The following is a 54,975-nucleotide window of genomic DNA, read 5'->3' as shown; positions in this document are numbered from 1 at the left end:
TCACTTGCTTGACCGCTTCGATTTTGAATTCTTCGGGGTAACGCTGGTTGCTCATGGCACCTCCTAGTGGGCCTCATTATGAGGCTTGGAGGTGTCTACGAAACTAGGGGCGATTCACTTAGAGCGGCCGTTCGCCGATCCACTGTGGGAGCGCGCCATGCGCGCGAAAAATCGCGGGCATGGCCCGCTCCCACAGATAATCACCAGCTCATCCTTCGGGAGCGAACGGCCGCTTCCGCCCCACTTACCCGCCAAATCGACGAACCTGGGGCGAAGGATTGTCACCAGTTCCTAGGCTCGCCCTCCCTTCGAAAGCGAGTCGGGAGGCCTAGTCTGTGCCCGCGAAAATCCCAGCCCTGCAGCGATGCTCTCTGCCTTACCTGGCCACAGGAAGCGCCCCCTTCTCCTACTGCAAATGCTCCAGCAATACCTGGATAGGATGGCGCAGCGTGGCGTTCTTCAGCCGCGCCACCTGGCTGCGGCACGAATAGCCGGTCGCCAATGGCTCGGCGGCGGCGCCGGAATCCAGCGCCGGTTCCCAGGACTGGGCGAAGATCGTCCGCGAGGTTTCCAGGTTGCGCGCCTCGTGCCCGTAGGTCCCGGACATACCACAGCAACCGGTAGCCTCGGCCGACACCTGCAGCCCGGCCTGCTCGAATACCTTCACCCACATTGCCGCACTGGGCGCCGCGTTGGTCTTCTCGGTGCAGTGGCCCAGCAGCCGGAACGCTACGTTCTTGGCCGGCAGCTTGGGCTGGCCGTCGAACGCCTTGAGCAGCCATTCCTGGGGCAGCAGCACGTCCGGGCATTCGAGGCCGGCGATCTTGCGGTATTCCTGGCGGTAGACCACGGTCATCGCCGGGTCCAGCCCCACCAGCGGGATGTCGAAGCCGGCCAGCGCCTGCAGACCTTTCGCGGTGCGCCGTGCGGTGCGCTCGAAGGCCGGCAGGAAGCCCTGCACGTGCAGCGGCTTGCCGTTGGCCATGAACGGCGCCAGCCATACGCGATAGCCCATCCGGCTGGCCAGTTCGATGAAGGCGGCGAACACCGGCGTCTCGAAATAGCGGGTGAAGGCGTCCTGCACCAGGATCAGGCTCTTGCCCCGCTTCGCCGCGCTCAGGCGCGCCAGTTCGGCAGGCGTGGCGATCGTCAGGTGATGGCGCGCCGCCAGGGCCTTGAAGTCGAAATCGCTGAGCAGCGGGCTGTCGACCATGCCGATGCGCTCGGCCAGCAGGCGCGTGACCAGGGGCGACCCCATCACCCCGTTGTACAGCCGCGGCATGCGGGCGAACAACGGCAGGCTGAATTCCAGCGAGCCGATCAGGTAGTCGCGCAGCGGGCGCAGGTAACGCTGGTGGTAGCGCTCCAGGAAGCGCGAGCGAAACTCCGGCACGTTGACCTTCACCGGGCACTGCCCTGCGCAGGACTTGCACGCCAGGCAGCCGGCCATCGCTTCGTAGACCTCGTGGGAAAAGTCGTCATCGCCCGCGCGGGAATGACGCCAGCGGTTCGGCAGGCTGCGCAGGAAGTCCAGCGGGCCGCAGGCGATCGGCGCCAGCACGTCCACGCCGGCCTGGCCCTGCAGGCGCAGCCACTCACGCACCAGCGAGGCCCGGCCCTTCGGTGAATGCACGCGCTGGCGCGTGGCCTTCCAGGACGGGCACATGGCGTCGTCCGGGTCGAAGTTGTAGCAGGCGCCGTTGCCGTTGCAGTGCACCGCCGTGCCGTAACTCTGCCACACACGCTCGCCGATCTGCCGGTCGAGGTCGCCGCGCAGGGTCACTTCGTCGATTTTCAGCAGCGCCTCGTCGCTGCCTAGGGGCGTGGCGATCTTGCCGGGGTTCAGCTGGTTGTAGGGGTCGAACGCGGCCTTGAGCGCCTGCAGCGAGGCATACAGCTCGCCGAAGAACGCCGGCGCGTATTCCGAGCGCACGCCCTTGCCATGCTCGCCCCACAGCAGACCGCCGTAGCGCTGGGTCAGGGCCGCCACCGCATCGGAAATCGGTCGGATGGCCGCGGCCTGCTTCGGGTCCTTCATGTCCAGGGCCGGGCGCACGTGCAGCACGCCGGCATCGATGTGGCCGAACATGCCGTAGGTCAGGCCGTGGCCGTCGAGCAGCGCGCGGAACTCGGCGATGAAGTCGGCGAGGTTTTCCGGCGGCACCGCCGTGTCCTCGACGAACGGCTGCGGGCGCACCTCGCCGTCGACGTTGCCGAGCAAACCCACCGCGCGCTTGCGCATCGCGTAAACCCGCGACACCGCCGCCCGCCCGCTGGCCAAGGTGTGGCCGAGGCGCACCACGCTGGCGTCCTGCTGGATGTGCTGGATGAAGCGCTCGACGCGGCCGTTGACCTCATCAGGGTCGTCGCCGCTGAATTCCACCAGGTTGATGCCCAGGGTCGGCCGCCCGGGATCTTCGGGGAAGTACTCGGCGACGCCATGCCAGACGATGTCATTCATCGCCAGTAGCAGCACCTTGGAATCCACGGTCTCGATGGACAGCGGCTGCAGAGTGATCAGGTTGCGCGCATCGCGCAGCGCGTCCATGAAACCGGCGTAGCGTACGTTGACCAGCACCGAGTACTGGGGAATCGGCAGCACGTTGAGGCGCGCCTCGACGATGAAACCCAGAGAGCCTTCGGAGCCGCACAGCACGCTGTTGAGGTTGAAGCGCCCGTCCGCCTCGCGCAGGTGCGCCAGGTCGTAGCCGGTCAGGCAGCGATTGAGCTTTGGAAAGGTCGCCTCGATCAGCGCCGCCTTCTCGCGCTGGATCTGCTCGGCGCACTGGTACACCTGGCCGGTGCGGTCGCTGCGGGCCAGCTGTTCGCTGAGGGTCGACTCGCTCACCGGGTGGCTGTGCAGGCGCTCGCCGCCGAGCAGGATGGTGGTCAGTTCCAGCACATGGTCGCGGGTCTTGCCGTAGGTGCAACTGCCCTGGCCGCTGGCGTCGGTATTGATCATGCCGCCGATGGTCGCACGGTTGGAGGTCGACAACTCCGGGGCGAAGAACAGCCCGTAAGGCTTGAGCGCGGCGTTGAGCTGGTCTTTGACCACCCCGGCCTGCACCCGCACCCAGCGCTCTTCGGCATTGATCTCCAGGATGCGGTTCATGTGCCGCGACAGGTCGACCACCACACCGTCGGTGAGCGACTGCCCGTTGGTGCCGGTGCCGCCGCCGCGTGGCGTCAGCTTGACGCTGCGGTGCGCAGGCTCGCCGACCACCCGCGCCAGCACTTGCACGTCGTCCTCGTCGAGGGGGAACACCGCCGCCTGGGGCTGACGTTGGTAGATGGAATTGTCAGTCGCCAGCACCGTGCGGCTGGCGTGGTCACGGGCGATCTCGCCGCGAAAACCGGCGGCGCCGAGCGCGTCGAGAAAGGCCAGGTAAAGGGCCTGGGTCGGTTGTGGAGCACTCAGGCTGGCGATCATCGGTTATCTCCCATGGATCTACACGCCTCTAACAGGCCATTGAAAAACTACCTGCGTTGCCATTGCTGCGTTAAAAACAGCCTCAAAATGCTCATGTACAACTCGTACACTCCGCTTTTTCGGCTGTTTTTGCCTTGCACTGGCCGCCTCGCCTACGTTTTTCAAAGGCCTGCCTACGGGCGATTGCATCAGGCTTTTGATGCACACATTTTCGGCAGCACGTCTCTGTGCTACAAGGGTATTTGCCGTCGCAACCCATGAGTTTTATGAATGAATCTGCGCAGACTGACGCCATCCATGTCCCTGCTGCTGGCCTTCGAGTCGGCGGCGCGCCACCAGAGCTATACCCGTGCCGCCGCCGAACTGTCGCTGACCCAGAGCGCGGTGAGCCGCCAGGTGCAGGCGCTGGAAGCCTTCCTGGGCATCACCCTGTTCCAGCGCGAAGGCCGTAACGTGGTGCTCACCGACGTGGGCCGGCTGTACGCCGACACCCTGTCCGACGCCCTGGCGCGCATTCGCAACGCCACGCTGCAGGCCATCGACTACGGCTCCGGTGGCGGCACCCTGCGCCTGGCGCTGCTGCCGACCTTCGGCTCGACATGGCTGCTGCCGCGGCTGCACGAGTTCTATGCGGCGAACCCAGGCGTGCAGGTGCACATCCATTCGCGCATCCACGCCGATTTCAGCGACGGCCAGCTCGACGCCGCGATCTGCGTGGGTGACGGCGCCTGGCCGGAACTGATGGCCCACCCACTGCTCGAGGAATCCATGGTGCTGATCGCCAGCCCGGCGATTCTCGCGGCCGGCGAGCCGCTGACGCCCGACCTGGCGGCCAGGCAGCTGCTGCTGCAGGTCGCCAGCCACCCGCCGATGTGGTCGACCTGGTTCGCTCGGCATGGGGTGAACAGCGGGCAACTGCAGGACGGCCCCAACTTCGAGCTGACTTCGCATCTGATCCAGGCCGTGCGCGCCGGCATCGGCGTCGGCCTGGTACCTCAGGTGCTGGTCGAGGAAGAACTGCGCCAGGGCCAGTTGCGCACCACAGGCACACCGGTTGCCAGCGGCCGCACCTACTTTCTCGCCTACCCCAAACGCAATGCCGTGCTGCCGGCGCTGGGCATGTTCCGTCAGTGGCTGCTCGATGGTGTGGCCAATGGTGGCGAGTGTGGTTGAGGATCGAATCAGCACCGCAAATCGGCCAGCTCTCGGCAACAGCCGGCCGATTGGAGACCCGCGCGCCGCAAGCGCTTGACGGCGCCCGGCCCGACGCTCATAAACGCATGCCCAACCGCCTCAAGGAACCGAGCCCATGCCCCGCCCGCCAGACGACCTGCCCATCTATCGCGTACTGACCGGCCCCGACGACGCCAGCTTCTGCCGGCGGGTCAGTGCCGCCCTGGAGATGGGCTACCAACTGCACGGCACCCCGGCCCTCACCTTCAACGGCCAGAACGTGATCGTCGCCCAGGCGGTGATTTGGCCAGGTTCCGCAGCGACGCCGGCGAACTGAACCAGGCTGGATCCAGAGGGTGGCGAGCGCCGTTACTGACGACTCGATAACCTTGCCAGCCGATTGCCACCCCGAACAAGCCCAGGCCGAGCAGGCAAACCACCGCCTGAGTCGCGCCCAAGGTGGTCAGGGGCAAAGTCCAATACCGACACCAGCCAGGTGGTGATCGCCGCCGCGCCCATGGTCAGAAAACCGAGCAGAGCCGAGGCCGGGGTCGTTCGGGCCGATCAGCAGCAGGCCGTCAGCCAGCGCCGCGACAGCGAGGCCGTTGATCACGCTTTCAGGCCTCACGCCCATCATCTTCCTCCACGGTGCGCTCGTGGAATTCGATCATTGCAGCCTCTCGGCCAGGTTGGCAGCGAGCAGCCCGGCACTGCTCGCCCGAGATTAGGCGTGCGCGTCTTCGGGTTCGTCATTCGGGCTGATCCTGAACCAGATGGCGTACATCGCCGGCAGGAACACCAGGGTCATGATGGTGCCCACGAAGGTGCCGCCGATCAGGGTGTAGGCCAGGGTTCCCCAGAACACCGAGTGGGTGAGCGGGATGAAGGCGAGGATCGCCGCCAGCGCCGTCAGCAGTACAGGCCGAGCACGCTGCACGGTGGCCTCGACCACGGCCTGGAAGGGGTCGAGCCCTTCGCGTTCGTTATGGTGGATCTGCCCGATCAGGATCAGCGTGTTGCGCATCAGGATCCCCGACAGTGCGATCAAGCCGACCAGGGCGTTGATGCCGAACGGCTGCTGGAACAGCAGCAGCACCGGCACCACGCCAATCAGGCCCAGCGGTGAGGTAAGAAACACCATGACCATGGCCGAGATCGAGCGTACCTGCAGGATGATGATCAGCAGCGTCAGGGCGATCATGATCGGCAGCAACGGCGCGATCGCCTTGCTGGCCTTGCCGGACTCCTCGATGGAGCCAGCCATCTCGATGCGATAGCCGGCCGGCAGCGTCTCGATGATCGGTTGCAGGTCTTTCCACACGGCAGTAGACACGTCCGGCGGTTGCAGCCCCTCGGCAATATCGCCGCGCACGGTGATGGTCGGTGTGCGATCACGGCGGCGCAGGACCGGATCTTCCATGCGCACGTTCACTTCGCCGACCTGGGACAGCGGAATGCGCTGGCCCGCTGAGCCAACCAGCGTGAAGCCCGCGATCTTCGCCGGGTCGAGGCGAATTTCTCCCGCCGCGCGTCCGACCACCTGCACGGCGCGGATGTCCTCGCGCACCGAGGTGATCGGCACGCCGCTGAGCAGGAACTGCAGTTGCTGTGCCACAGCGTTGGAACTCAGGCCAACGGCCTGCAGGCGATCCTGATCCAGAGAAAAGTGCAGCGTCGGCACCCGCGGGCCCCAATCGGCATTCACCGTGCGCATCATCGGACTGGCCTGCAACACGGCCTGCACGCGGCTGGCGATTTCGCGCAGTTGCATGGCATCGGGCCCCATTACCCGGTAGGCCACCGGGTACGGTGAATACGGGCCGAACACCAGTTGGGTGACGCGCACCTTGGCTTCGGGCGCCAGGCCTTCGGAGGCCGCTTCACGGATGCGCAGCTTGAGGGCTTCACGGGCCTGCTGACTGTCCGTCAGCACCACGATCTTGGCAAACGAAGGGTCAGGCAGCTCCGGCGCCATGGCCAGGAAAAAGCGTGGCGGGCCCTGGCCGATGTAGGCGGTGACGATCTTGGCTTCTTCCTGCTTGCGCAGCCACGACTCGACCTTGATGGCCGTGGCGTTGGTCTGCTCGATTGACGTGCCATAGGGCAACTGCAACTCGACCAGCACTTCCGGGCGATCGGACGTCGGGAAGAACTGCTTCTTCACCAGCCCCATGCCCAGTACGGCGCCCACGAACGCGGCGATCACCACGCCGGCCACCAGCCACTTGTGCGCGATGACGCGCCCCAGCAGCCTGCGAAAGCGGTTGTAGTGGCGGGTGTCATAGATGGCCGCGTGGCCGCCCTCGACCTGCTTGATGTCGGGCAACAGTTTCACGCCCAGATAGGGGGTGAACGCCACGGCCACCACCCAGGAAGCGATCAGCGCGATGCCGACGATCCAGAACATGTTGCTGGTGTACTCGCCGGCCGTGGACTGCGCGAAGCCGTTGGGCATGAAGCCGATGGCCGTGACCAGCGTACCAGAGAGCATCGGCGCCGCGGTGTGGCTCCAGGCATAGGCCGATGCCTTGAAGCGGTCGTAGCCCTCCTCCATCTTCACCACCATCATTTCGATGGCGATGATGGCGTCGTCCACCAGCAGGCCCAGGGCGAGGATCAGCGAACCCAGGGTAATGCGGTCGAAGTTCTTGCCGGTGGCCGCCATCACCACGAAGACGATGGCCAGGGTCAATGGCACGGCGGCCGCGACCACCACCCCTACGCGCCAGCCCATACTGATGAAGCAGACCAGCATCACCACCAGCAGGGCGACGAAGAACTTGACCATGAACTCATCGACGGACGAGCTGATGTTGACCGCCTGGTCGGTGACCTTGGCCAGCGTCATGCCCAGCGGCATGGCGTCATTGATGCTCGCCGTTTCCGCGTCCAGCTCCGCGCCGAGGTCGAGGCCGTTCCAACCCTCGCGCATCACCACGCCGAGCAGCAGCGCGGGTTCGCCACCATTGCGCACCAGAAAGGTGGCGGGGTCTTCGTAGCCACGCTCCACGGTCGCCACATCGGCAAGTTTCAGGGTTCGCCCCTGCACGGCAATCGGCGTGTCACGGATCTTCGCCAGGGTGTCGAACGCGCCATCCAGGCGCATTACCACTTGCGGGCCGGAGGTTTCCACCGAGCCGGCTGGGGTCAGCGCGTTCTGGCTGTTGAGTGCAGCGAAGATGTCTTGTGCAGTCACGCCCAGCGTCGCCAGCCGGTCATGGGAAAAGGACACGAAAATGCGCTCGGCCTGCTCGCCGATGATGTTGACCTTCTTCACCCCCGGCACATGCAGCAGGCGCTGACGCAGCGATTCGGCTTCGCGTACCAGCTGGCGCTGCGGCTCGCCCCTGGCCTTCAGGGCATACACCGCGAAAGTCACGTCCGAGAACTCGTCGTTGATCATTGGCCCGATGACCCCAGGCGGCAGGCTCCCGGCTTCGTCACCGAGCTTCTTGCGGGCCTGGTAGAACTCCTCCTGCACCTGCGCAGGCGGGGTGCTGTCGAGCAGCGACACCATGGTGAACGCCAGGCCCGCACGGGTGTAGGTTTCGCTGCGGTCGTACCAGCGCAGCTCCTGCATGCGCTTTTCCAGCGGTTCGGCGACCTGATCCTGCATTTCCTGGGCAGTGGCGCCCGGCCAGGCGGTGATGATGGTCATCTGCTTGACGGTGAAGGGCGGATCTTCGGCGCGGCCCAACTGGAAGAACGCCAGAGTGCCGGCCAGCGCGATCAGCAGAATGAGAAACAGGGTGATGGCGCGCTCGCGAACCGTCAGTGCCGACAGGTTGAAACGGCCCTCATTCATGGCTGGCTCCCGGCGACGGCAGGCGCCTGGGCAACTCGCACCTCCTGATCGGCATGCAGCAGGTGCGCGCCCAGCGCCACCACCTGCTCGCCCGCGCCAAGACGGCCTTCGATTCGCGCCGCCTGATCGCTGATCCCCACAACCCGTACCGACCGCCAGGCGACTTTCGCCGGCTGGCCAGCGACCACCCAGACGCCGGGGCCATTGCCCGGGTCGTACAGCGCGGCAGCAGGCACCTGCAGCGCCTGGGCTGCATCGCTCGCCGCGGCGATATCGAGGGTGATGGTGGCACCGAGCGGAGCGTTGGCCAGCGCGCCGTCGAGTACGTAGCGGGCCTCGAAGGTGCGCGTGGTGGCATCGGCGGCCTCGGAGAGCAGCCGCAGCCTGGCCGCAACCGAGGCGCTGCTGCTGCCATACAGGGCAGCCTGGGCGGTCGAACCCGGCGCCGGGCGCAGGGTTTCCGGCAGGTGCACGATGGCTTCGCGCTGCCCTGCTCGCGCCAGCCGCACCACGGGCTGCCCGGCGCTGACCACCTGGCCGGGCTCGGCCAGGGTTTCCATCACCACGCCGTCGGCATCGGCCAGCAAGGCGGCGTACCCCGTGGCATTGCGCGCCACATCGGCCTGGGCCTGGGCAGCGCTGAGCTGCGCCCTGGCGGAATCGGCAGCCGCCTTGATCTGGTCGTAGGTCGAGGCCGACACCGCTCCGGCGGCGACCAGCCCGCGGTAACGGGCTTCGTCGTCAGCCGTCTGCCTGGCCTGCGCTCGAGCAGAGGCGACGGCCTCCTGCTGCGCCCGCGCCTGCAGTTGCAGGTCGACGGGGTCGAGGCGCATCAGCGGCTGGCCGCGCCTGACCGTTTCACCGGTGTCGACCAGACGCTCCAGCACCTTGCCCGAGACGCGAAAGCCAAGGTCGCTCTGGGTCCGTGCGACCACCACACCGGTAAAGAAACGAACGGCCCCGGCTGCCTGCTCGACCGCTGCCAACCGAACCAGCGGCGGCTTGGCGCGGGGGTCTTTCTTGACAGACGAATCGCCGCACGCCACCAGGACGAGAGGCAGCAGGCAAACGGCAAGCACGGCGGGCACGAGGCGCATGGGTTCCATCACTCAAGAGCAATTCGGGAACCTCATTCTTTAACTAGTGACCAATATTGTCAATAGTCACTAACACCTGACTATGGAGCCAAGCTGCGCAATATCAGCGCCGGCAGGTGCGCGGCGGCCTCGGCGGCGTCGTCCAGGTTGTACTGCAACTGGGCGGAATTGACATAGGGCCGCAGGATCAGAAAGATCGCGTTGGTGGTTTCGTTCAGCGGCGTCTTGCGTTCGAATTCGCCCGCTTCACGGCCCTCGAGGAGAATCTGCTGGATTAGCTCGCGAACGCGCAGCTCGTGCGCCTTGACCGACGGCCACTGGTCGCGCGAGGCCACCGCCGCGATGTCGTAGAGCTTGCGGTCGTGGAAGAACAGATCGCTGCCAGCCTCTGAAATCGAACGGAACAGGCGCCTCAGCTTCTCCGAGGCACTCGGCGCATCGGCCAGTGCTGCTTCGACGATGCCCATGATCATAGCCAGGCGATTGGTGCAGATCACCCCACCTATGGCCTGCTTGGAATCGAAGAATTTATAGATGTAGGCCTTGGAGAAACCGATCGCCTTGGCGAGGTCCGAAACCGTGGTTTTCTCATAGCCGTAATGGCCGAAATGTTGGGTCGCGGCGTTGATGATCTGGTCGCGAATCTCGTGATCCTGCGGCCCGCGGGTGGTCGAGTTGTTCATGTCGTTGTTCATGCCTAGAGCTTAACTCCACGGCGAGCTGATTGACAGCATGTGACCAATCTATAATATGGTCACTATCTATTTTCGCTTACGAGAATTCCCATGCCTGCCATGCGCCCCCTTGCCCTCGTGATCAGCACCAGCCTGGCGGCGGGATGCGCGGTCGGCCCGGATTATCATCGCCCGGACGCGCCACTGGCCGACCATTATCTCGAGCAGGCCGCCGTGGAGCGGCGAGCCGCGCCGCCCCCCGCCAGTTTCGCCCGCTGGTGGGAAGGCTTCGGCGACGCCCAGTTGAGTGCGTTGGTCGACGAAGCCCTGGCGCAGAACCTCGCAATCGCCCAGGCCCGGGCCCGCGTCCTGCAAGCCCGCGCCGGCCTGGGCGCTGCCAATGCGGCGCTGCTTCCCTCGGCCACGGTCAACGGCCAGGCCGCACGTGCCTATCAATCGGTGGAAACACCCCTGGGCCGGGTGCTGGACGCCACGCCCGGCTACGAACGCTATGGTAATAGCTACGCGGCTAACCTCGAAGCGAGCTGGGAACTGGATGTATTTGGCGGCCTGCGCCGAGGCAGGGAAGCCGCCCTGGCGGACTACCAGGCGTCCGAAGCCGGCGTCGTCGCTACACGACTGGCGGTCGCCGCGCAGACCGCGGACGTTTACACAAGCATCCGCGGCCTGCAGGCGCGCCTGGCGATTGCCGAGCGGCAGGTCGACACCCAGCAGGCGTTGCTGGAGAAGGTGCGCCTGCTGCACGCGCGCGGCCTGGCCGCCGATTATCAGATGCAACAGACCGAGGGCGAGCTCTCGCAAGTCAGGGCCAGCTTGCCGGTCTTGCGGACGGGCCTCGATGCAGCCATGAACGCGATGGACGTGATGCTTGGCAGCGCGCCGGGCACCCACCGCGCCGAACTCGCCAACGCAGGCGCCATTCCACGTGCGCCGCAGCTCACGGCGACGGGCGCGCCCGCTGACCTGCTGCGCCGCCGGCCGGATCTGATCGCCGCAGAGCGCCGATTGGTCGCCGCCAATGCACGCATCGGCGAGGCGATCAGCGAGTACTACCCGAAATTCTCACTCAGCGCCCTGCTCGGCAGCGCCACCACGCAAGGCGGCAACCTGTTCCGCGCTGGCGCCGCGCAATCGGCAGGCGTGCTGGGGCTACGCTGGCGGCTGTTCGACTTCGGGCGTATCAACGCCCAGATCGACGGCGCCAAGGGCCAGGAAGCCGAAGCGCTCGCCGCCTATCGCCAGTCCGTACTGACGGCCAGCGAGGATGTGGAAAATGCCTTCTCTGCGCTGGTCAATCGCGAAATCCAGGCGGCTACCCTGACAGCCGGCGAAACCTCCCTGGCAAGCGCCCGGCAGTCTTCATTCATTGCCTATCAGAACGGCGCCGCCAGCCTGATCGACGTACTCAACGCCGACCAGACCCTGCTGCGCACCTCCGACGCCAGATCGCAAGCCCAGACCGAGTCGACCCGCGCCGCCATCGCTGCCTTCAGGGCGCTGGGCGGCGGCTGGGAAATGCCGGAACGGTTGGTGATGCGCTGACGCTACATCAACGCCACCAACGCCGCCGTCAATTGCGGCGAAGCGTTGTACAGCGGCACATGCCCGCGTTGCAGCACTTGAGCGCTGCGGCGGTAGGCCACGGTTCTGACCTCCAGCCCGACGCCGGCGTCGCGAGCCACCACCGTGGCGTCGAGGATGCCGGCGGGGTTTTCCATGGCCACGGCGTATTCGGCGAACTGTTCGCCGACCTGCGGTGTGGCGGCAGCCAGGCGGGCGGCGACGGTGCCGGGTATCAACGTGGCGGCAGCCAGGCAGCAGCCGCCGGACACGGCCATCGAGGCGTGCAGGGTTTGCGGGGTGAAGTAGCGTACCGAGAGCGTGCCGCCGATCACCGCCGGGCCAATGATGCACACCTTGGGGATGGTTTCGCTGCGGCTGATGTCTTCGCGACTCATCGGCTCGCCAGTGCGTTTCTTCAGGCCCATGCGCAACCCCGCCTCGATCCACACCTCGCGCAGCGCGTGCATGAAGGCGCTATCGGCCTCCAGCTCGGCGAGCGGCTCGTGCGCCGTCTTGCCAAAGAATGCTGCGTCAATGATCACCATCGGCACCGCCACATCCACGCAGGACACCGGGTGGCCGAGGATCTCGTCGAGCACATTGCCGGTCGGCAGCAAGGCGCCAGTCTTGGCGCCGACCGGGTGATGCAGGAACAGATCGACACCGGGAAACTGCCCCGGCACGCCGGGAATCGCCACCTTGCGCAGGGCATTGTCGGCGTCGCGCAGCACCCGCCCGGTGGTGATCACGCCGGTATTGGTGTTGCGAATATCGATCTCGAAATCACCACTCGCACCATCGGCCAGGCCCACATCCAGCGCCCACAGCGGCAGTGCCGACGACATGTTGCCGCAGTTCACGCTCCAGTCGATGGCCGAGTGACTGGCGGCCAGCTGCGCCAGAGTGCTGACAAGGCGCAACTGGCCCGCGACGCTTTCCAGCTCGACGAAGAACACCTTGTTGCTGGTCGCCGGGCCGCGGCCCAGGCCGGTGAGCTGGCGGTTGCCGGGCGCCTCGCCGTGCAGTGGCACGCCCATCAGGTGACGCAGCAGTTCCTCGCACAGGGCGATGTCCTGGGGGGCGAAGCGCTCGTCGATGACCAGGCCGGTCGAGGTGCCGCCGCGCATGAAGTGCACGGGAAAGGCCACCACGCCGCCGTCCACGCGAATACCTGCCGAAAGGGGCTCATGCATTACCGGTCTCTCCTGCTGCGCTGGATCGTTTGGCGGCGCTCAGGCGCTGCGAGAAGTCCTGGTGCTGGAGCGCCTGGGCAGCCGACTGCAACACCCGGCGCAGTGGATGGCCGATCTCCTGCTCGAGATGCTCGATGGCGCGGAAGGTCGCCGCCCAATGGCCGATCAGCGCGGGCAGCAGCCGTTGCCCGGCCGGCGCCAGGTGGATCTCGCTCTTGCGCGCATCGGCGCCGCGTTGGCGGGTGATCAGGCCGTCCGCCTCCATCTGGCTCACCGTCTGGCTAATCGCCCCTTGAGTCAGGTGAGTGCGCGCGGTGATCTCGGTGATGGTCTGCGCGCCCGCCTCGATGGCGCGCAGCACCGGCGTGTAGCGCGCGCGGTAGGTGAGGCCCATATCCTGATAATGCTGCTCGGCACCGCGCTCCACCAACTCGGATACGTAGCGCAGCAACTCACCCAGGCCGGGTTCGATCTTCACGGTCATCGACGGCTCCATCAGCACCTCTGCAAAATACATTAGTGCTAATGTAGTTTTCCAGCAATAAGCGTCCATTGCCCCTCCCGGAGACCATCCCATGTCGACCCTGACCTTTCGCAAAGCACAGCGCACCGACTTGGAAACCATCGTCGCCCTGCTGGCCAGCGACCCGCTCGGCCAGGCTCGCGAAGACGCCTCCACGCCGTTGCAAGCTGCGTACGTCAGCGCCTTCGAGGCCATCGACGCCGACCCGAACCAACTGCTGGTCGTGGTCACCGATGCGGGCCGGACGATCGGCACCCTGCAGCTGACCTTTCTGCCGAACATCTCGCGCCTGGGCGCCTGGCGCGCGCAGATCGAGGCAGTGCGCATCGACCCGAACTGTCGCAGCGCCGGTATCGGCCACGAGATGTTCCTGTGGGCCTTCGAGCAAGCCCGCGCACGCGGCTGCCAGTTGATCCAGCTGAGCTGCGACCACACCCGCACGCAAGCCCAGCGTTTCTATGAAGGGCTGGGCTTCGAGGCCTCGCATGTCGGCTACAAGAAGCGTCTCTGAAGCGAGTCTGCACCCACCGCCGGTCACTCTTGCGGTGATGACTGAGGCAATTACGGCAGCACAGCGCAATGCAATGCAATAAGCCTCACAGCTCAAGAACGCGGTTGCACACCTGGATGAATGCCCGCAACTTGGGTTGATGCCTGGCGGTTTTCGAGAAGTACAGAAACAGCCCATCGCTGCCGGGCGAGCAGTCCAGCAACGCCGGCTCCAGGGTGCCGGCTGCCAGCTCGCGCGAGGTATGGAAGGTGGACGAATAGATCAGCCCTGCACCTTTGACGGCCAGGCTGCGCATCAGCTCGCCGTCGTTGACCGTGATGGCGCCCACCGGATCGACCCGTACGGTGGAGCCGTTTTCCAGAAACTCCCAGCGGTAGATATCGCCCTTCTCCGGTCTGCGAAAACGGATGCATTGGTGCTGTATCAGGTCGCGGGTCTGCTGGGGTTTGCCGTGCGCCCTGAAGTACGCCGGTGAGCCGAACACGGCCCATCGATAAGGCTGGCACAGGCGCACCGCGATCATGTCCTGGGCGATATAGGAGCCGATCAGGATGCCCGCATCGTAGCCCTCGGTGACGAAATGCTCATGGCGATTGCTCACCGTGATTTCCACGTTGAGGTTCGGCCAGGCCTGCCGAAAGACCGGCAGCACGGGTTCGATGACATGGGGCAACGCCAGGCGCTCGACGATCAGCCGCAAGGTACCCGAAGGTGCCTGCGCCGACTGCGCCGCATCCTCGAGGCCGCTGGCAATGGCCTGGGCTGCCGGGCCGACCGTCTCCAGCAGTGCCTGGCCCGCCTCGGTCAGGGACATCCGGCGGGTGGTGCGATGGAACAGCGGCAGGCCCAGACGCTGCTCAAGGCGTTGCAGGGCCTGGCTGATCGAACCGGGCGTCCTGTTCAGATCGAGCGCTGCCTTGCTCACGCTCAGGCGCCTGGCCGCCGCCAGGAACTCGGGCAAGCCGTCGAAGCTTGGTGGTTGGCTCATGCTCGCTCCGCTGTCCTGACGCGCCAATGCAAGGCCGCAGATTACCCGACCAGCTCAACTAAATGAGCACCGATTACAATGATTTTCTAAATAGCGTATTCAGCTCAACCCCATTACTCCCAGTTGCTGGTGCCCCTAGAGTTGGCCGGACGTTCATCACTGGGAGATAGCAAGCATGTCTGCAACCAAGCGCATCATCGGGCTGGCCACCGCGCTTTTCGCGCTGGTGGTCGGCGCCTCGCCGGCACTGGCCGAGCAAGCGGTGAAACGGGAAAAGGTACTGATCGTGGTATCGAGCCTGGACAAGAAAACCGAGAGCCTGGTCGGCGGCTTCTGGTTTCCCGAACTCACCCACCCGGTCGAAGTATTCGACGAAGCCGGTATCGATTTCGACCTGGCGAGCCCCAAGGGTGGATTGGCGCCATTCGACGGTTTCGACCTGAAGGACGAAGCGAGTCTCGCGTTCTGGACCAACCCGCAACACCGCAACAAACTGGGCAACACCCTCAAGCTCGCTGATGTCGATGCCTCCAGCTATGCCGCGGTGCTGCTGGTGGGCGGCCATGGGCCGATGTGGGATTTCGTCGACAATCCCCAGCTCGCTGGCATCGTGCGAACCCTCTATGAAAACGGCGGCGTGGTCAGCGCGGTGTGTCATGGCCCGGCCGGGCTGCTCGATGTGACGCTGAGTGACGGCCGCAAGCTCATCGAAGGCCGTCGCCTCACCGCTTTCACCGCCGAGGAGGAAGCGTCGCGGGGCTACGACAAGATCGTGCCGTTCGAGCTGGAAGGCGCGTTGAAAAAGGCCGGTGCCCGCTTCGAGGAAGCAGCGGTTTTCGAAAATCGTGTGGTGGTGGATGGGCGGCTGATCACCGGCCAGAACCCGGCGTCGGCCAAGGCGCTCGGCGAAGCGGTGGTGAAGGCGTTGCAGACAAAAGCGCAGTGACGAGCGCTATGGATGGGGTTTCTGTGGCAAAGTCGCACCCGAGCAGATCGCCGCGCTGATTGACTCGGCCAGGTGGCCCGGCAATGGGCTGCTGAGCGACAGGCTCGTGCCTGGGCCAATCGCCCAGTCCGCCCCGGCTTCCCAGGTACGCGCCCATGCCCCAGCTGCAGTTCCCCATCCCGACCAGAGCCCTTTCGCATGCCTAGGCCCCGCTTGTTCAGCGCCGGTGGCGGCCTCTGCCTGGCCGTATTGGCGGGCCTGCTCATGGTGTTTCTGCTCGACCCGGTGCCGGTGCAGAAGGCCCGCCATGCGGTGTTCGATCAGTACCAACGCTTGCAGCCGCGGCCTTATCAGGACACGCCGGTGCGCGTCGTCGACCTGGATGAACAGAGCCTCGCGCGCATCGGCCAATGGCCCTGGCCGCGCACTCAGGTGGCGGCCCTGGTGGAACGGCTCGAACAAGCCGGCGCGGCAGCGGTGGTATTCGACGTGTTGTTCGCCGAGCCCGATCGCACCTCGCCGGAACAGCTCCTGCGCGGCAACCTGCTACCGCCGGCCTTGGCCACGCAACTGGCCGCCCTGCCGGCCCATGACGGGCAGTTCGCCGAGGTACTGAAGCGCAGCAATGTCGTGCTCGGCTTCGCCGCCGAGCAGAGCCACCACGATGGCGGGCCACCGCTGAGCCGCTTCGGCCTGGTGCAACAGGGCCCCTCCCCCCTCGCCTTCGTCCCCGCCTTCCAGGGCGCCGCGCGCCCGCTGCCGGAGCTGGAGCAGGCCGCCCGCGGTATCGGCGCCATGACCTTCAGGCCCGACGCCGACGGCGTGGTGCGCCGGGTGCCGCTGTTCGTGTCGCTGAACGGCGAATTGCGCCCCTCGCTGGTGGCCGAGGCGCTACGCGTGGCGCAGCGCACGGGGCGCTACCGGATCGTCAGCAGCGAGGCCGGCGTGCAGCGTGTCGATATCGGCCGCGTGCAGATTCCCACTGCGGCCAGCGGCGAGCTGTGGGTGTATTTCTCCCGGCCACAGGCGAGCCGCAGCATCCCTGCCTGGCAGGTGCTGGACGGCTCGGCGCCGCCGGTCGACGGCAGCATCATCCTGGTCGGCACCTCGGCCCAGGGCCTGCAGGATCTGCGCTTCAGCCCGCTGGGCGGGATCATTCCCGGCGTCGAGGTGCACGCTCAGGCCCTGGAGCAGGTGCTGACCGACACGCTGTTGCTGCGCCCCGGCTGGGCATTGGCCGTGGAAGCCCTGACCCTGTTGCTCGGTGGCCTGCTGCTCGGCGTATTGGCGCTTTATGCGCCGGCCCTGGTGTCGGCCGTATTGATGCTCGCGCTGGTAGCCGCGCTGAACGCGGCGGCCTGGTATGGCTTCGTGACGCACCGCGTGTTGCTCGACCTGTTCACGCCGTCACTCGGGCTGATACTGGTCTACGGCGTCGCCAGCATCGTTCGCCACATGGCTGCCGAGCGCGAGCAGCGCTGGATCCAGGCGGCCTTCTCACGCTACGTGTCGCCCAACCTGGTCAGTCATCTGGTCGCCCATCCGGAGCAGCTGACCCTCGGCGGGCAGCGGCAGAGCTGCAGCTTCGTGTTCACCGACATCACCGGTTTCACCGCGATGATGGAGGGCCAGGCGCCCGAGGCGGCGGTCAGCCTGCTCAACGATTACCTGGAACAGGTGATCGGCATCGCCTTTCGCCACGAGGGCACGCTGGATCGCATCGTCGGCGATGCGGTGGCGATCATGTTCTCGGCGCCGATTCCCCAGGCCGACCATCAACAGCGCGCTCTGGCCTGCGCCCTGGAGATCAACCGTTTCGCCCGGAGTTACGTCACGGCCCTGGGCGAACGCGGCATCACCTTCGGGCAGACGCGCATCGCCGTGCACAGCGGTGACGTGGTGGTGGGCAACTTCGGCGGCTCGGTGATCTTCGATTACCGCGCCCTGGGCGATCCGGTGAACACCACCTCACGCCTGGAGAGCCTGAACGGACAGGTGGGTACCCTGCTCTGCGTCTCCGGCGCGATCCGCGAGCACTGCCCGCAGGTGCCGATGCGTCCGGTCGGCGAGGTGCTGCTCAAGGGCAAGGCCGAGGCGGTGCCGGTGTTCGAGCCCCTGGAGGCCATGGACGTGTCGGTGAGCGAGCGCGATGACGCCTACGAGGCGGCTTACCGGCTGCTGGCGAGCGGTGCTGGCGATGCCCTGGGCGCGTTCGAACGCCTCGCCGAGCAGCGCCCCTGGGACGGGCTGGTGGCCTATCACCTGCAGCGCCTGCGCCATGGTGAACATGGCAGCCGGCTGGTGATGGCCAGCAAGTAGCGCGGGCTCAGCGGATGGTGATTTCCACCCGCCGGTTGGCAGGTTCCTGCGTGTTGTCCGGGGTCTTCACCAGCAGGTTGCCCTCGCCGTGGGAGGTCACCACCAGCTCCAGCGCCTGCAGGCCGTTGTCCTGCAGCTGGCGGGCGATGGCCCGGGCGCGCAGCAGGCCGAGGTCTTCGTTATCCAGCTTGCTGCCAACGGTGTCGGTATGGCCGATCACCGAAACCGCGGATGGCCCGCGGTCACGCACGGTCTGCAAGATCTCGGGAATCTCCGCCGCGGATTTCGCAGTCAGCTTGGCGCCGCCAGTCCTGAAGTACAGCAGGTAGCTCTTGGGCAACGCCGGCTGCGCCGCCCGCGCGGCGGAGAAATCCTTGTCGATGCGCGGCTGCTCGACCTGGAACGGCGTGGTGCTGCGGCCATCGAGATTGACCCCATAGCCTTTCTGGTCCACGCGGGCCAGGCCCTTGCCGGTGCGAACCTCGATGGCGCCGGTGCTGCCATCGGGGCTCTCCACCAGCACCACATAGGATTTGGAGGCGCAGCCAGTGCTGAGCAGGGCGCAGAAAAGGAGCGCAGCTGTGCGCATCGGATTGGAAAACATGCCGTGTCGGCCTCAATCAACCTTGACGAGAAAATGCGTGCCACGCACACCGATGGTGCCAGTCGGGGTGTTTATCTCGACAGCCTCCGGCTTGAGCTTGGCGATGGTGCCGGAGATGTAGTCGAGCGTGCCGTGGGTGATCTTGGCGCTCAGTTTCAGATCGTCCTGGGCGGGGTCGAAGATGAATTCGTCGAGCGCCAGCTCGCTGTTGGGGCCGAAGGACATCACCGTGTTGTCCCTGAGGGTCACGCCCATGGAGCCCGTCGGGCCGGTCTTCACCGTGCTGCCGACATACAGCGGCGTGCCGATCGTCGCAGCCTGGGTCGCACCGTCCTGGATGACGCTAGCCTCACCCTGAACCTTCATCACGTAACCGATCGACGAACGGGGTTCGGTGGCAAAAACCGAACTTACTAGCAATACGCCAGCTAGCGGCCATATCCTGAAAGGTGCAAACACAGTACTCTCCTTCTTCTCTCTCATTCCCTGAGTCGAACTGAGCGTTGCACATCCAGCCGCAGCACCGTTGCCTGGTCGGATGGTACGTGAAGTACGCGATGGGACCGTAGCGCAGGTTGCAGCATGTCATCAGGGCAAATCAAGCAGCGATTCAGACTCCGCTTCAGGAGCAGGAGCCTGGTCGTCACCCTGTTCCTGCTGCTGCAGCTGGCACCGCTGTTCGCCCTGACGCTGGGTGCCCCGCCGTTGCTGGTACTGGGCCTGTCCGTGGGCATCCTGCTGTGCACGATGCCGCTGGTACTGGGCGGTATGCAGAGCATAGATCGCACCCTTGATCTGCTAGTGCAGGACACGCAAAGAATCCGCCAGATGGATTTCTCCGGCGAGTTGCCGCCGGCCTCGCTGTTCGCCGAGATCGAGACCCTCAACCGCAACCACATCGACATGAAGGCCGCCCTGCAAAGCCAGACCCAGGCACTGCAGGCTTCGCAGCTCAAGCTCGCCAGCCTGGTGGAAAATGGCCTGTTGCTTTCCGCCGAGCGCGACCGCGACGCCTTGCTGCGCCATATCCTGATGCAGGGCAAGCGCACCTGTAACGCCCAGGCCGCCACCCTGTACCTGAAGACCGAGCACGGCACGCTGCGCTTCGCCCTGCGCTCGATGGACGACGAGCTGCCGACAATCGAGATTCCCTTGCACGACCCGCACAGCGGCGCGCCCAACGAGCGGCACGTATCGACCTACGCGGCGCTGCACAACGAAACCGTGGTGATCGACGACGTGTACACCGAAAGCCGCTTCGACCTCAGCGGAACCCGCCGCTTCGACAGCGACTCGGGCTTTCATACCGTCTCCATGCTCACCGTGCCCCTGGCGCCCCGCGGCGGCGAAGTGATCGGCGTGCTGCAGTTCATGAACGCCCTGGACGTCGAGACAGACGAGGTCATCGCCTTCTCGCCGCCGGTGGTCGCCTTCATCGGCGCCCTCGCCTCCCAGGCCGCCGTGGCGTTGGAAAACCACAACCTGATCGATTCGCAGCGGGCACTCATCGACGGCATGATCGAGATTCTCGCCGGCGCCATCGACGCCAAGAGCCCATACACCGGCGCCCACTGTGAGCGCGTACCGGAGCTGGCGATGATGCTCGCCGAGGCCGCCAGTGAAGTGAACGAAGGGCCGCTGGCGGGCTTTCGCTTCACCACCGCAGACGAATGGCGCGAGTTTCGTATCGGCGCCTGGCTGCACGACTGCGGCAAGATCACCACGCCCGAGCACGTGGTCGACAAGGCCACCAAGCTGGAAACCATCTACAACCGCATCCACGAAGTACGCATGCGCTTCGAGGTGCTCCTGCGCGACGCGCAGATCGAGCGGCTGCAGCAGTTGCAGGACGGGCGGAACCCGGCGCAAGCGGACGCGCACTACCACGCCACCGCCCAGGCCCTGCAAGACGAGTTCGCCTTCATCGCCGGCTGCAACATCGGCGGCGAACTGATGAACCCCGAGCACGTCGGCACCCTGCACAACGCAGGCGAACGCACCTGGCTAAGGCATTTCGATGATCGCCTGGGGCTTTCCACCGCCGAGCTGGCGCGCGTCGCCGAACTGCCCGTAGAGCCGCTGCCGGCCCTCGAGCGGCTGCTGGCCGACAAGCCGCAGCATATCTTCCCGCGCCCGGAGACCAAGGAGTTAGCCCCCAAGTACCGCTTTCAGGTCAGCGTGCCGGAGCACCTCTACAACTACGGCGAGCTCTACAACCTGAGCATCAGCAAGGGCACCCTGACCGCCGAAGAGCGCTTCAAGATCAACGAGCACATCATCCAGACCATCGTCATGCTGGAAAACCTGCCGCTGCCCTCGAACCTCAAGCGCGTGCCGGAATACGCCGGCACCCACCACGAAACCCTGCTCGGCACCGGCTACCCGCGCAAACTCGACAAGAGCCAGCTGTCCATCCCGGCGCGCATCATGGCCATCGCCGACATCTTCGAAGCGCTGACGGCTTCCGACCGTCCCTACAAGCAGGCCAAGACCCTCTCGGAATCGATCGCCATCCTCGCCACGCTGCGTGACAAAGGGCATATCGACGCCGACCTGTTCGCCCTGTTCTTGCGCAGCGAACTGCCGATGCGCTACGCCCAGCGCCACCTGCACCCCGACCAGATCGACTTCATCGACATCGAGCGTTTCGTGCCGGCAAGCCAGCCGGTTGAGCAGCTGGCCGCTGTCAGCGCAACGCATTGAAGGCTGAAAGGGGCGATATCCGGCGAGCGCCTCGCTGAGGCGACGTCGCTGGTGCCGATCCGCGACCTAGGGTAGACAAATGATCGAAACTCGACTGTTACGCCAGTTCGTTGTCGTTGCTGAAGAGCTGCATTTCAGCCGTGCCGCAGAACGGCTGCATATGGCGCAGCCACCGCTCAGTCAGGCGATCAGACGGTTGGAGGAGCAGATCGGCTATCCCTTGTTCGTTCGAGACAAACGAACGGTGGGGCTCACCAGCGCAGGGATGGCCCTTCTGGGAAAGGCTCATGAACTGCTAGGCGCGCTGGACGAAAGCGTCGCGTATACCCGGCGAGTCGCCCAGGGTATGGACGGGCATTTGGTGGTTGCCATGATCAGCCTCAGCCACTATCCAGGCTTCTGGCGCGCACTGAGCGCATTCAGAACGCAGATGCCTGCTGTCGAGCTGAGTTTCATCGAGGCCACTACCAAAGAACAGGTAGAGCTTCTTGAGAGCGGCGAGGCCGATGTTGGCGTGATGCGTTACCCCGGAACGACAACCCCCTCGCTGACCATCGAACAACTGCTGCTGGACCCTATTCAGGTTGCCTTGCCTGCAGCTCACCCTTTGGCAGCGAGCACTGCAGTAAGGCTTGAGGACATGTCTGACGAGTCGTTCGTCATGTCGGCTCGTGCCCTGGGGCAGGGCTTTCATGACCAGTTACTGGCGCTATGCAAAGGTGCAGGTTTTTCGCCAAGGATCGTTCAGCAGGCCAGGCAAATCCAGACGGTTTTAGGGCTGGTAGCGGCTGGCTATGGGGTGGCGCTGGTACCGGCCTCATTCCAGAGCTTAGGGCTACACGACGTCGCATTCCGGCCATTGCAGCACGGTAGCTCAGAGGAGCTGGCCTCGGTCACACTGAACGTTGCCAGCAACAATTCGGTCGCCTCGCCGCTGCGAGACTTGTTTATCGGGACGCTAAGGCGCGATGTCTAATACCCCAATCGTCTCACAAGCCAACATAAACAATATTTCACGGCGCGCCTTGTAAATCAGAGCATGCACCTGTCTTTTCCAACCGGAGATCGGTCATGCAATATCGCTCATTAGGCAGTTCATCTCTGCAGCTTTCGGTTCTGTCATTTGGCAGCTGGATTACCTTCGGTACACGTCTCGACCAACGTGGCACCAATGAATGCCTTGCTTGCGCCTTCGATCACGGCATCAACTTCTTCGATAGCGCCGAGGTGTACCTTGGCGGTGAAGCCGAGCGTATGCTCGGACGCGGGATCGAGTCGCTTGGCTGGTCGCGAGACAGTTACTGCATTTCCAGCAAGGTGCTGTTCGGCACCGCTGACAATCACTCTACCGCGAATCCCTCCCGGCCAACGCAGCAGGGCCTGAGCCGCAAGCACATTACCGAAGCGTGTAACCAGGCACTGCAACGCTTTGGCGTCGACTATCTGGATTTCTATCTGTGCCACCGACCGGAGCCCGGTATGTCCACTGCGGAAATTGCCTGGACCATGAACACACTCATTCAGCAAGGCAAGGTGTTGCACTGGGGCACATCGGAGTGGCCTGCGGAGGATATTTTGAGGCTGATAGAATTTTGTCAGCAAAACTGCCTCATTCCCCCGCAACTGGAGCAACCGCAATACAACCTGTTCCATCGAAAGCGTGTCGAGCGCGAATACCAGCCACTCATTCATGAGCACGGGCTCGGTCTGACTACTTGGTCGCCACTGGCGTCCGGCGTTTTGGCGGGTCGTTACGACGAGGGAATTGCGGTGGACAGCCGGCTGGCGACCGAGGGTTTTTCCTGGCTCGAAGATTTTGTTTTCGAGAACAAGCGCGACGAGCGAATCGAGGCCGCTAAACGGATCAAGACGATAGCCGACGAACTGGGTGCAACACGCGCTCAGTTGGCATTGGCCTGGGCGATCAAAAATGAAGCTGTAACGTCGGTTTTGATTGGCGCCTCGAGCGTTGCGCAGTTGCAGGAAAACCTGGGAGCGCTTGATGTTTTACCGAAGCTTGAAAACGCCGTGCTTCGCAAGATAGATGAGAACTTCCGATAGGCCGCTCCGGTTCCCGGCAAGCCGAGCCCGGAGATCAAAGCTACCCAGGCGCGGGTGTCATCGAGCACGGCGGCGCCCTTGGCGAAAGCGAAGTAGTAGAGCGCGGTGGCCAGCAATCACATGGCCAGAAAATGCTGGGCGTTTCCAGTACTCACGGCGCATCGCACCGGTGATGACCGCGTAGGTCAGCACCGGGGTGAGTCCGAACAGCGCACGCAGCAACGTGATCTGCAACGGCGAGATGAACGCCGCAGCCATTTTGACGAAAATGAAATTGCTGCCCCAGATCACGCCCAGGAAAGCGCACACGGCGATGGCAGACTTGTTCATGGCAGTTCCGATTCGGGAGATGGATTTACTACTCGCGGCGGCTTCCCATGGCCTGGCAGCAGGCGTAGCCTCGGCGCTACAGGCTGCAAAACCTGACAAGACCAGGCGCTCTGCAGAGAACCAGAGAAGTTTTTCCAAGCCAATAGAAAATTCATCACCATGCAGACAGGCTTTCCCGGCTTGCCATCGCTCAACGCATTGCGCGTATTCGAAGTGGTGGCGCGTCACCTTAACTTCCGTATCGCCGCCGAAGAGCTGGGTGTGACCCAAGCTGCAGTCGCGCAACAGATCCGCGGGCTGGAGGCGAGCCTGGAGATTCGTTTGTTCGAGCGGTTGCCACGCGGCCTGGGGCTGACCGATGCCGGCAGGAGCTACAGCGAGAGCGTGCGCAGGGCGTTGACGATAATCGATGAGGCGACCCGCCGGTTGCGCCCGGAGTCGTCGCAACTCACGGTCAGCGTTACCCCCACGTTCGCCTCCAAATGGCTGATACCGAGGCTTGGCGACTTCGCACAGAGCAGTCCGCAAATCGATCTGCGGTTATTGGCCACCGAGCGCATCTCTCACTTCCAGACCGATGGCGTCGATATCGCCGTGCGTTACGGCCAACCGCCATTTGCTGCGGGGTTGAATGCCGAGCTGCTGATGGAGCAGCACATCGTGGCGGTGGCAAGCCCAAGGCTGCTCAAGGACAAGGGCCACCCAAACTCCTTCGAAGCCTTGCAGGGCTTTGTCGCACTGCATGATGCGCATAACTTCTGGCCAGAGTTCACGGCCATGGTTTTTCACGACCACCCGTTGCCGTCAGCCAGGAACCTGCACTTCAACCAGACCTCACTGGCGATCGAGGCCGCCATAGGCGGACAAGGTATAACCCTCGCCACCTATGCATTCGTGAAGGATGACATCGCCGCTGGCAGGCTGGTGCAGGTGTTCGCGCAGCGGCTGTGCCTCGACAAAGCGTTCTATCTGGTATGGCCGCGCAAGGCATCGCAGGCAGCGCATTTGGGGGTTGTCAAAGAATGGCTCAAGCGCCAGGCGATCAATAGCAAATCTACTGGCTAGGCGAAGCCCGGCTACCTCCCTCACAGGACCTGCGGCTGCTAGTGTGGAGTCATCTGCATTAGCGCAGTTTCACCCTCTGGGAGGCAGCATGCCTGAAGAAAAAGTTGCGATCATCACTGCCGCTGGCAGTGGCATGGGCGCCGCCGTCGCGAAGCGTCTGGCGGCGGACGGTTTCAAGGTCGGTATTCTTTCGTCGTCCGGTAAAGGCGAAGCCCTGGCCAACGAGTTGGGTGGTATCGGTGTGACGGGGAGCAACCAGTCGGTCGAGGATCTTCAGCGCCTGGTCGATGCCGTGATTGGCAAATGGGGCCGCATCGACGTGCTGGTGAACAGTGCAGGCCACGGCCCGCGCAAGTCCATCCTGGAGCTCACCGATGAAGACTGGCAGCAAGGCATGGAAACCTACTTTCTGAATGCCGTGCGCCCGGCGCGCCTGGTCACGCCGATCATGCAGCAGCAGCAGGACGGGGTGATCATCAACATTTCCTCCGCGTGGACGTTCGAGCCCAGCGACCTGTTCCCGACGTCGGCAGTGTTCCGCGCAGGCCTCGCCTCGTTCAGCAAGGTACTCGCCGACACCTATGCCAAGGACAACATTCGCATCAACAACGTGTTGCCCGGCTGGATCGACAGCCTTCCAGCCACCGAAGGGCGGCGCCAGGGCGTGCCGCTGCAACGTTATGGCACCAGCGATGAGGTAGCGGCCACCGTCGCGTTTCTGGCGAGCACCGGCGCGGCTTACATCACGGGCCAGAACATCAGGGTCGATGGCGGGGTCACGCGCAGCGTCTGAGCCTGGCAGGCTGCCTGCCCCGGCAACGCATCACGCTGGAGCGAATAGCCGCTCCATGGTTTTGAAAGAGCCTCCAACCAGCGCTACCGTTGGAGGCTCTTGGCAGCCGACAAGCCGACGCTTACAAGCCCAGCTCGGTCAGGCCTGGGTGATCATCCGGGCGGCGACCCAATGGCCAATGGAACTTGCGCTCGCTTTCCTTGATGGGCATGTCGTTGATGCAGGCAAAGCGGCGGTGCATCAGGCCATTGGCTTCGAACTCCCAGTTTTCGTTGCCGTAGGAGCGGAACCAGTTACCCGAGTCATCGTGCCATTCGTAGGCGTAGCGCACGGCGATGCGGTTGTCGGTGAAGGCCCAGAGTTCCTTGATCAGGCGATAATCCAGCTCTTTCTTCCATTTGCGGGTGAGAAAGCCCTTGGCCTCTTCGCGGTTGGTCACGAACTCCGCGCGGTTACGCCATTTGGTGTCCAGCGTGTAGGCGAGCGAGACCTTCTCCGCATCGCGGCTGTTCCAGCCATCTTCGGCGAGTCGAACTTTCTCGATCGCGGTTTCGCGGGTGAAAGGAGGAAGTGGCGGGCGAGTTTGGGCATCGGACATGGGAGTGCCTCCAGGCAACGTGGATAGATCGGTCGGGGTAGCGTCTTTGAAGCTCAGGCCCTCAGGGCGAGGCCTGTTTTAACAACAGCTGCGCAACGTCCCTTGCGCTGTCGGCGGCGCTGTAATCACCCATCACACGTGCCATGGTGATTGCGCCTTCGATCAATACCAGCAACTGCCTGGCCAATGCCTGCGGCTGCTCGATATCCAGTTGCTCGGTCAACTCGAGCGTATAAGCCAGCAACTTCTGTTTATGCAGTTTGGCGAGCTGACGGATGGGATCATTGGGGTTACCCACCTCCCCCGCCGTGTTGATGAACGCACACCCGCAGAAGCCCTCGGATTCGAACCAGCCCTTGAGCACGCTGAACATGCTCAGGATGCGAGCCTGAGGCGTAGCCGCCTTGTCGCACTCGGTCCTGAACCAGTACATCCAGCGGATATCGCGCGCTTTCAGCGCGGCTGCGGCCACTTCGTCCTTGGTCACGAAATAGCGATAAATGCTTTTCCGGGCGACGCCTGACGTTCTCACCAGAAGGTCCATGCCGGTGGCATGAATGCCGTTCTGGTAGATGAGCTGTTCGGCGGTATCCAGAATCTTCTCGCGGGTATCGGTCGTCGTCTTGTTCATGGACCCAAAGTAGAACGATCGTTCTCCCTCGTCAAGCAGTCGTTGAAAACCCTTTTCGGATCGCGAAAAACGCAGGGGACTCGCCATGGGAAAGAGGCGGCGCGCTTGCTTGAATGCTCTGCCGACAATCAGTGGCCACTGAAAAGCCGACGGCCGTTTTCACGCAGCAGCGACTCCGGGCCGGCTCGTTGCGATGGCGATCATTGCGGTGGAAACCGATTCCGACACCGGCCTGGTGCCGGCCATGCAGACGCCGAGACCGTTCGGCGTGGTCCTCACCGGGGCCCTCTTCGCCAGGCAGGTCATCCGCCTGACGATACCCGCCGTGACGCGGCCGGAAGAACGGGACAACCCAGCCTGGCAGGCACGACTCATCACCTGGCTCGACCTTGCGCTACGGTCGTTGGCCTAAGCACCTGTTCACGATCTTCATGCGCCTGAAGCGGCAACTACAGGGCAGAAGCGACCGTTCGCGTAACGCGTAGGAGGGGCTTTAGCCCCGAGCTTTTTATCAAGGCAGACAAAGAGCTCGCGGCTAAAGCCGCTCCTACAAAAGTGTTCTGCTCACCGACCGATACCGCCACTTAGCGGCCAAAATCGGCGAACCCGGGCCTCACGATCATGAACAGATTCTAAGGCGCCACGGCTTCGCGTGCCTCGTTCTAGGATTCGCCGCGCAGCTGAGCCAGGCTGGCCGCGAGCTCGCTCTTGCGAAACGGCTTGGTGAGCCGCGGCAGTTCCGGGTCCAGACCATCACGCTCGGCATAGCCGGATACCAGCAGAATGCCGATTCCAGGCCGGGAGGTGCGCACCACTCGAGCCAGGTCGGTACCGTTGATGCCCGGCATCAGGTGGTCGGTAACCAGCAGGTCGAAGGGTTCGCGGTTGGCCACCAGTTGCATGGCCTCCTCACCGGAAGCGGCCTCGATCACCCGATAGCCCAGTTCGGCCAGCATGTACGCCGTGCTGGCGCGTACCAGCTCCTCATCGTCGACCAGCAATGCGGTGCCGCGGCTCAGGCGCGGCTCCGAGGCCTCGACGATGCGCAGCGCCGCCGTGGGCTCGGCGGCGCTGCGCGGCAACCACAGCTCGACGCTGGTGCCCAGGCCTGGCGAACTCTGGATGGTCAGCGCGCCGTTCAACTGCGATGCCAGCCCGTGCACCATGGAAAGACCGAGCCCCGTGCCCTTGCCCACGCCCTTGGTGGAGAAGAACGGTTCCACCGCGCGGGCCAGCGTCGCCGCGTCCATGCCGGTACCGGTATCGGCGACGCACAGACACAAATAATGGTCAGCCGGAAGTTTGCAACGGTGGCTCTCATCGACTACCTCCAGGCTGACCGAGATCCGGATCGTCCCGCCCTCGAGCATGGCATCCCGGGCGTTCACCGAGAGGTTGAGCAGCGCCATTTCGAGCTGATTCTGGTCAGCGATGGCAGCGGGCAGATGCTCCGGCGCATCGACGACCACCCTGATCTGCGGGCCGGTGGTGCTGGCCAGCAGGTCGCCCATGTCGCCCACCAGCTTGGCCAGATCGACCGGCTCCGTCTGCAGCGGTTGCCGGCGCGCGAAGGCCAGCAGCCGCTGCACCAACGTCTTGGCACGCTCGGCCGATTGCATGGCACCGGAAATCAGCCGCTGCTCGCGCTCGCCACCCACACCGCGGCGCTGGAGCATGTCGAGGGTGCCGACGATGGGAGTGAGCAGGTTGTTGAAATCATGGGCGACGCCACCGGTGAGCTGCCCCATGGCTTACATCTTCTGGCTCTGGCGCAGCGCCTTCTGCACTTCCTCACGCTCGGCGATGGCCGCGGCGATGCGCCGCTCGAGGGTTTCGTTGAGCTCGCGCAACTCCTCTTCGGCAGCCTTGCGGGCGGTGATCTCGATGGCCGTGCCGGTCACGCGCAAGCATTTGCCGGCAGCATCGAACACACCTCGGCCCTTGGCCGCGATCCAGCGGACGACGCCGTCCTCGCGGCCGATGGTGCGATAGTCGACCTCATAGAGCGCACGGCGCTCGGGGTCGGCGGCGGCCACGAAGGCACTGATCGTCGCCTCGCGATCCTCGGGGTGCAGGCCATCATAGAAATCCTGCAGGGTGACGTGCACATGCGCCGAGATGCCGAACATCGCCTTGGTCTGCGACGGCCAGACCAGGGTGTTGTGAACGAAATCCACGTCCCAGAACCCCACATCGGCGTGATCGACCGCCAGGCGCGCCCGCGCCTCGCTGATACGAATCGCCGAATCCGCGCGGGTGCGGTGCACGATCAACCCGATGGTATGCACCGCGAAATCGATGATTTCGATGTCGGCCGGCAGTGGCTCGCGGCGTTCGCGGTGATACAACACGAACGCGCCGAGCACAGCGGCCTGCGCCGAACGGATAGGGACCGAACAGCAGGTTTGCAGCCCCTGTTCCACGGCCATGTTCCGCAGTTCGGCCAGCTCGGGTCGTTGCTGATGTCGGCCACCGCCGTGACCGCGCTCGGGGCAACGGCGATGCCGTTGACGGCGCCTTTGTAGGCGCAAGGCAGGCCTGGCCCTGCACAATGCTCCAGGCGCTTCCAAGCTTCATCGAGAAGCAGGATGCTGCCCATGAAACCAGACACCGATAGCCCGTCCACTTCGCGCACGATGGCATCCAGGGTGACGTTCAGCGGCGCTTCCTCTACCGCCAGTTCGAGAATACGTTTCTGCGCATTGCCGATGGCCACCTCGCGGTTGCGCGCCTGGGTCAGTCGCGCGTTCTCGATGGCGATGGTCGCCAGACGCGCCAGGCTTTCCAGGCGCTCGATCGTATCGGGATGATGATCGCGAACATCGGACCAGTAGGCGCCGAGCGCCGCACTCGGCACCGGCCGGCCTATGGGCACCATGACCAGGCTGCGCACGAAGGTGGTCGCGTAGGCTTGCTGGGGAATGCGTGGGTCGAGCCGAACGTCGCGGATCGTGGCGGTCTGCTGATTGTGCATCGACCAACCGGAAATACATTGCTCGGATGGGAAACTCTGGCCTTGCCAAAGCGGAGCGGCGGCATCCTCTGCCACGTAGGAGCAGCGCCCTGGCTTTCGACGATGATCGCCACACCCTCCGCGCCAACGCTGGCACGCGCGGTGTCCCGCAATATGGCGACGACCTCGTCGACCGAGGTGGCCCTGGCCAGGCGCTCACTGGCATCGAGCACATGAGCGAGGCAGTCATCGGCCATCAGATCCATCGGTACGGTAAGCAAATGGATCTCCCGACGGCTACGGAGCGTGGTCCGCAGTCTCGTTCAAATTGAAGGTGGGAAAGAGGTGTTGTGGCGCGACCTTCTCGTCTCAGTATGGTCGGTTTCAGTGTCTCAGAAAGGCAACCGTGAAGCATCAATGTGACGATACCGAGCGACGGACAGTAAGCGGCCTGAACAGGCGATTCGAGTACGCCTGACCGGTCAGGCCCCATACAGCGAGGTGCCAATGTTCAGCATTCGTGTAATGACCCTGGACGATTACGACGCCGTCATCGAACTGATGCGCATGACCCCAGGCATCTCCCTGCGCGACGCCGATTCGCGTGAAGCGACTTCGCGGTACCTGGAACGCAACCCCGAGATGAGCTTCGTGGCGCAGATCGACGGCGCCTTGTGCGGTTGCGTGATGTGCGGCCACGACGGACGCCGCGGGTATCTGCAGCACCTGCTGGTACTCCCGCAGTATCGGCGCCAGGGCATCGCCAATGGGCTGGTGGAGCGCGGCCTCGCTCGCCTCGAAGCACTGGGCATACAGAAATGCCATCTGGACGTTCTCAAGACCAACGAGGCAGCGGCCCGCTACTGGCAACGGCAGGGCTGGCAACTGCGAACCGATATCGACCGATACTCGTTCATCCGCTCGGGGAACCGGAACGCCTGAGCGAGCGCTGTGGCAGACGCACCGCCTTAAGGATGACCTCCGTCACTGACGGGAGGCGTTATTTCCAGGATTCGATCTCGGCCACCCTCGGCCACCCTCGGCAAGCAGGTAGGTCCCTTGCGGTGTACGGATGAGCATCTGTGGTGCCTTGAGGAAAGACAGGATGGTTTGCAGCCGGCCCTCGAAAACTGCCCATCGAAGCCCTCACCAGACGCTAGCTGGATAGGGCCATATATGTGACTATCCGCATATACGCATCTACACATATCATGACTTCACCGATGACACCTTCCGAACTCTTCAAATGCCTTGCCGATGACACCCGGGCCAGGGCCACCTTGTTGATCGCCGAGCACGGCGAGCTGTGCGTATGCGAATTGGTATGCGCCCTCGACGACAACCAGTCGAAGATCAGCCGTCACCTGGCGCAGCTTCGCAAAGCGAGTTTGCTGCTGGATCGGCGCCAAGGCCAATGGGTGTATTACCGGCTCAATCCCGACCTGCCGCAATGGATCGGCCGGGTGCTCGCCGCTACGGCGGCCGGTAATGCCAGCTGGCTGGATGAAAGTACCGCCCGCCTGAACGAAATGGTCGGCCGCCCCACGCGCGCCGCCACATGCTGCTGACCGTCCGGAGGAGCCCGACATGCTGATTGCCGCCGGGGTATTTGTCGTAACGCTGGTGCTCGTCATCTGGCAGCCGAAGGGGTTGGGTGTAGGCTGGAGCGCGAGCCTGGGCGCCATTCTGGCGCTTGCGGCGGGCGCCGTTTCCTTTCAGGACATTCCCACCGTATGGGCAGTGGTGTGGAATGCCACCGCGACCTTCATCGCAATAATCATCATCAGCCTTCTGCTGGACGAAGCGGGTTTCTTCGAGTGGGCTGCGTTGCACGTGGCCCGCTGGGCCGATGGCAGGGGCAGGCGTCTGTTCGCGTTCATCGTGCTGCTGGGCGCTGCGGTATCGGCCTTGTTCGCCAATGACGGCGCTGCACTGATCCTCACGATCGTCATTTCCCTGCTGGTAGCGCTGCGGTTTTCGGCAGGCGCTACCTTGGCATTCGTCATGGCGGCTGGCTTCATCGCCGATACCGCCAGCTTGCCGCTCGTGGTCTCGAACCTGGTCAACATCGTCTCGGCCGACTTCTTCCAGCTGGGTTTCTCCGAGTATGCAGCGATCATGGTGCCCGTCACCCTGGCCAGCGTGGCGGCGACATTGCTGGTGCTGTTTCTCTACTTCCGTGCCGACATTCCCGTTACCTTCTCGCCGACAACCCTGAGCGCTCCAGGCGATGCCATCCGCGACAAAGCCACCTTCATATTCGGCTGGTGGGTGCTGGGCCTGCTGCTCACGGGTTTGTTCGTTCTGGAGCCCATGGGCGTACCGGTCAGTGCCGTGGCCGCCCTCTGCGCGGCCATCCTTTTCGCCGTCGCGGCACGCGGGCACGTCATCTCGACGCGCCGCGTTCTGCGCGAAGCGCCCTGGCAGATCGTGGTGTTTTCCCTGGGCATGTATCTGGTGGTCTACGGCCTGAGCAATGCAGGCCTGACGGGCTACCTGACGAGCCTCCTCGACCGCCTGGCCGATCACGGCCTCTGGGCGGCGGCGCTGGGCACCGGGCTCATGTCGGCATTGCTGTCATCGGTCATGAACAACATGCCCAGCGTGCTCATCGGCGCGCTCACCATCGGTGCCAGCGACAGCAGTGGCGTCGTGCGCGAGGCAATGATCTACGCCAATGTGATCGGTTGTGACCTGGGGCCCAAGATAACCCCGATCGGAAGCCTGGCCACCCTGCTCTGGCTCCATGTCCTGCAGCGCAAAGGTATCCGCATCACCTGGGGGTACTACTTCAAGGTCGGTGCCCTGCTGACCTTTCCGGTTCTGTTCATCACCCTTTCGGCGCTGGCGCTACGCCTGAGCCTATGAAGACGGAAGCAAGCATGCGGGTACTCTTCATGTGTACGGCCAACAGCTGCCGAAGCATCCTTTCGGAAGCGATGTTCAATCATCTCGCGCCGTCGGGCTTCACGGCGGTCAGTGCAGGCAGCTTTCCAAAGGGAAAGGTTCTGCCGCGCAGCCTCACTACCCTCGCACGCGCAGGCATCCGCATCGAAGGACTGAGCAGCAAGGGGTGCGATGCCTTCGAGGCGAACCCACCGGATATCGTCATCACCGTCTGTGACAAGGCCAGCGGCGAGGCTTGCCCGGTCTATTTCGGAACGGCACTGAAGGCGCACTGTGGCCTGGAGGATCCGTCCGACGTGGTGGGTGATGAAGGCGTCGTCAGCGAGGCTTTCGCGGCCACGCTGGCTCGGATAGAGAAACGCTGCCGCGCTTTTCTCGATCTGCCGTTCGATGCGCTGGGTCGCGACGAGTTGCAGAACGAAATCGACCGTATCGGCAAACTTTGAAAAACGCAGCCGCCACGCTTGCCGACCCTCCCAGCCTGAACCCGCAATGGGCCGGGCCATTGCATCGCGGCAGTGACGATCACCCAGACAGACCAGAAATCCTCCCGCTTTACGGCTCCACCCGTGATGAGCGAGCTCGCTTGCGCCACGAGGCCCACGCCAATGATCGAGCGGCGCAAATTCGAAAGCTGAAAAAGATGGATACAAGCGCTGGTTGATGCACCTGGCGCAGCCACGTAACATTTACCGCTTGGCGTGTGCTGCGTGCGCCCGGGGGCTACCCCCCGAATACGGAGAACGATCAGTCGTTTTCCGTAAGGCTCCGAATACATGCAGCAGTCCCTTTTTACATGGCAACGCCCCGCTTCCCAGAAGCCTCACCGGGCACATCCTGCCAACCTGATTTCCATCACTTCCCGCACCTGGCCGCACTCCTGCCGCCCGGCGCTTCGCTGCGTCCGTCGTTCAGCCCAAGCCGCCTGTCCAGTGCCACGCAGCGCCCGCTTTCGCTCGTCAAAGGAGAACCCTGCATGACCCAATCGTCATCAACCCAAAGGCCATCGGCGCTCCAGCGCTTTCTGGCCAGTGAGGCAGCCGGTGGCGTACTGCTGATGCTCGCCGCCGCTGCGGCCATATTGGTGGCCAACAGCCCACTGGCGGGCACCTACTTCCATCTGCTGCACGCCGAAACCAGCCCGACGCTCAGCGAAAAGCTGGGCCCCATGACCCTGCACCTGTGGATCAACGATGGCCTGATGGCGATCTTCTTTCTGCTGGTGGGCCTGGAAATCAAGCGTGAGCTGGTCGATGGCCGGCTGTCGTCCTGGGAGCAACGACGCTTGCCAGCCCTGCCCGCGTTGATGGGCATGGCGGTGCCGGCGCTTATCTACCTGGCAGTGACCCGTGGTGATCCGCTGCTGGCCAACGGCTGGGCCATTCCGGCTGCCACCGATATCGCCTTCGCCGTGGGCGCGCTGGCCTTGCTGGGCCGGCATGCGCCGCTGTCGCTCAAGCTGATGCTGGTGTCGGTGGCGATCATCGACGACATGGGCGCCGTGGCCATCATCGCGATCTTCTACACCTCGTCGATCAACGTCGTCGCGTTGCTGGCCGCCGCACTGGTGATCGGCGTGTTGCTGGTGCTCAACCGCAAGCGCGTGATGGTGCTCTGGCCCTACCTGATCGGCGTGGCGCTGCTGTGGTACCTCACGTTGCTCTCTGGCGTACATGCCACCATCGCCGGGGTCGTGGGCGCATTTCTCATCCCCTACATCCCCTCGCCGGGCGAGCCGGATGCGGCCCACTCGCCCTTGCACCGCCTGGAACACGGGATCGCACCCTGGGTGGGCTTTCTCATCGTGCCGGCCTTCGGCTTCGCCAACGCGGGGGTTTCCTTCGCCGGCCTGTCGCTGACGGATGTACTGGCGCCGTTGCCGCTGGGCATCGCCGCCGGCCTGTTCCTCGGCAAGCAGCTCGGGGTTTTCGGCGGCGTACTGCTGGCGGTGAAATCCGGGCTGGCGGCGAAACCGCGGGGCTGCACCTGGCTGCAGATCTACGCGGTGTCGATGCTGTGCGGCATCGGCTTCACCATGAGCCTGTTCATCAGCGGCCTGGCCTTTCCGGACCACCCGGCGTCTGTCGAAGAATCGAAGATCGGCATCCTGCTCGGCTCACTGCTTTCGGCCATCGTCGCGTGCCTGATTCTGCGCTTCGCACCGGAAGCGCGGGATCAGCACCAGGAAGAACGGGCGCAAGAACGCGAGGTTGCGCAGGACGGAGACATCGCCCGCTTCTGAAGCGAGCCATTACCATGGGCGTCTTGGCCAAGACGCCCATGGCTGTCAGGCGATGCTCGCAGCGACGAGCCCCCGAACACTTCGAGCCACGAGCAGTTGGCCAACGACCTCGGCATGGCGCTGAACTTGGCCTCCTGGGAACGCCTTCCGCCAGGTTGCCCCGGCAGAAGTGGCCGGCTAGAAGAGGCTCAGCGTATAGCTGACGATCAGCCGGTTCTCGTCGATGTCGGTACGGTAGTTGGAGCGCGCGGTGACGTTGCGCCAACGCAGGCCCACGCCCCTGAACATTCCGCTTTGCACCACGTAGGCCAGATCCAGGTCGCGCTCCCAGTCCTTGCCTTCGAAGCCGCGGCCAGTGTCCACGCTGTCACCCGTCACATAGCGCAGGGTGCTGGTCAGGCCGGGGATGCCGAGTGCGGCGAAGTCGTAGTCGTGGCGAACCTGCCAGGAACGCTCGCCGGGCGCGGAGAATTCGTAGGTGGGCAAGGTGTTGCCCATAGGGTTGGTATTGGCGCCCACCTGGATGAAACCGTCGTCGCCGTCGATACGCTGATGCCCGATGTAGAAGGTATGCCCGCCATGCTTGGCCGACAGCAGCGCATAGGTCGACTGGTTGTCCAGTTTGCCGGCGATGCTGCGCCCCTCGTCGCGGGTGTCGAAGTAGCCGAAATTCGCCCCCAGAATCCAGTCGCCGAGGGGCTCGACATGCTTGAAGCTGTAGAAGCGCTGGGCATAAATGTCCTCCAGCTGGGCCTGCCAGATGCCGACGCTGGTGCGCTTGTCATTGAAGACGTAATCGGCGCCCAGGTAGTTGAACCGGTCGCTGGTGAAGCGGGCGATGCGCGCCGGATTGATGGGATCGTTGATCAGCCCGTACAGGTCCTGGCGATCGGTGGAGTCGCGCAGGCTGGTGGAGCGCATCTGCCCGGCCTGCAGGGTCAGCCCCTGAATTTCATTGGAAACCAGGGCGGCGCCCTGATAGGTCGGCGGCAACAGGCGCAAATCGCTGTGCACCAGCACCGGCAGATGGGGCCGCAACTCGCCGACCTTCAGCTCGGTCTCTGACAGTTTGACCTTGAACGCCGCACCCAGGCGCCCGTATTCGTCGGCCGCGCGGCCATCGTGCACCGGCAACAGCCCGCTGCTGGTATGGCCGCGGCCGCTGTCGAGCTTGATGCCGTACAGGCCCAGCACATCCACCCCGAAACCCAGCGGCCCCTGGGTGTAGCCGGAGCGAAAATCGAAGATGAAGCCTTGCGCCCACTCCTGGGTACGGGACTGCGGGTTGCTGCCCACGATGCCGGAGTAGTCGCGGCTGAAGAAGTAATTACGCAGTTGCAGGTCGGCGTGAGAGCCCTCGATGAAGCCGCCCTCCTCGGCCTGGGCAGAAAAACTCAAACCAGCTGCCAGGCAGCTACCGAACACACGACGCAGATAGATCATGTCGATTCCCCAAAACACGGGCACGAATGCGCCCCGCCAGCAATGAACGTGGCGAACGAATGAATGAAAGGTGTAAAGGCCAGAGCGTGAGGATTCACGCCCTGGCAGCGCCAGGAGGAGTTTCCGGCTAGCGGTTGACCAGCTTGGCTGGCAGGGCGATCACCAGCAGGCAGCTGAGGATCAGGCAGCCGGCGAAGAACCACAGCGCCGCGTGGCTGGTGCCGGTCAGGTCGGTAACCAGGCCCATCAGCGAGTTGCTCACCAGGCCGGCGATGTTGGCCACCGAGCAGGCCAGGGCGAAGCCGGTCGCCGCTGCCGTGCCCTTGAGGAAGGTCGCCGGCAGGCTGAAGAACACCGGCACGGCGCCGATGATGGCTGCCGAGGCGATGGCGAACAGCGTCACGGTCATCACCAAGTTATGGCTGAACAGCGTGCTGCTGGCCATGGCGGCGGCGCCGACGATGAAGGGCACGATGATGTGCCAGCGCCTTTCGCGATGCCGGTCCGAGCTGGCGCCGATCAGCAGCATGCCGGCCAGCGCCGCCAGGCTGGGGATGGCGGTCAGCAAGCCGATGTGAAAGGTGTCGGTCACCCCGGTATTGCGGATGAAGGTCGGCATCCAGAAGCCCATGGCGTAAGCGCTGAGCAGGATGGAAAAATCGATGCCGCCGAGCATCCACACCTTGAGGTTGAAGAAGCCGTCGCGAAAGCTGTGCTTGCTGTCCTTGCCTTCCGCATCATCGGCCGCCAGGTCGCTGGCCAGTTGCGCCTTTTCCTCGGCACTGAGCCACTTCGCCTGGTTGAAGTGATTGGGCAATGCCCAGAAGGTGAGGATGCCGAGCAGCACGCTGGGAATCGCCTCGAGCAGGAACAGCCACTGCCAGCCACGCAGGCCGTTGACCTGGTCGAAGTGGTTCATGATCCAGCCGGAAATCGGCCCGCCGATCACGCTGGAAAGCGGCAGGCCGATCATGAACAAGGCGATGATGCGCCCGCGTCGGTAGGTTGGGTACCAGGTGGTCAGGTAATACAGCACGCCCGGCAGGAAGCCGGCCTCCGCCGCGCCGAGCAGGAAACGGATGATGTAGAACTCGGTGGTGGTGGTGACGAACATGGTGCAGGCCGACAGCAGGCCCCAGGTGATCATGATGCGGGCGATCCACACCTTGGCGCCGACCTTCTCCAGCACCAGATTGCTGGGCACCTCGAAGAGGATGTAGCCGACGAAGAACAATCCGGCGCCGAGGCCATAGGCCGCCTCGCTGAATTGCAGGTCGCTGAGCATCTGCAGCTTGGCGAAGCCGACGTTGATGCGGTCCAGATAGGCGGCGAGGTAGCAGAAGCACAGAAACGGAATGAGCTTCCAGGTCACTTTGCGGTACAGCTCGTTCGAGCTGTCGGCAGCACTGCCCATGGCGGTGCTGGTAGCGGGTACGTAAGGCATTGCGTGTCTCCTGGCGGTGACTTGTGATTTTTGTTGAAGCCAGCAGTCGTCGACGCGTTGAGCGTCGCAACGGCGACTTCCCAAGGCAGCGTCAGTGCCATGCATGCATGGCGACCGCCCTCGGTGGGGCGATCAATGGAACAGGCAGCGTACCGCCAGCTCCTTATGGTGAATCAGCGGGCGAGCCGCTGCAGATAGCCGAGCGTCTCCTCCAGGCTGACGACATCGCCGTACTTGCTGTCGATGTCGAACAGGTTGGCCTCGTGGGGCGCCTGGTGGCGATCGCCGACGCACTCGCGCACGACGATGGTGCGAAAGCCATGCTGCACGCCGTCCACGGCGCTCGCCCGAATGCAGCCACTGGTCGAACAGCCCGCCAGGATCAGGGTATCGACACCCTGGGCATGCAACTGTGCAGCCAGGCTGGTAGCGAAGAACACACTGGCGTACTGCTTGGTCACCACCTGCTCCCCCGGCAGCGGTGCCACCGCTGCGCAGAACTCGGCCAGCGGGTTGCCGTCGACCATATCCTTCATCACCGGCGCCTTGCGCACCCACATGCCACCGTCGGCACAATCGGCGGCGTGGTAGCGGATGTTGCTGTGCACCAGCAGGACGCCCAGCCGGCGCGCCGCATCCAGCAACGCCACCGACTGCTCCACGGCGCTGACCACGCCCGGCGCATACAGCGGCGCGCCGGGCGTGGTGTAGCCCTGCATGAAGTCGATCATCAACAGGGCCGGTCGCGCACCGAAGCCGATACGCTGCCCCCAGACGCCCTGATAGTTGTCGCTAAGGCTCTGCGCGCTCATGGTTTCTCCTCAGTAGGCGCCTGACAACAGCGCGCCGGCGCCCGGTACGATCGGCTCCAGGTCCAGCGCCTTGAGCATGCAGTAGGTGGTGGCGATGGCCGCCGTGACCACCGGCTTGCCGGTCAGCGCCTCGACCTTGGCCACCGCCGGCAGCGACTGCATCTGCACGCACGCCGACAGCACCACCACATCCACGCCTTTCAGGTTCATGCCGGCAACGATGTCCGGCAGGTTGGCCGGGTCGTGGCGCGCGACCTGCAGGTTGTCGGGGATCTCCAGGGCCCGCCAGTCGACCACCTCGAAACCTTCCTCACGGATGTAGTCGACCACCAGCTCGGTGAGCGGCTTCATGTAAGGCGCGACGATGGCGATGCGCTTGGCCTTCATCACCTTGAGCGCCTCGACCAGGGCACCGGCACTGGTGATCACCGGCGAGTTGGCGTCGTTGTCGGCGGTCACCTGGCGCAGGCGTTTTTCGGACTGGCGATGGTAGCCCAAACCCATGGCCATGATCGCCACCAGGCAGGCATAGCCGAGCACGTCGACCTTGGCGTCGGACAGCTCCAGCGCGCAGCGATCGGACTCGGCATCCATGGCTGCCAGCTCTTCCTTCTTCACCTGCTTCATGCGCATGCGCGCCGAATGAAAGGTGAAGCGTTCCGGGCGGATGGCCTGGCGAGCGGTGAGCATCGCCGGAATTTCGGTTTCCATGGTGGTGTTGGAGCTCGGCACGATCTGGCCGATGCGATAGAGCCTGTTCATGGCAGCACCTCGTGGTGAATGGGTTGCCCGAGGAAATCGCCGAAGGCGGCGAAGAACCCACCCGGGTCGTCCCAGGGAATCATGTGGCCGGCATCACTGACCCGCGCGATCTGCAGGTCCGGCTTGAGTTCGCGCAGCTCGGCCTCGTCGGCCGCCTCGATCACCCCACCACGGCCGGCCACCATCAGCAGCGCTGGCTGCTGCACGGCGGGCAGGTGCTGATGGATATCCACGCTGTGAAACTCTTCGAAGGCCTGCACGATGGCCGGCTCGTAGCAGGTGTGCAGCCATTCGGCGCGCAGCTGCAGTTGCTCGGGCGTCCAGCTCGGGCAGAAGGCTTTCATCGCCTCGCCGTCCATGCCCTGCTCTGCCTGGCGAATGGAGTCGACGTACCAGGGCAGCTTGCTCGGATAGTCGCGGCGCCCTGGCCCGGACACGGGCGGGTCGATCAGCACCAGGCGCTCCAGGCCGTCGGCGCCCATCGATGCGGCGCGAATGGCGAAGCGCGCGCCCATCGAGTGGCCGAGCAGGCTGTAGCGCTCGAAGCCCAGGGCAGCCGCGAAGGCGATGATGTCCGCGGCGCAGGTGTCGGTGTCATAGGCCAGCTGCGGCCCGCTGGAGGACAGACCACGGCCGCGCACATCGAGGATGTAGGTGTCGAACTGGCGGCCCAGCACTTCGCCGACGAAGCCCCAGGTGATCGCCGGGCTGGTGATGCCCGGCACCAGCAACAGCACAGGTCCCTTGCCGCCATAGCGCAGGTAGTGCTGGCGGATGCCGTTGGCCTGTACGTTACCGCCGCCGATCAGCGTGCTCATGCCGCTACCCCGCTCTTCAGCGGCTGGGCATAGACGTCATAACCGTAGACCCAGGCCGGGTCTTCCTGGGTGCGCAGGAAGGTGTTGGCGTTGGACACCGCCTGCACGCGCGACGCACGCTCCTTGCGGTTGGCCTCGTAGAGTTCGAACGCGGTGCGGTAGTCGGTCAGCCCGGTTTCCTGCAGGCAGCGGGTGAGCATGGCGGCATCTTCGATGGCCATGCCGGCGCCCTGGGCCATGTGCGGCTTCATCGGGTGGCAGGCGTCGCCCAGCAGTACCAGCCGGCCACGGCTCCACAGTGGCAGTGGATTGCGGTTACGCAGCGGCCATTTGGTGATGTCCTCGGTGGAGCGGATCAACTTCTGCACCGTGGGGTGATAACCCTCGAACGCCGCCAGCATTTCTTCCTGGCTGCTGTCCACGTAGTTGCCCTGAAAATCCCAGGCTTCGTGGGGCACACCGGTGACGAAGTAGTACTCATCACGCTTGGCGGTGGTGTGATAGACCATCATGTGGCGGTCGTCGGTCCACCACTTCACGCAGGGCTCGAACACGTCGGCATGGCGTACCAGATTCTCGCCACGAATCAGCGCCCGGTGCGCGACCCAGCCGCTGTAGATCGGTGCTTCGGCGCCCAAGAGCTCTTCGCGGATCTTCGAGTGAATGCCGTCGGCGCCGATCACGATGTCGGCCGTGGCCTGGCTGCCGTCGGTGAAGGTCAGGCGGACCTGATCGCCCTCGTCGACGATGGTCTCCAGCTTCTTGCCGAACTGCAGCGTGCCCGGCGCGATGCTGTTGATCTGCAGGTCGTGCATGTCGCCGCGGTGTACGGTGACGTAGGCCGCACCGTACTCGCGGCGCGCGAACTCACCCAGGGGGATGCGCGACAGGTAGTCACCGCTGACGCCATCGCGGCTGTGCCAGAAGTCCGGGTGCGAGCCCATCTGCTCCAGCGGCTGCTCCAGCCCCATGCGCCGAAAGATCTTCATCACGTTCGGGCCGACATGGATACCGGCCCCCAGACGCGAGAACTCCGGCGACTGCTCGTAAACGGTCACCTCGAAGCCAGCCTGCTGCAGCAAGGTGGCGGCGGCGGCCCCGCCGAGGCCGGCACCGACGATGGCGATTTTCTGCTGAGCGCCCATGGGCATCTCTCCTCTTCTTGGCTACGAAGCGGGACGATGCCCGCAAGACAATTACAGTGTATGCACTATATTTTTAGAAAGTGAAGAGGCTTTCTCGAAAAATATCCGAGGATTCTTGAAAAGATCTAAAAACGCTTATAAGCCACATAAAACGGCATTTGTGTAGATTGGTAACGCCAAAACAGAAAGATTGCCAATCGGCTTTGCATGAGGTTTTATTTAAACCGATAGAGTGAACACTCTATAAAAACGCACCAACACCCAGCAGCACGACTCACCGTGGTGCACAGCCAAAGCAGAGCGACCAGGAGACCTGCCATGCCGGTAAGCGATAGTGAACTGACCCAGATGTTCGAACAGGTGCTGACCCTCTCGCGGGTCGACGAGACCCAAAGCGTGGCCATTCTCAAGAGCCATTATTCGAACCCGCGCACCGTGCGCGCGGCGATGGACGCCGCGCAGCGCCTGAAAGCCAAGGTGTATGCCGTTGAACTGCCGTCCTTCAACCATCCGCGGGCCATGGGTAACGACATGACGGCCTACTGCGGCGACACCGCCCTGACCGGCAACCTGGCGGCGCAACGTGCGCTGGAGGCCGCCGACCTGGTCGTCGACACCATGATGCTGCTGCACTCGCCCGAGCAGGAGCAGATCCTCAATACCGGCACCCGCATTCTGCTGGCCGTGGAGCCGCCCGAAGTGCTGGCACGCATGCTGCCCAGCGAAAACGACAAGCGCCGCGTGCTGGCCAGCGAAGCGCTACTCAAGCAGGCGCGCCGCATTCACGTGCGTTCCGCGGCGGGCAGCGACTTCCACGCCGAACTGGGGCAGTACCCGGCGGTGACCGAATACGGCTTCGCCGACGAGCCGGGCCGCTGGGATCACTGGCCCAGCGGCTTTCTGTTCAGCTGGCCCAACGAAGAAACCGCCCAGGGCACCCTGGTGCTGGATGTCGGTGACATCGTGCTGCCGTTCAAGAACTACTGCCGCGAGCGCATCACCCTGGAGATCGACAAGGGCTTCATCACCGGTATCCACGGCGGCTTCGAGGCCGAGTACCTGCGCGACTACCTGAAGTACTTCAAGGACCCCGAGGTCTATGGCATTTCCCACATCGGCTGGGGCCTGCAACCGCGCGCCCAGTGGACCGCCATGGGCCTGCACGACCGTAACGACGGCATGTGCATGGACGCCCGCGCCTTCTACGGCAACTTCCTGTTCTCCACCGGGCCGAACACCGAGGTCGGCGGCACCCGCAAGACGCCGTGCCACCTGGACATCCCGCTGCGCGGCTGCGATATCCATCTCGATGACAGGGCCGTGGTGCTGGCCGGCGACGTGGTCTACCCGCCGGAATCCAAGGCCGACTGACAACGCCGCAGCGCAGCGTCAACCACCGCCCCAACGCCCGCAAGCCGGCACAGCGAACACCTCGCCGGCTTGCGCGGTTATACTCGGCGCCCAGCGCCTGTCAGCGAAGTTTTCCCATGTCGATCGACGATTCGTCCGCCAACACCTACCAGGTCACCGAACAGATCGGCCACTTGCTGCGCAAGGCTTACCAGCGCCATACCGCGATCTTCCAGCAGAACGCCTGCGACGCCCAACTCACCTCCATCCAGTTCGTCACCCTGTGCGCCCTGCGCGACCATGGCCCCAGCTCTCAAGCCGAGCTGATCAAGGCCACGGCGGTCGACCAGGCCACCATCCGCGGCATCGTCGATCGCCTCAAGGCCCGCGACCTGGTCGCCCTGTCGCCGGACCCCAGCGACAAGCGCAAGGTCATCGTCGAGCTCACCGCCGCTGGCAGCGCATTGCTCGCCGACATGATCCCCTGCGCCCAGCAGATCAGCGAGCTGACCATGGGCAGCCTCAACCCGGGCGAACGTATCGCCATTCTCTACCTGCTGCGCAAGATGAACGACAGCGGCGAGTAGGCTGCATGTCGCCAGTGGCAGCGGGCGTGGACGCCCAGTCCATGCCCGCGATTCGTGCGCATGGTGCACTCCCACGAAAGCCCATCAGCCGACAATTCGCGCCACCTTTCAGCCCGTAGGGCGAACCGGACCGCCGGCCGCCCCTAGCCCGTAGGGCGGACTCAGGAGCGCCAGCGAACAGTCCGCCAGTCCATGGCCAGTTAGCCCCCGCGCCCAACGCCTCTAAAGGCGTACTGCTCCGCGAGTACGCCCTACGGACTAAGTGGCGGGAGCAGCCATCACGCAGTACCTGTGGGAGCGCGCCAGGCCACAGCCTACCTACTCTGCCGCGACTGCACACCAATCTCCCCAGCCCGTAGGGCGGACTCAGGAGCGCCAGCGAACAGTCCGCCAGTCCATGGCCGGTTAGCCCCGCGCCCAACGCCTCTAAAGGCGTACTGCTCCGCGAGTACGCTCTACGGACTAAGTGGCGGGAGCAGCCATCGCGCAGTACCTGTGGGAGCGCGCCAGGCCAGCGATTTTTGCGCGCATGGCGCGCTCCCACAAAAGCGAGCCAGGCCACCGCCTACCTACCCTGCCGCGACTGCACACCAATCTCCCCAGACAACTACCAGCAGATAGTTTCCACCTCCCCTGATTTACCGAACCACCCGCCCTGGCCCATTCCTTGCGTACTCGAAAGCATATTTCATGAAGTAAGCACTTAACGAATAAAACGCCTATTTCCTGGGTACTGCGGTAACGCTGGAAATCGGCCAGAAAAGGCGGACCATGGAAAAGACCCTGACCCTGCAGGTGAACGGACAGACGGTACAGCTCGACGCTGAGCCGCAGACTCCGCTGCTCTACATCCTGCGCAACGACCTGGCCCTCAATGGCCCCAAATACGGCTGTGGCCTTGGCGAATGTGGCGCCTGCACGGTAATCGTCGATGGCCGCGCCACCCGCTCCTGCGTATTTCCCGTCGGCGGCGCCATAGGCCGCAGCGTGACCACGCTGGAAGGCCTCGGCAGTCGGCAATGCCCTGATCCGGTGCAGCAAGCCTTCATCACCGAACAGGCAGCGCAATGCGGCTACTGCCTCAACGGCATGATCATGACCATCAAGGCCCTGCTGCTGCGCGATCCCAACCCCAGCGACGAACAACTGCGCCGCGAGCTGTCGGCCAACCTGTGCCGCTGCGGCACCCACGTCGAAATCATGCGCGCTGCCCTGCGCGCCGCTGGCCGCCCGGCCGCCCCGCACGGAGACACCCCATGCAGCTGACCCTCGAGCAATGGCTGGCCCATCCCGACGTATTGCTGGTCGTCGACACCATCCAGCCACCCTCCGGGCCCATGCCCAAGGGCCAGAGCGCCACACTCAAGCCCAAGGAGCTGGGTCTGTTCCTGGCCATCACCGGGGCCGGCAAGGTGTATGCCTTCAACGGGCACGTGGATCTGGGAACGGGGATTCGCACCTCCCTGGCGCAGATCGTCGCCGAAGAGCTTTACCTGCAGCTGGACCAGGTCGAAATGGTGCTCGGCGATACCGAGCGCGCGCCCAACCAGGGCGCCACCATCGCCAGCGCGACCATCCAGATCAGCGCCATACCCTTGCGCAACGCCGCTGCCGAAGCCCGTCGCCACCTGCTGCAACTGGCTAGCGAGCGCTGGCAGACGCCAGGCGAACAGCTGACCCTCGAGGACGGCATGTTCAGCCATCCCGATGGCCGCCAGCTGGCTTTCGGTGAGCTGATCACGGGCGGGCATGTTCGCCTGCAAATCAGCGGCGACGCACCGCTCAAACCCGCCAGCGAATACCGCCTGGTCGGCCAGGGCGCGGCGCGGGTGGATATCCCGGCCAAGGCCACCGGCGAGCTCACCTACGTGCATGACATGCGCCTGCCCGGCATGCTCCACGGTCGCGTCATCCGCCCGCCCTACGCCGGTTACGACAGTGGCGACTTCGTCGGCAACAGCTTGCTCGCAGTGGATGAAAGCTCCATCGCCGAGCTTCCCGGCATCGTTGCCGTGGTGGTGATCCGCGACTTCGTCGGCGTAGTCGCCGAGCGCGAGGAGCAAGCCATCCGTGCCGCCCAGCAACTGCGCATCGAGTGGAAACCCTGGCAGCAGCAATTGCCCGACCTGCGAGATGTCGCCCAGGCCATTCGCGACAACCCGCGCATCGCCCGAACCGTGCTGGACAAGGGCGACGTCGAGCAGGCCCTGAAGGATGCCGACCAACGCCTCACCCGCACCTACCTGTGGCCCTACCAGTTGCACGCGTCGATCGGTCCTTCCTGCGCCCTGGCCGATTACGGCGAGCAACATTCGCGGGTCTGGTCCGGCACGCAGAACCCGCACCTGCTGCGCGCCGATCTGGCCTGGCTACTGGAGTGCGACGAGCGCCGTATCGAGATCATCCGCATGGAGGCCTCGGGCTGCTATGGCCGCAACTGTGCCGACGACGTCTGCGCCGATGCCCTGCTGCTGTCGCGCGCCGTGGGCAAACCGGTGCGCGTGCAGCTGACCCGCGAACAGGAACACGTGTGGGAGCCCAAGGGCACCGCGCAACTGATGGAAGTGGATGGCGGCCTGAACGCCGATGGCAGCATCAGCGCCTATGATTTCCAGACCGGCTACCCGTCCAACGGCGCGCCCACCCTGGCCCTGCTGCTGACCGGCCGGGTCGAACCGCTGCCGATGATGTTCGAAATGGGCGACCGCACCTCGATACCGCCCTACGACTACGAGCACATGCGCGTGACCATCAACGACATGGCGCCGCTGGTGCGTGCCTCGTGGATGCGCGGCGTCTCGGCGCTGCCCAACAGCTTCGCCCATGAGTCGTATATCGACGAGCTGGCTTTCGCCGCTGGCGTCGACCCCGTTGAGTACCGCTTGCAGCACCTGGAAGACCCCAGAGCCCGCGAGCTGATCGAGGCCACCGCCAAGCGCGCCGACTGGCAACCCCACACCCAGCCGCAGCAGACCCCGCCCGAGGGTGACGTGTTGCGCGGTCGCGGCTTCGCCTACGCACGCTACATCCACAGCAAGTTTCCCGGATTCGGCGCGGCCTGGGCGGCCTGGGTCGCCGACGTGGCGGTGGACAAGCGCACCGGCGAGGTGGCGGTGACCCGCGTGGTGATCGGCCACGACGCCGGCATGATGATCAACCCCGACGGGGTGCGCCATCAGATCCACGGCAACGTGGTGCAATCCACCAGCCGGGTGCTCAAGGAGCAGGTGCAGTTCGAGGAGTCCAGGGTCGCCAGCAGCGAATGGGGCACCTACCCGATCCTCACCTTCCCGGAGGTGCCGGCCATCGACGTGATGATGATGCCGCGCCAGAGCGAGCCACCCATGGGCAGCGGCGAGTCGGCCTCGGTGCCCAGCGCCGCGGCCATCGCCAACGCGATCTATGACGCCACCGGCCTGCGCTTTCGCGAACTGCCGATCACCGCCGAACGGGTAAGAGCGGCTCTCAATGGCCACTCACCGGATGAAGACGCACCCACCTCGGCAACCGGCAAGAAGCGCAGCAAATGGTGGCTGGGCGGCCTGGCTGGCGTGGTCGGCACTGCACTGGGGCTGCTCGCCACCGCCATGCCCTGGCGCGCCGAAATCGCCCCGGTGGCGCCCGCGGCGTCAGGCACCTGGTCCGCCGCGACGCTGGAGCGTGGCCGCTTGCTGGCAGCGGCTGGAGATTGCGCCGTTTGCCACACGGCAGCAGATGGCGCCACCAATGCCGGCGGCCTGGCGATGGATACGCCGTTCGGCACGCTGTACAGCACCAACATCACCCCGGACCGGGAAACCGGTATCGGCACCTGGTCGTTCGGCGCCTTCGAACGAGCGATGCGCGAGGGTATCAGCCGCGACGGTCGTCATCTCTACCCGGCGTTCCCCTACACGGCCTTTCGCACCATCAGCGACACCGACATGCAGGCGCTCTATGCCTACCTGATGTCGCAGGCGCCAGTGAAGCAGGCAGCTCCCGCCAATCAGATGAGCTTCCCGTTCAACATCCGCCCGCTAATGGCCGGCTGGAATACGCTGTTTCTCGGCCGCGGCGAATACCAGGCCAACACCCGCCGTACCGAGCAGTGGAACCGCGGCGCCTACCTGGTCAACGGCCTGGGCCACTGCGCTGCCTGCCACTCGCCGCGCAACCTGCTGGGGGCGGAGAAAACCGGCAAAGCCTTCCTGGCCGGCGGCGTGGTCGACGGCTGGGAGGCGCCGGCCCTGAATGCCCTGAGCAGCAACGGCGTGCCCTGGACCGAGGCCGAGCTGAGCGAGTACCTGAGCAGCGGTTTCTCCAGCCGACACGGTGTGGCCGCCGGGCCCATGGGGCCGGTGGTCAGCGAGCTGGCAATGCTGCCCAAAAGCGATGTGGACGCCATCGCTCACTACCTGGTGTCACTGGATGCCGGCACGGCCCCAGCTACCACGAATGTGGCTGCCGCCGGCGTCGACACGTTTTCGCTGAGTCGTGGCCAGCGCATCTTCGAAGGGGCCTGCCAGGCGTGTCACAGCGACGGCAACGGGCCCCAGCTGTTCGGCGTCAGCCCATCGATGGCGGTCAACACGAACGTGCATAGCGCCGTTGCGGACAACCTGCTTCAGGTCATCCTGCATGGCATCGACAAACCGGCAACGCCTGATCTGGGCTACATGCCGGCCTTCAAGGACAGCCTCAGCGACCGCCAGGTGGCGGACCTGGCAGGCTACCTGCGCCAGCGTTTCGCCGGCGAGAAACCGGCCTGGAAGAACCTGCCGGAGAGGATCGCCCATGTGCGCGCCAACCCGGGCAGCCACTGACGAAGCGGGCGCAGCCTAGGCGCCCTCGCCCCCTCGCGCCAGCCCGCGCAGCACCAGGTCGGAAATGAAGCCCAGCCAGTTGTGCTTTTCGCTCGGCGAGGCCAGCGCGTCGTCGAGAAAGCAGCTCAGGGTGTGCAGGTTCGAGTTATAGAAGTAGCAGAGCGAGGCGATCATCAGATACACGTGGCGGATGTCGATGTCCTCACGAAACAGTCCCTGTTCCTGCCCCGCCCTGACGATCGGTTCGAGCATCCCCACCGCCGTGCCGGATAGCGCCCGCAGGTTGCTCGACTTGCGCGCATGCACGCCCTGCAACAGGTTTTCCGTACCCAGGATGGTGATGAACTCGGGGTGCTTGAGGTAGTAACTCCAGGTGAAGGCGACCAGATCGCGGATCGCCTGCCGGGGCTGCGCCAGATCGAAGCGCTGGCGCGCCTCGGCGCGGTTGAACTGGGCGTAGATATGCTCCAGCACGCTGACGAACAGTTCGTCCTTGCTGCCGAAGTAGTAATAGATCATCCGCTCGTTGCACTGCGCTTGGCTGGCGATCTGCTCGGTTCGCGCACCGGCATAGCCCTGGCGACTGAACACCTTGACCGCGGCCTTGAGAATGGCCGTGCGCGTGCGGTCGGCCTGGGCAGCGCGGGCACCGGCCGCGGGCTTTTGCATGATGAACTCCACTCACTGGAACGAGGGCGAAGTATGGAGTATCGGCCACGCGATACCAATTGCCGGCCCGGCAAAAGCCTCAGTCCCGCGCCGGCTGCTTCACCCGCCCCAACGCCCGGTACAGCGTCGAGCGGTGCACGCCGAGCTTGCTGGCGGCTTCGCTGACCGAGCTGCCCTGCCCGATCATCTGGTTGGCCAGCGTGATCTGCTCGTCGGACAGGCACGGCTTGGCGCCGAATTGCACGCCCCGCGCCTTGGCGGCTTCGCGGCCGAGGCTGGTGCGTTCGACGATCAGCGAGCGCTCGAAGGCGACGATGCCGGCGAACACCGCCAGTACCGGCTGGCCCGCTGCATTGCCGTTGACCCAAGGCTCGGCGAGGCTGGCCAGTCGGGCGCTGGCGAAGTGAATGTGCTCGGCGATCTCCAGCAGGTCGCGGGTGCTGCGCGCCAGGCGATCGAGCCGGGTGACCATCAGCGTGTCGCCCGCCTGGATATCGCCGAGCAGGCGCGCCAGCTCCGGTCGGCTGCGCCAGACGTCCTGGCCCTGTTCCACGTACAGCTGGCGACAACCAGCCGCTTGCAGCGCCAGGATCTGCGCCTGCGCGTCGGTCTCGTCGCGGCTGGGGCGGGCATAGCCGATGATGCGCCCGGCTGCTTTCAGCGAGCCGTTGGTGGGTGTGTGCGGCACTCAGTGTTCCTCATCGATCAAGCGGTAACCGACGCCCACGATGGTCTGGATGACCCGTGCGGCGCCCGGGTCGTCCCCGAACTTCTGGCGCAGCCGGCCGACCACCGTGCGCAGGCTGCGGCTGTCGCCCAGGTGGCTGGGGCCCCAGACCAGGCGAATCAACTGTTCGGCGGTGACGATGCGGCCGTGATTGCGGGCGAGAATCTCCAGCACGCCGTACTCCTTCCTGCTCAGGCTGATCGCCACGCCGCGCAGGGTGACCAGGCGCTGGGACAGGTCGACGTAGAGCTGCCCCGAGCGGATGGCCGGCTGCAGCACCAGTTCGTCCGACGAGGCGCGCAGCAGCGCCCGCGCGCGGGCCATGAACTCCTGGATGCCGAAGGGCTTGGTGACGTAGTCGTTGGCACCCAGGTCCAGCAGGCGCACCTTCTCCTCCTGGCTGTTGCGCACCGACAGCACCAGCACCGGCACCGCCGACCAGGCGCGCAGCTCGCGCAGCACCTCGCTGCCGTCCATGTCCGGCAGGCCCAGGTCGAGAATGATCAGGTGCGGCGACTGGATCGCCGCCAGCGTCAGGCCCTTGGCGCCCGTGGCGACTTCCAGCACGGTGAACGACTGGGTGGCGAGGCTGATGCGCAGCAGCTTGCGGATCTGCTTCTCGTCGTCGATCACCAGGATGCGCGGCGACTCATTCATCGGCGCCTCCCGCCATCTCGGCATGGCGGGCTAGCGGCAGGTGCAGCGACAGGGCCGTGCCGCGCCGATCATCGCCGTCCGCCACCTCGACACGGCCACCGTGGGCGCCGAGCATGCCCCGGCAGATGGCCAGGCCCAGCCCGGTGCCCTTGCCGCCCCGGTCGCCGCGCGCCGCGGTGTAGAACATGTCGAAGATCTGCTCGCGCTCGGCCGCCGGAATGCCCGGCCCCTGGTCGGTCACGCGAAACACCAGCTCGCGCTCGTCATGGGCAACGCTGACCGTCACCCGACCGCCCTCAGGCGAAAAGCGCGCGGCGTTTTCCAGCACATTGACCAGCGCCTGCTCGATGAGCGCCGCATGCACGTGCAGCAGCGGCAGTTCGGGCGGCACCTGGACGCTGAGTTGCAGGTCGCTCAGCACGTGGCGCAGACGATTGACGGCACTGCTGACGATATCGCCGGGCGCCACCCAGTCCCGGGAGAGCTTCATGCCGCCGTGCCCCAGGCGGGTCATGTCGAGCAGGTTCTGGATGTAGCGGTCCAGCCGCTCGGCCTCGTCGCGGGTACCTTCCAGCAGCTCGATGCGCTCGGCGGGCGGGATCACGCTGCCGAGGCTGAGCAGGCTGTCGATCGAGCCGCGCATGGCGGTCAGCGGCGTGCGCAGGTCGTGGGAGACCGAGGCCAGCAAGGCGCTGCGCAGTTGTTCGGTTTCGCCGTGCAGGCGAGCCGCTTCGAGGTTCTCGGCCAGGCGTGTACGCGCCAGCGACTGGGCGATGGGCTGGGTGAGTGCAGTCAGCGCGCGGCGCTGCGCGGCCGTGATGGCGCCGGCCCCGCGCGGGCGAGCGCCAAGCACGGCGAGCGGGCCGTCTTCGTCGGTCAGCGGAAACCACCACCAGGCGCAATCCGGCAGGGTATCGGTGCCCAGGCCGGCGGGCTCCATATGGCGCCAGGCCCAGTCGGCGGCCGCCTCGTCGCGCTCGCCCAGCTCGGCCTGCACGCCGGCTTCGGTGAGCCACTGCTGGTGCTCACCGCGGCCGATGATCAGGAAATCCATGGCCAGGCGCCCTTGCAGGTGCGTGACCGCCGCGTTGATCACCGCCTGGCGATCCGTCGCCTTGGCCAGGCTGCGCGACAGCTCCAGCAGCGCCACGGTCGAGCCCTGGGTTTCGCGCAGGCTCTGCAGCTGGCGGCGCTGGTGCGAGGCCAGGTTGCCGGTGAGCGCGGCCATGAACAGGAAGAAGAACAGCGACAGTACGTCCTGATGGCGGTCGATCGTCAGCGAATACAGGGGCTCGATGAAGAACCAGTTGTAGGCGACGAACGACAGCACCGCGCAGGTCAGCGCCGGACCGATGCTGCTGCGCACCGCCACCACCAGCACGGCGGAGAGAAACACCAGGGCGACGTTCGGCAGCTCCAGAAAGTGCGTCAGCCCCATGGCCACGAGGGTCGCCGCGACGCTGACCAGGGCGGCCAGTGCATAGGCTTTCCAGGCCAACTGCGGCGGCGTGTGCCGGTGTTCGTCGCGGGTCTTCGAGGCGATGTCGAGCACGCTGATTTCCAACCCGGCGCCAAGGGCGAGCAGCCGCGCGGCCAGGTTTCTGCGCCAGAACGCGCGGGGTTCGCCGCGGGCGATCAGGATCGAGCTGGCGCGTCGGTCATGGGCATGTTCGATCAGGCTTCTGGCCGGCTCGCCGCGCAGCGTGACCACTTCGCCGCCGAGGCGCTCGGCCAGTTGGCAGGCCGCCTGTAGACGCTGGCGCCAGCGGTCATCGACAGGTCTGCCAGCATCGACGTGGACCACCGTCCAGGGCAACTGACGCCGCTGCGCCAGGCGGCTGGCGTGGCGCACCAGCGCCTGGGCGCACTCGTCGCCCTGGATACCCACCAACAGCCGGCCACGCACCGCCGGCAGGGCTTCGCCGTGCTGCAGCGCGCGGCGGTCGAGATCGGCATCCACCCGGGCGGCGGCGGTCTGCATCGCCAGCTCGCGCAGCGCGGTGAGGTTGGTCTGGCTGAAATATGCATCGATGGCCGCCCGTGCCTGCTCCGGCACGTAGACCTTGCCCTCGCGCAGGCGCTCGAGCAGGTCACGCGGCGGCAGGTCGATGAGCAGGATTTCGTCGGCCTCCTGGATAACCCAGTCCGGCACGGTTTCGCGAACCCGGATGCCGGTGATGCCATGCACCTGATCGTTGAGGCTTTCCAGGTGCTGCACGTTGATGGTCGAGTAGACGTCGATGCCCGCCGCCAGGAGTTCCTGCACATCCTGCCAGCGCTTGGTGTGGCGGCTGCCCGGGGCGTTGCTGTGGGCCAGCTCGTCGACCAGGGCCAGGGCGGGCCGGGCGGCCAGCAGCGCGTCGAGGTCGAGTTCGGCCAGGGTCATGCCACGGTAGGGCACGGCGCGCGGCTCCTGCTGTCGCAAGCCAACCGTCAGCGCCGCGGTTTCGCTGCGCCCGTGGGTCTCGACGATCCCGCAGCGCACGTCGACGCCCAGCTCCTGCTGGCGGCGCGCGGCCTGCAGCATCGCGTAGGTCTTGCCGACCCCCGGCGCGGCGCCCAGAAAGATCTTCAGCCTGCCACGGTCATCCCGTGGCAGGTCAGCCAGCAGGGCGTCTGCTCGCTGGGTGCTGTTCATCGTGCCCGATCCCCTGCCAGGTCAGCGAGCGATGCGTTGAGGGCCAGGACGTTGACCACCGCCGGGCCGATGGCCGGGCGCTGCTCCAGGGCTTGCACCCGCTCGCGCAGGGCCTGCGGGTCGATGCCCCGCGCCGCCGCCACACGGGGTAGCTGGTAGAGCACGGCGGCCACCGGCAGGTCCGGGTCGAGCCCGCTGCCCGAGGTGGTCACCAGGGCCAGGGGCGCCGGCGCCTGCACGCTGGCGCCCAGAGCAGCGGCATCCTGGGAAACCCGCTCGGCCAGCGCCGGGTTGGAGAACGACAGGTTGCTCGCCGAGCTGGCGACCGTGGCGAAGTCGCCGGCGGAGGGGCGCGAGTGAAACCACTGGTCGCCCGCGAACTTCTGCGCGATCAGCCAGCTGCCGCGCACGGCACCGCTCGGGTCTTGCATCAGGCTGCCATTGGCTTGCGCCGGGAAGACGCTCTGCGCCACCACGGTGACGAACAGCGGGTAGGCCGCGCCGGTGATCAGCGTCATCAGCGCCAGGGTGGCGATGGCCGGGCGCAGGTGAGCGAGCCAGTTGCCGGGTTGCTCGATAGCGTTCATGTTCATGTCCTCACACCAATCCCAGGGCGACCATCGCCAGGTCGATCAACTTGATGCCAACGAACGGCGCGACGATGCCGCCGAGGCCGTAGATCAGCAGGTTGCGGCGCAGCAGGCTCGACGCATCGGCGGCCTGCACGCGCACACCACGCAGGGCCAGGGGAATGAGCGCGACGATGATCAGCGCGTTGAACACGATGGCCGAGAGAATCGCGCTCTGCGGGCTGTGCAGCTGCATCAGGTTCAGCGCACCGAGCTGCGGGTAGATACCGGCGAACAGCGCCGGCAGGATCGCGAAGTACTTGGCGACGTCGTTGGCGATCGAGAAGGTGGTCAGCGCGCCACGGGTGACCAGCAGTTCCTTGCCGACCTGCACCACGTCGAGCAGCTTGGTCGGGTCCGAATCCAGGTCCACCAGGTTGGCGGCTTCGCGGGCGGCCTGGGTGCCGTCGTTCATCGCCAAGCCCACGTCGGCCTGGGCCAGGGCGGGAGCGTCGTTGGCGCCGTCGCCACACATAGCCACCAGCTTGCCGTCGGCCTGTTCGCTGCGAATGCGCTGCAGCTTCTTCTCCGGCGTGGCCTCGGCGATGACGTCATCGACGCCGGCCTCGGCCGCGATCGCCGCAGCGGTCAGCGGGTTGTCCCCGGTGACCATCACGGTGCGGATGCCCATGCGGCGCAGCTCCGAGAAACGCTCGCGGATGCCGGGCTTGATCACGTCCTTCAGGTGAATGGCGCCGAGCAGGCAGCCATCGGTTGCGACCAGCAGCGGGGTGCCGCCGCTTTGCGCGATCTGCTGGACTTCCCGCGCCAGCACCTCGGGCATCTCGCCTCGCGTCAGGCCGAGCCAGTTCAGCACCGAATCCACGGCGCCCTTGCGGTACTGCACGCCCTGCCAGTTGACGCCGGAGAGGCGGGTTTCCGCGCTGAAGGGCACCACGTCCAGGCTCTCGCGACGCGGCTCGTCGATGGGCTGCAGGGCGCGCAGGTACTCGACGATCGACTTGCCTTCCGGGGTGTCGTCGGCGAGCGATGCCAGCAGCGCAGCGTGGGCAAGCTCCGGCGTGGTGACGCCCGGCGCCTTGAACAATGCGCTGCAGCGGCGGTTGCCGAAGGTGATGGTGCCGGTCTTGTCGAGCAGCAGGGTGTGCACGTCCCCCGCCGCTTCCACCGCACGACCGGACTTGGCGATCACGTTGAGGCGCACCAGGCGATCCATCCCGGCGATGCCGATGGCCGACAGCAGGCCGCCGATGGTGGTGGGAATCAGCGTCACCAACAGGGCGGCGAGGTACACCAGCGGCAGGTCGCCGCCGGCGTAGCGGGCGAATGGCTGCAGGGTCGCCACCACCAGCAGGAAGATCAGCGTCATGCCGATGAGCAGGATGTCCAGCGCGATCTCGT

Annotated in this window: 49 protein-coding genes; 21 read left to right on the top strand and 28 right to left on the bottom strand. The window is 65.0% G+C overall.

The window, feature by feature from the left end; translation table 11 throughout:
* Positions 1 to 406: 406 nt before the first annotated feature.
* Positions 407 to 3,430, bottom strand: a complete 3,024-nt coding sequence (locus BVH03_RS11500; RefSeq protein ID WP_075961283.1) for an FAD-binding and (Fe-S)-binding domain-containing protein — start codon at positions 3,428 to 3,430, stop codon at positions 407 to 409.
* Positions 3,431 to 3,700: 270 nt separating this feature from the next.
* Between BVH03_RS11500 and BVH03_RS11495 the strand changes: the two genes are divergently transcribed.
* Positions 3,701 to 4,603, top strand: a complete 903-nt coding sequence (locus BVH03_RS11495) for a LysR substrate-binding domain-containing protein (protein WP_075961282.1) — start codon at positions 3,701 to 3,703, stop codon at positions 4,601 to 4,603.
* Between the two features lie 136 nt (positions 4,604 to 4,739).
* Positions 4,740 to 4,940, top strand: coding sequence for a DUF1737 domain-containing protein (locus BVH03_RS11490; RefSeq protein WP_075961281.1), 201 nt, complete (start codon positions 4,740 to 4,742; stop codon positions 4,938 to 4,940).
* A 126-nt stretch (positions 4,941 to 5,066) separates the two neighbouring features.
* Here the strand turns inward: BVH03_RS11490 and BVH03_RS26345 are convergent, their stop codons facing one another.
* The 4 genes from BVH03_RS26345 to BVH03_RS11475 form a co-directional block, all read right to left on the bottom strand.
* Positions 5,067 to 5,231 (bottom strand): hypothetical protein, encoded by a 165-nt coding sequence (locus BVH03_RS26345; RefSeq protein WP_168175614.1) that lies wholly within the window; start codon positions 5,229 to 5,231, stop codon positions 5,067 to 5,069.
* A gap of 96 nt (positions 5,232 to 5,327) precedes the next feature.
* The gene (locus BVH03_RS11485; RefSeq protein WP_075961280.1) at positions 5,328 to 8,408 is read right to left on the bottom strand and encodes an efflux RND transporter permease subunit; all 3,081 of its coding nucleotides are present in this window, start codon (positions 8,406 to 8,408) and stop codon (positions 5,328 to 5,330) included.
* On the bottom strand, positions 8,405 to 9,505 hold the full coding sequence (locus tag BVH03_RS11480; RefSeq protein WP_371915352.1) for an efflux RND transporter periplasmic adaptor subunit: 1,101 nt from the start codon (positions 9,503 to 9,505) through the stop codon (positions 8,405 to 8,407). Before BVH03_RS11480 ends, BVH03_RS11485 begins: the two co-directional genes overlap by 4 nt.
* Before the next feature lie 80 nt (positions 9,506 to 9,585).
* The gene (locus tag BVH03_RS11475) at positions 9,586 to 10,200 is read right to left on the bottom strand and encodes a TetR/AcrR family transcriptional regulator (RefSeq protein ID WP_075961278.1); all 615 of its coding nucleotides are present in this window, start codon (positions 10,198 to 10,200) and stop codon (positions 9,586 to 9,588) included.
* A 90-nt stretch (positions 10,201 to 10,290) separates the two neighbouring features.
* Here BVH03_RS11475 and BVH03_RS11470 point away from each other — a divergent pair, with 90 nt between their 5' ends.
* Positions 10,291 to 11,742, top strand: a complete 1,452-nt coding sequence (locus BVH03_RS11470; protein ID WP_075961277.1) for an efflux transporter outer membrane subunit — start codon at positions 10,291 to 10,293, stop codon at positions 11,740 to 11,742.
* Between the two features lie 2 nt (positions 11,743 to 11,744).
* On the opposite strand, the gene BVH03_RS11465 is transcribed toward BVH03_RS11470, so the two are convergent.
* A complete protein-coding gene (locus BVH03_RS11465; protein WP_075961276.1) occupies positions 11,745 to 12,956 on the bottom strand; it encodes a PrpF domain-containing protein in 1,212 nt (403 codons plus the stop codon).
* Positions 12,949 to 13,440, bottom strand: a complete 492-nt coding sequence (locus tag BVH03_RS11460) for a MarR family winged helix-turn-helix transcriptional regulator (protein ID WP_075961286.1) — start codon at positions 13,438 to 13,440, stop codon at positions 12,949 to 12,951. The genes BVH03_RS11465 and BVH03_RS11460 overlap by 8 nt, the downstream gene beginning before the upstream one ends.
* Before the next feature lie 91 nt (positions 13,441 to 13,531).
* Here BVH03_RS11460 and BVH03_RS11455 point away from each other — a divergent pair, with 91 nt between their 5' ends.
* Positions 13,532 to 13,990, top strand: a complete 459-nt coding sequence (locus BVH03_RS11455; RefSeq protein WP_075961275.1) for a GNAT family N-acetyltransferase — start codon at positions 13,532 to 13,534, stop codon at positions 13,988 to 13,990.
* An 85-nt stretch (positions 13,991 to 14,075) separates the two neighbouring features.
* On the opposite strand, the gene BVH03_RS11450 is transcribed toward BVH03_RS11455, so the two are convergent.
* The gene (locus BVH03_RS11450) at positions 14,076 to 14,978 is read right to left on the bottom strand and encodes a LysR family transcriptional regulator (protein WP_075961274.1); all 903 of its coding nucleotides are present in this window, start codon (positions 14,976 to 14,978) and stop codon (positions 14,076 to 14,078) included.
* A 175-nt stretch (positions 14,979 to 15,153) separates the two neighbouring features.
* Between BVH03_RS11450 and BVH03_RS11445 the strand changes: the two genes are divergently transcribed.
* Both BVH03_RS11445 and BVH03_RS11440 read left to right on the top strand, forming a co-directional pair.
* Positions 15,154 to 15,924, top strand: a complete 771-nt coding sequence (locus tag BVH03_RS11445) for a type 1 glutamine amidotransferase domain-containing protein (protein ID WP_075961273.1) — start codon at positions 15,154 to 15,156, stop codon at positions 15,922 to 15,924.
* A 198-nt stretch (positions 15,925 to 16,122) separates the two neighbouring features.
* Positions 16,123 to 18,243, top strand: a complete 2,121-nt coding sequence (locus BVH03_RS11440) for a CHASE2 domain-containing protein (RefSeq protein WP_075961272.1) — start codon at positions 16,123 to 16,125, stop codon at positions 18,241 to 18,243.
* A 7-nt stretch (positions 18,244 to 18,250) separates the two neighbouring features.
* On the opposite strand, the gene BVH03_RS11435 is transcribed toward BVH03_RS11440, so the two are convergent.
* Entirely contained in the window at positions 18,251 to 18,847 is a 597-nt protein-coding gene (locus tag BVH03_RS11435) for an OmpA family protein (RefSeq protein ID WP_075961271.1), read from the bottom strand.
* A 12-nt stretch (positions 18,848 to 18,859) separates the two neighbouring features.
* Positions 18,860 to 19,213 carry a FecR domain-containing protein gene (locus BVH03_RS11430; RefSeq protein ID WP_256574686.1) on the bottom strand — a complete coding sequence of 118 codons (354 nt, stop codon included), beginning with the start codon at positions 19,211 to 19,213 and terminating at the stop codon, positions 18,860 to 18,862.
* Positions 19,214 to 19,429: 216 nt separating this feature from the next.
* Here BVH03_RS11430 and BVH03_RS11425 point away from each other — a divergent pair, with 216 nt between their 5' ends.
* The 3 genes from BVH03_RS11425 to BVH03_RS11415 all read left to right on the top strand — a co-directional run bounded on the left by BVH03_RS11425 (position 19,430) and on the right by BVH03_RS11415 (position 23,611).
* A complete protein-coding gene (locus BVH03_RS11425) occupies positions 19,430 to 21,550 on the top strand; it encodes an HD domain-containing phosphohydrolase (protein WP_075961269.1) in 2,121 nt (706 codons plus the stop codon).
* A 79-nt stretch (positions 21,551 to 21,629) separates the two neighbouring features.
* Complete coding sequence (locus BVH03_RS11420) at positions 21,630 to 22,526, top strand: LysR substrate-binding domain-containing protein (protein WP_075961268.1); 897 nt, start codon at positions 21,630 to 21,632, stop codon at positions 22,524 to 22,526.
* Positions 22,527 to 22,621: 95 nt separating this feature from the next.
* Positions 22,622 to 23,611, top strand: a complete 990-nt coding sequence (locus BVH03_RS11415; RefSeq protein ID WP_075961267.1) for an aldo/keto reductase — start codon at positions 22,622 to 22,624, stop codon at positions 23,609 to 23,611.
* A 57-nt stretch (positions 23,612 to 23,668) separates the two neighbouring features.
* On the opposite strand, the gene BVH03_RS11410 is transcribed toward BVH03_RS11415, so the two are convergent.
* Positions 23,669 to 23,941, bottom strand: coding sequence for an EamA family transporter (locus BVH03_RS11410; protein WP_075961266.1), 273 nt, complete (start codon positions 23,939 to 23,941; stop codon positions 23,669 to 23,671).
* A 159-nt stretch (positions 23,942 to 24,100) separates the two neighbouring features.
* Here BVH03_RS11410 and BVH03_RS11405 point away from each other — a divergent pair, with 159 nt between their 5' ends.
* Positions 24,101 to 25,006, top strand: a complete 906-nt coding sequence (locus tag BVH03_RS11405) for a LysR substrate-binding domain-containing protein (RefSeq protein ID WP_075961265.1) — start codon at positions 24,101 to 24,103, stop codon at positions 25,004 to 25,006.
* A gap of 88 nt (positions 25,007 to 25,094) precedes the next feature.
* Positions 25,095 to 25,799: an SDR family oxidoreductase gene (locus BVH03_RS11400; protein ID WP_075961264.1), complete on the top strand. Its 705-nt coding sequence runs from the start codon at positions 25,095 to 25,097 to the stop codon at positions 25,797 to 25,799.
* A gap of 121 nt (positions 25,800 to 25,920) precedes the next feature.
* Here BVH03_RS11400 and BVH03_RS11395 read toward each other — a convergent pair whose 3' ends face one another.
* Positions 25,921 to 26,397: a nuclear transport factor 2 family protein gene (locus BVH03_RS11395; protein ID WP_075961263.1), complete on the bottom strand. Its 477-nt coding sequence runs from the start codon at positions 26,395 to 26,397 to the stop codon at positions 25,921 to 25,923.
* 61 nt (positions 26,398 to 26,458) lie between these two features.
* The gene (locus tag BVH03_RS11390) at positions 26,459 to 27,028 is read right to left on the bottom strand and encodes a TetR/AcrR family transcriptional regulator (protein WP_075961262.1); all 570 of its coding nucleotides are present in this window, start codon (positions 27,026 to 27,028) and stop codon (positions 26,459 to 26,461) included.
* Positions 27,029 to 27,221: 193 nt separating this feature from the next.
* Between BVH03_RS11390 and BVH03_RS26845 the strand changes: the two genes are divergently transcribed.
* Positions 27,222 to 27,440 carry a hypothetical protein gene (locus BVH03_RS26845; protein WP_371915351.1) on the top strand — a complete coding sequence of 73 codons (219 nt, stop codon included), beginning with the start codon at positions 27,222 to 27,224 and terminating at the stop codon, positions 27,438 to 27,440.
* 250 nt (positions 27,441 to 27,690) lie between these two features.
* Here BVH03_RS26845 and BVH03_RS26840 read toward each other — a convergent pair whose 3' ends face one another.
* Genes BVH03_RS26840 through BVH03_RS26830 form a run of 3 tightly spaced genes read right to left on the bottom strand, consistent with a single transcriptional unit; the run spans position 27,691 to position 29,921 of the window.
* Entirely contained in the window at positions 27,691 to 28,776 is a 1,086-nt protein-coding gene (locus BVH03_RS26840; RefSeq protein ID WP_256574685.1) for an ATP-binding protein, read from the bottom strand.
* Between the two features lie 3 nt (positions 28,777 to 28,779).
* Positions 28,780 to 29,316 carry a PAS domain-containing protein gene (locus tag BVH03_RS26835; RefSeq protein WP_256574683.1) on the bottom strand — a complete coding sequence of 179 codons (537 nt, stop codon included), beginning with the start codon at positions 29,314 to 29,316 and terminating at the stop codon, positions 28,780 to 28,782.
* The gene (locus tag BVH03_RS26830; RefSeq protein ID WP_256574682.1) at positions 29,298 to 29,921 is read right to left on the bottom strand and encodes a hypothetical protein; all 624 of its coding nucleotides are present in this window, start codon (positions 29,919 to 29,921) and stop codon (positions 29,298 to 29,300) included. The genes BVH03_RS26835 and BVH03_RS26830 overlap by 19 nt, the downstream gene beginning before the upstream one ends.
* A 567-nt stretch (positions 29,922 to 30,488) precedes the next feature.
* Here BVH03_RS26830 and BVH03_RS11370 point away from each other — a divergent pair.
* The 5 genes from BVH03_RS11370 (at position 30,489) to nhaA (ending at position 35,130) form a co-directional block, all read left to right on the top strand.
* Positions 30,489 to 30,923, top strand: a complete 435-nt coding sequence (locus BVH03_RS11370; protein ID WP_075961260.1) for a GNAT family N-acetyltransferase — start codon at positions 30,489 to 30,491, stop codon at positions 30,921 to 30,923.
* A gap of 281 nt (positions 30,924 to 31,204) precedes the next feature.
* Positions 31,205 to 31,549, top strand: a complete 345-nt coding sequence (locus tag BVH03_RS11365; RefSeq protein WP_256574681.1) for a metalloregulator ArsR/SmtB family transcription factor — start codon at positions 31,205 to 31,207, stop codon at positions 31,547 to 31,549.
* 19 nt (positions 31,550 to 31,568) lie between these two features.
* Positions 31,569 to 32,849 carry an arsenic transporter gene (locus BVH03_RS11360; RefSeq protein WP_075961258.1) on the top strand — a complete coding sequence of 427 codons (1,281 nt, stop codon included), beginning with the start codon at positions 31,569 to 31,571 and terminating at the stop codon, positions 32,847 to 32,849.
* A gap of 14 nt (positions 32,850 to 32,863) precedes the next feature.
* Complete coding sequence (locus BVH03_RS11355; protein WP_075961257.1) at positions 32,864 to 33,334, top strand: arsenate reductase ArsC; 471 nt, start codon at positions 32,864 to 32,866, stop codon at positions 33,332 to 33,334.
* Positions 33,335 to 33,864: 530 nt separating this feature from the next.
* Positions 33,865 to 35,130 carry a Na+/H+ antiporter NhaA gene (nhaA, locus tag BVH03_RS11350; protein ID WP_075961256.1) on the top strand — a complete coding sequence of 422 codons (1,266 nt, stop codon included), beginning with the start codon at positions 33,865 to 33,867 and terminating at the stop codon, positions 35,128 to 35,130.
* Positions 35,131 to 35,307: 177 nt separating this feature from the next.
* On the opposite strand, the gene BVH03_RS11345 is transcribed toward nhaA, so the two are convergent.
* The 6 genes from BVH03_RS11345 to BVH03_RS11320 all read right to left on the bottom strand — a co-directional run bounded on the left by BVH03_RS11345 (position 35,308) and on the right by BVH03_RS11320 (position 41,554).
* Complete coding sequence (locus BVH03_RS11345) at positions 35,308 to 36,573, bottom strand: OprD family porin (protein ID WP_075961255.1); 1,266 nt, start codon at positions 36,571 to 36,573, stop codon at positions 35,308 to 35,310.
* A gap of 127 nt (positions 36,574 to 36,700) precedes the next feature.
* On the bottom strand, positions 36,701 to 38,017 hold the full coding sequence (locus BVH03_RS11340; RefSeq protein WP_051415061.1) for an MFS transporter: 1,317 nt from the start codon (positions 38,015 to 38,017) through the stop codon (positions 36,701 to 36,703).
* Positions 38,018 to 38,190: 173 nt separating this feature from the next.
* Positions 38,191 to 38,829, bottom strand: a complete 639-nt coding sequence (locus tag BVH03_RS11335; RefSeq protein ID WP_075961254.1) for an N-carbamoylsarcosine amidohydrolase — start codon at positions 38,827 to 38,829, stop codon at positions 38,191 to 38,193.
* 9 nt (positions 38,830 to 38,838) lie between these two features.
* Positions 38,839 to 39,591, bottom strand: coding sequence for an Asp/Glu racemase (locus BVH03_RS11330; protein WP_075961253.1), 753 nt, complete (start codon positions 39,589 to 39,591; stop codon positions 38,839 to 38,841).
* Complete coding sequence (locus BVH03_RS11325; protein ID WP_075961252.1) at positions 39,588 to 40,409, bottom strand: alpha/beta fold hydrolase; 822 nt, start codon at positions 40,407 to 40,409, stop codon at positions 39,588 to 39,590. Before BVH03_RS11325 ends, BVH03_RS11330 begins: the two co-directional genes overlap by 4 nt.
* Entirely contained in the window at positions 40,406 to 41,554 is a 1,149-nt protein-coding gene (locus BVH03_RS11320) for an FAD-dependent monooxygenase (RefSeq protein WP_075961251.1), read from the bottom strand. Before BVH03_RS11320 ends, BVH03_RS11325 begins: the two co-directional genes overlap by 4 nt.
* Positions 41,555 to 41,872: 318 nt before the next feature.
* On the opposite strand from BVH03_RS11320, the gene BVH03_RS11315 reads away from it, so the two are divergent.
* The 4 genes from BVH03_RS11315 (at position 41,873) to BVH03_RS11300 (ending at position 48,293) form a co-directional block, all read left to right on the top strand.
* Positions 41,873 to 42,925: a 2,5-dihydroxypyridine 5,6-dioxygenase gene (locus tag BVH03_RS11315; RefSeq protein WP_075961250.1), complete on the top strand. Its 1,053-nt coding sequence runs from the start codon at positions 41,873 to 41,875 to the stop codon at positions 42,923 to 42,925.
* Between the two features lie 116 nt (positions 42,926 to 43,041).
* Entirely contained in the window at positions 43,042 to 43,491 is a 450-nt protein-coding gene (locus BVH03_RS11310) for a MarR family winged helix-turn-helix transcriptional regulator (protein WP_075961249.1), read from the top strand.
* A gap of 771 nt (positions 43,492 to 44,262) precedes the next feature.
* Positions 44,263 to 44,757 carry a (2Fe-2S)-binding protein gene (locus BVH03_RS11305; RefSeq protein WP_075961248.1) on the top strand — a complete coding sequence of 165 codons (495 nt, stop codon included), beginning with the start codon at positions 44,263 to 44,265 and terminating at the stop codon, positions 44,755 to 44,757.
* Complete coding sequence (locus BVH03_RS11300) at positions 44,748 to 48,293, top strand: molybdopterin cofactor-binding domain-containing protein (RefSeq protein WP_075961247.1); 3,546 nt, start codon at positions 44,748 to 44,750, stop codon at positions 48,291 to 48,293. Before BVH03_RS11305 ends, BVH03_RS11300 begins: the two co-directional genes overlap by 10 nt.
* A gap of 15 nt (positions 48,294 to 48,308) precedes the next feature.
* Here the strand turns inward: BVH03_RS11300 and BVH03_RS11295 are convergent, their stop codons facing one another.
* The 6 genes from BVH03_RS11295 to kdpB all read right to left on the bottom strand — a co-directional run.
* Positions 48,309 to 48,962, bottom strand: coding sequence for a TetR/AcrR family transcriptional regulator (locus BVH03_RS11295; protein WP_075961246.1), 654 nt, complete (start codon positions 48,960 to 48,962; stop codon positions 48,309 to 48,311).
* A 79-nt stretch (positions 48,963 to 49,041) separates the two neighbouring features.
* The gene (locus BVH03_RS11290; RefSeq protein WP_083640041.1) at positions 49,042 to 49,650 is read right to left on the bottom strand and encodes a recombinase family protein; all 609 of its coding nucleotides are present in this window, start codon (positions 49,648 to 49,650) and stop codon (positions 49,042 to 49,044) included.
* On the bottom strand, positions 49,651 to 50,346 hold the full coding sequence (locus tag BVH03_RS11285) for a response regulator transcription factor (protein ID WP_075961245.1): 696 nt from the start codon (positions 50,344 to 50,346) through the stop codon (positions 49,651 to 49,653). It lies immediately after the preceding gene.
* Positions 50,339 to 52,984 (bottom strand): sensor histidine kinase KdpD, encoded by a 2,646-nt coding sequence (locus BVH03_RS11280; protein WP_075961244.1) that lies wholly within the window; start codon positions 52,982 to 52,984, stop codon positions 50,339 to 50,341. Before BVH03_RS11280 ends, BVH03_RS11285 begins: the two co-directional genes overlap by 8 nt.
* Positions 52,981 to 53,571, bottom strand: coding sequence for a potassium-transporting ATPase subunit KdpC (gene kdpC, locus BVH03_RS11275; protein ID WP_075961284.1), 591 nt, complete (start codon positions 53,569 to 53,571; stop codon positions 52,981 to 52,983). The genes BVH03_RS11280 and kdpC overlap by 4 nt, the downstream gene beginning before the upstream one ends.
* Before the next feature lie 10 nt (positions 53,572 to 53,581).
* A partial coding sequence (gene kdpB / locus BVH03_RS11270) for a potassium-transporting ATPase subunit KdpB (RefSeq protein WP_075961243.1) occupies positions 53,582 to 54,975 on the bottom strand: 1,394 nt, incomplete at its 5' end.

Source organism: Pseudomonas sp. PA15(2017), assembly GCF_001945395.1.
Taxonomy (GTDB): domain Bacteria; phylum Pseudomonadota; class Gammaproteobacteria; order Pseudomonadales; family Pseudomonadaceae; genus Aquipseudomonas.
This window is presented reverse-complemented; position numbering and strand designations above follow the sequence as displayed.

Coding starts and splice junctions, on each gene's coding strand:
- BVH03_RS11465 (WP_075961276.1), bottom strand. CDS start 12,956: ATGCATGAGCCCCTTTCGGCAGGTATTCGCGTGGACGGCGGCGTGGTG.
- BVH03_RS11305 (WP_075961248.1), top strand. CDS start 44,263: ATGGAAAAGACCCTGACCCTGCAGGTGAACGGACAGACGGTACAGCTC.
- BVH03_RS11420 (WP_075961268.1), top strand. CDS start 21,630: ATGATCGAAACTCGACTGTTACGCCAGTTCGTTGTCGTTGCTGAAGAG.
- BVH03_RS11405 (WP_075961265.1), top strand. CDS start 24,101: ATGCAGACAGGCTTTCCCGGCTTGCCATCGCTCAACGCATTGCGCGTA.
- BVH03_RS11490 (WP_075961281.1), top strand. CDS start 4,740: ATGCCCCGCCCGCCAGACGACCTGCCCATCTATCGCGTACTGACCGGC.
- nhaA (WP_075961256.1), top strand. CDS start 33,865: ATGACCCAATCGTCATCAACCCAAAGGCCATCGGCGCTCCAGCGCTTT.
- BVH03_RS11425 (WP_075961269.1), top strand. CDS start 19,430: ATGTCATCAGGGCAAATCAAGCAGCGATTCAGACTCCGCTTCAGGAGC.
- BVH03_RS11430 (WP_256574686.1), bottom strand. CDS start 19,213: ATGAAGGTTCAGGGTGAGGCTAGCGTCATCCAGGACGGTGCGACCCAG.
- BVH03_RS11345 (WP_075961255.1), bottom strand. CDS start 36,573: ATGATCTATCTGCGTCGTGTGTTCGGTAGCTGCCTGGCAGCTGGTTTG.
- BVH03_RS11315 (WP_075961250.1), top strand. CDS start 41,873: ATGCCGGTAAGCGATAGTGAACTGACCCAGATGTTCGAACAGGTGCTG.
- BVH03_RS11330 (WP_075961253.1), bottom strand. CDS start 39,591: ATGAACAGGCTCTATCGCATCGGCCAGATCGTGCCGAGCTCCAACACC.
- BVH03_RS11415 (WP_075961267.1), top strand. CDS start 22,622: ATGCAATATCGCTCATTAGGCAGTTCATCTCTGCAGCTTTCGGTTCTG.
- BVH03_RS11485 (WP_075961280.1), bottom strand. CDS start 8,408: ATGAATGAGGGCCGTTTCAACCTGTCGGCACTGACGGTTCGCGAGCGC.
- BVH03_RS26845 (WP_371915351.1), top strand. CDS start 27,222: ATGGCGATCATTGCGGTGGAAACCGATTCCGACACCGGCCTGGTGCCG.
- kdpC (WP_075961284.1), bottom strand. CDS start 53,571: ATGAACGCTATCGAGCAACCCGGCAACTGGCTCGCTCACCTGCGCCCG.
- BVH03_RS11390 (WP_075961262.1), bottom strand. CDS start 27,028: ATGAACAAGACGACGACCGATACCCGCGAGAAGATTCTGGATACCGCC.
- BVH03_RS11280 (WP_075961244.1), bottom strand. CDS start 52,984: ATGAACAGCACCCAGCGAGCAGACGCCCTGCTGGCTGACCTGCCACGG.
- BVH03_RS11410 (WP_075961266.1), bottom strand. CDS start 23,941: ATGAACAAGTCTGCCATCGCCGTGTGCGCTTTCCTGGGCGTGATCTGG.
- BVH03_RS11300 (WP_075961247.1), top strand. CDS start 44,748: ATGCAGCTGACCCTCGAGCAATGGCTGGCCCATCCCGACGTATTGCTG.
- BVH03_RS11325 (WP_075961252.1), bottom strand. CDS start 40,409: ATGAGCACGCTGATCGGCGGCGGTAACGTACAGGCCAACGGCATCCGC.
- BVH03_RS11475 (WP_075961278.1), bottom strand. CDS start 10,200: ATGAACAACGACATGAACAACTCGACCACCCGCGGGCCGCAGGATCAC.
- BVH03_RS11310 (WP_075961249.1), top strand. CDS start 43,042: ATGTCGATCGACGATTCGTCCGCCAACACCTACCAGGTCACCGAACAG.
- BVH03_RS11285 (WP_075961245.1), bottom strand. CDS start 50,346: ATGAATGAGTCGCCGCGCATCCTGGTGATCGACGACGAGAAGCAGATC.
- BVH03_RS11400 (WP_075961264.1), top strand. CDS start 25,095: ATGCCTGAAGAAAAAGTTGCGATCATCACTGCCGCTGGCAGTGGCATG.
- BVH03_RS11395 (WP_075961263.1), bottom strand. CDS start 26,397: ATGTCCGATGCCCAAACTCGCCCGCCACTTCCTCCTTTCACCCGCGAA.
- BVH03_RS11320 (WP_075961251.1), bottom strand. CDS start 41,554: ATGGGCGCTCAGCAGAAAATCGCCATCGTCGGTGCCGGCCTCGGCGGG.
- BVH03_RS11470 (WP_075961277.1), top strand. CDS start 10,291: ATGCCTGCCATGCGCCCCCTTGCCCTCGTGATCAGCACCAGCCTGGCG.
- BVH03_RS11460 (WP_075961286.1), bottom strand. CDS start 13,440: ATGACCGTGAAGATCGAACCCGGCCTGGGTGAGTTGCTGCGCTACGTA.
- BVH03_RS11495 (WP_075961282.1), top strand. CDS start 3,701: ATGAATCTGCGCAGACTGACGCCATCCATGTCCCTGCTGCTGGCCTTC.
- BVH03_RS11340 (WP_051415061.1), bottom strand. CDS start 38,017: ATGCCTTACGTACCCGCTACCAGCACCGCCATGGGCAGTGCTGCCGAC.
- BVH03_RS11435 (WP_075961271.1), bottom strand. CDS start 18,847: ATGTTTTCCAATCCGATGCGCACAGCTGCGCTCCTTTTCTGCGCCCTG.
- BVH03_RS26840 (WP_256574685.1), bottom strand. CDS start 28,776: ATGGGGCAGCTCACCGGTGGCGTCGCCCATGATTTCAACAACCTGCTC.
- BVH03_RS11445 (WP_075961273.1), top strand. CDS start 15,154: ATGTCTGCAACCAAGCGCATCATCGGGCTGGCCACCGCGCTTTTCGCG.
- BVH03_RS11455 (WP_075961275.1), top strand. CDS start 13,532: ATGTCGACCCTGACCTTTCGCAAAGCACAGCGCACCGACTTGGAAACC.
- BVH03_RS11370 (WP_075961260.1), top strand. CDS start 30,489: ATGTTCAGCATTCGTGTAATGACCCTGGACGATTACGACGCCGTCATC.
- BVH03_RS11365 (WP_256574681.1), top strand. CDS start 31,205: ATGACACCTTCCGAACTCTTCAAATGCCTTGCCGATGACACCCGGGCC.
- BVH03_RS11355 (WP_075961257.1), top strand. CDS start 32,864: ATGCGGGTACTCTTCATGTGTACGGCCAACAGCTGCCGAAGCATCCTT.
- BVH03_RS11360 (WP_075961258.1), top strand. CDS start 31,569: ATGCTGATTGCCGCCGGGGTATTTGTCGTAACGCTGGTGCTCGTCATC.
- BVH03_RS11295 (WP_075961246.1), bottom strand. CDS start 48,962: ATGCAAAAGCCCGCGGCCGGTGCCCGCGCTGCCCAGGCCGACCGCACG.
- BVH03_RS11500 (WP_075961283.1), bottom strand. CDS start 3,430: ATGATCGCCAGCCTGAGTGCTCCACAACCGACCCAGGCCCTTTACCTG.
- BVH03_RS11480 (WP_371915352.1), bottom strand. CDS start 9,505: ATGCGCCTCGTGCCCGCCGTGCTTGCCGTTTGCCTGCTGCCTCTCGTC.
- BVH03_RS11440 (WP_075961272.1), top strand. CDS start 16,123: ATGCCTAGGCCCCGCTTGTTCAGCGCCGGTGGCGGCCTCTGCCTGGCC.
- BVH03_RS11450 (WP_075961274.1), bottom strand. CDS start 14,978: ATGAGCCAACCACCAAGCTTCGACGGCTTGCCCGAGTTCCTGGCGGCG.
- BVH03_RS11335 (WP_075961254.1), bottom strand. CDS start 38,829: ATGAGCGCGCAGAGCCTTAGCGACAACTATCAGGGCGTCTGGGGGCAG.